The sequence below is a fragment of the Prevotella sp. OH937_COT-195 genome, from assembly GCF_003932845.1.
In the GTDB taxonomy this organism is placed as follows: domain Bacteria; phylum Bacteroidota; class Bacteroidia; order Bacteroidales; family Bacteroidaceae; genus Prevotella.
In genome coordinates this window covers 1-57,671 of sequence record NZ_RQZH01000006.1, presented here as the reverse complement: position 1 = coordinate 57,671, position 57,671 = coordinate 1, and the positions used below count along the sequence as shown (strand labels likewise).

Here is a 57,671-nt window from a genome sequence, read left to right as displayed (position 1 = left end):
TGTTGTTGGTTGTCGCAAAACAAAGGGAAGCAGGGCTTTTGTACCGCATAATTGACGAGATAGACCCAAACGCTTTCGTTACACAAAGTGCAGTTATGGGGGTATATGGTAAAGGATTCGATAAATTTAAGTTGAAGAAGCACCATCAGAAAATGATGCAGGAACTGAAAAATAGTTCTCCCAAATAAAGTATGTTTGGAAAAATATCTGATTCTTCGGAATGCTTTTCGGTTGACTCCATAAAACGAATATAATATCATAATCCGAGAGAGTATAAAAAGAACAGTGTAAAACTACAACAATAAGTAGTTTTACACTGTTCTTTTTATACTCTCTTTCTTTTATATAATATTACTTTCTCAAGAATTCATTGTTAGAAGGAATTCTTCGTTGCTCAGAGTCCTTTCCATGCGGTCGTGTATGGTATCCATTGCTTCCATTGATGTCATGTCGGCAATATACTTGCGAAGAATCCACATACGGTCTATGGTTGTTTTGTCTTGCAGTAAGTCGTCGCGACGTGTGCTTGATGCCACAAGGTTCACTGCCGGGAATATGCGCTTGTTGCTCAGTGAGCGGTCAAGTTGCAATTCCATGTTTCCGGTGCCCTTGAATTCTTCAAATATCACTTCGTCCATTTTCGAGCCGGTATCGATGAGTGCTGTTGCGATAATCGTAAGAGAACCTCCACCCTCTATGTTGCGTGCCGCACCGAAGAAACGTTTCGGTTTTTGCAGCGCATTTGCATCGACACCACCGGTTAGTACTTTTCCACTTGCCGGTGCAACAGTGTTATATGCTCGTGCCAAACGTGTTATGGAATCAAGGAAAATTACAACATCGTGTCCGCATTCAACCATTCTCTTCGCCTTTTCAAGCACAATGCCGGCAATCTTAACATGGCGTTCTGCCGGCTCGTCGAATGTAGATGCAATAACTTCTGCATTTACGGTTCTTGCCATGTCCGTGACTTCCTCGGGACGTTCGTCTATGAGAAGCATCATCAGATATGCCTCAGGATGGTTGGCTGCTATAGCATTTGCTATGTCTTTCATCAGTATAGTCTTACCTGTCTTTGGCTGTGCGACTATCAATGCGCGTTGTCCTTTTCCTATGGGCGCAAACAAATCTACCACTCTTGTACTAAGATTTGTTGTTTTGGGATTACCGCACAGGTTATATTTCTCATCGGGGAATAGTGGTGTGAGATGTTCGAATGATACGCGGTCGCGTACTTCGGAAGGTTCCCTGCCATTTATTTTATCGATGCTCGTAAGTGGGAAATATTTCTCTCCTTCACGCGGCGGTCGTACATTGCATTGAAGTACGTCTCCGGTTTTAAGTCCGTAACGTTTTACTTGTGCTGCCGATACATATACATCATCGGGAGATGAAAGATAATTGTAGTCGCTCGAACGTATAAAACCGTATCCATCAGGCATAATCTCAAGTACTCCGTTTGCATTTATTATGTCAGAGAAATCAAAGTCTTCAATTTCTGTTTCATCATTATTTAAAGGCATGAACTGTTGTATGGGTTGCAATGGTTGCATCAACGGTGTCGTAGGATTGTCAAGCATGTCGTAGATAGGCATTGCGGCATGGTCTTCTATTGGCAGGTCTATGGATATTATGAAATCCGTTCCATCCCCCGGATCTCCTTCCCACACACTATCTTCCAATCCGACAGGTTTTATTTCTTCAGCCTCGTTGTGTGCATTTACTTTTGCCTGTAGTTGTTGAATAAGATTATTTTCCTCGTTGTCTTGCCCTTCTGAAATTTCTGTTTCAAAACGTTCTTCAGGAATAAATTCTTCTTCGTTTTCAAGAATTTGTTCTGTGTCAATCTTTTGTTCCACGACAGTTTCTTCGTTTATTTCAGAAACCTCCTCTTCTTGTTCTTTGTTTTCTTCAATGGCTTTCCTGACTTCTTCGGCAGCAATTTCGGCTTTCGACTTTCTTCCCCTTTTCTTTGCCGGTGTCTTTACTTGTTCTTCCGCCACTTCCTCTATTGAATTGTCTTCAGCAATCGGTGCATCAGTTTCCAATATATCTTTGAAAAGTTGTTGTTGTTCGGCAGGTTTCTGTTTTTTTGTATCAAAGTTTTCTCCTTCTTTTCCGTTTACAGAATATACTCTGTCTGTGTCTTTTTTCTGTATCCTTGTCCTACGACGTTTTGCTCCAAGCAGATTTTTCTCGCTCTCGAGCACAGCCTGTTTGTCCAGAATGGCATAGATAAGACCTTGCTGATCTGCTCCTTCTTGCACGTCAGCTTCAATTTCTTTCGCAATATTTCCCAGTTCGGAAATATCTTTAGATGATAATTCGTCTATTGTGTACATACGTAATTTAAATATGCAAAGTTAAGATTGTTTGTTGTTTCACGAATGGAAACAACGAGAATGTTTATTAAAACGCTGCAAAGTTACTTCTTTTTTTTATAAAATCATGTTTTGTCTTTGTTTTGTTTGTTTAACAAGTGGCTGTTTAGTTATTTTTAACAGAAGACGAATGTCCGGCAAATATAATTCATCTTCTTTTTTAACGTAAGTTAGGTAAAATGAATCATGTTAAGCTTTTATTTTATAAGCACTTATACATTTAAGAATAGTGAATTATGATAGACGTTTCATAATTTTGATGCTCAAAGACTTAAAAAAAGATATTGATCGGTTGTTTTGTCAGAACAAGATAAATATGAAATAAAGTTGTAAAGAGTAATACAAGATCTCTTTATAAGTGACTAATTTTACAGAATTCTCTAACTGTTTGCACCATTTTTTACCCCGAACCGATATCTCATTTGTGCTTAATCGTAATGCAATATCGCCGAAATTACTTACCAATTTCGGCGGTTTTACTCACCAATTTCGGCTAAATTGCCAAATAGTTTTCATCGAATGACAAACGTTCTTGTGATCAACTCGTAAAAGAATGTATGTCAATAAAAAAATATATGCAGATGGTACTATGCGGAATTACTTTTGCAGAGGTATTAATATACTTGTAATAAAGCATTTAAAGAAATATCGAAATGTCACTCTATACCGAACTTGCGTTTTTTTTATTGTTTTCTTTTTAAACCCATGTGCTGTAAGTATATTTTTATTAAACATATTTTTTTGGTATCATCAATTTATGTTACAAATTTAGTACTTTATATTCCTTTTCTCATATCTTCTCGGCAAGTTCCAACCATCTCAGGCTTTTCTCGTCAAGTTCTTCTTTCAGTTTAGGCAGTCGTATGCTTTTTGTTGTGAGATCTTCTATGTTTAATGTTCCGCTGCAAAGTTCTTCTTCCAGTTTTTTTTGTTCAGTTTCGAGTGCTTCAATTTCTTTTTCTAATTGTTGCATTTCCCGTTGTTCCTTGTATGATAGTCGTCTCGGTTTGTTGTTTTGCTTTGCCGTGTCATTTTGTTTTTGTCCGTTGTTTATCTTTTTTGTTGTTCTTTTTGTCTCTTCTTCTTTGCTTTGCATTGCCGCCCATTGTCGGTATTGAGTGTAGTTCCCGGGGAAATCTTTTATTTCTCCGTTACCTTTGAATACGAGCAGATGGTCAACCACTTTATCCATAAAATACCTATCGTGGCTTACTACGATTACACATCCCGGAAAATCTTGCAGATATTCCTCGAGAATTTGCAGTGTCTGAATGTCAAGGTCGTTTGTCGGTTCGTCAAGTATGAGGAAATTCGGATTACGCATAAGTACCGTGCATAGGTACAGTTTTCTTTTCTCTCCTCCGGAGAGTTTATATACATAGTTGTGTTGTTGTTCCGGGGTGAAAAGGAAATGCTGCAAAAATTGTGATGCGGTGAGATGCCTTCCGCTTCCGAGGTCGATATATTCGGCAACGTCGGTTACGATGTCAATCACTTTCTGTTGTTCGTTGAATCGCAGTCCTTCTTGTGAGAAATATCCAAAACGCACGGTGTCTCCGATGTCGAACCGTCCGCTATCTGCTTTCTCCGTACCCAATAATAGTTTTATGAATGTACTTTTGCCTGTGCCGTTATTACCGACGATGCCCATTTTTTCGAAACGTGCAAAATTGTAATAGAAATCTTTTAGTATTGTTATTGGCGATGATGTGTCTGCATTGAATGATTTAGATACATATTGGCATTCAAAAACTTTACTTCCTATATACACATTTGAGCGTCGTAGCCGCATCTGTCTGTCTTCAATACGTTGTTTGGCAATCCTCTCCAAATCGGTAAATGCTTCCTCGCGATAGCGTGCCTTGTGTCCGCGTGCTTGCGGTTGGCGGCGCATCCATTCAAGTTCGCGTCGGTACAAGTTGTTTGCTCGTGCTATCTCAGAACGTTTGTTGTCTATACGCTCTTGTCTCTTTTCGAGATAATAACTGTAGTTTCCGCGATATGTATATATCGTATTGTCATCGAGTTCCATTATTATGTTGCATACGCGATCAAGGAAAAACCTGTCGTGTGTAACCATTAGCAGCGTTTTGTTTCCTCTGTTCAGGAATCCCTCGAGCCATTCTATCATTTCGAGGTCAAGGTGGTTTGTCGGTTCGTCGAGAATCAACAAGTCTGGTTCTGTTATAAGAACATTGGCAAGTGCCACCCGTTTCTGTTGTCCTCCGCTTAGTTCGTGCATAGGTTGATCGAGGTTCCTTATCTTAAGTTGTGTAAGGATTTGCTTTGCTTTCAAAACGCTCTCTTCTTCGCCTTTATGGTTGAAACATGCGTCAAGCACACTCTCGTTTGGGTCGAAATGCGGCGACTGGTCGAGATAACCTACTCGCAAGTCTCTACGGAAGATTATCTCTCCGCTTTCATATCTTTCGTTACCGTTTATTATTGACAGCAACGTACTTTTACCCGTGCCGTTTTTTGCTATCAGACCAACGCGTTGCCCCTCGGCGATACTCATGTTTATGTTTTCGAAAAGCACCAGTTCACCGAAAGACTTTGAGAGGTTCTGAATGTCGAGATAGGGTATTACAGCCAATTTTTGATGTTTATTTTATGTGATTTACAATCTGTTTGTTCCTTTTAGTCTTTCTTGACCTCCTTGTTTATACTCTCAATATAGTCGAGTATTTCTTCACGCCCGTATGCCTTTTCCGCGCTTGATATAAAATAAGGTGGCAGTATTTCCCATGTGTCTTCAAGTTTCGACATGTATGCTTGTGCCTGCTGCTTAATCTTTGACGGAGCAATTTTGTCGCCTTTCGTGAATACGATGGCAAAAGGAATTTGACTTTGTCCGAGCCAATCTATGAACTCGCGGTCAATTTTCTGCGGTTCATGCCTTATGTCAATGAGTACGAATACATTGGTAAGTTGTTTCCTCTGCAGCATATATGACGAAATCATCTGCTCTAATTTGTTACGTTGTGTCTTAGATCTTTTGGCATATCCGTAGCCCGGAAGATCTACAATGTACCACTCGTTGTTTATTATGAAATGGTTTATGAGCAGTGTTTTGCCGGGTGTCGCCGATGTTTTTGCCAACCCCTTGTGGTTGCATAACATGTTTATAAGACTTGATTTGCCCACGTTGCTGCGCCCGATGAAAGCGTATTCCGGCTTGTTTTCGTTCGGGCATTGATTTACCGTTGCACTGCTTATGCTGAATTCCGATTTGTTTATTTTCATTCCTTTTTGCCGCAAAGGTACGAAAAATATTACAATCTTTTTGCATTACGCTTATTTTAAACTAACTTTGCACCTGAAAAAATGAAACAATGACCCAGCAATACCCATCTTTACTGCTCGAAAAAGCGGTTGGAGAAATGTCAAAACTGCCCGGCATAGGTCGTAAAACGGCATTGAGACTCGTGTTGCACCTGCTTAGACAGGAAGACACGGCGGTTGACGACCTTGCCACTGCACTCAGTCGACTAAAGCACGAGGTGCGTCATTGCAAAGTGTGCCACAACATCAGTGATACCGATGTATGTCCGATATGCTCCGACCAACATCGTGATGCTACGACAATCTGTGTCGTGGAGAATATACAAGACGTTATGGCCATAGAGAATACACAACTGTATCGTGGATTGTACCATGTACTCGGAGGTATAATATCTCCCATAGACGGTATCGGACCAAGCGACATTGAGGTGGATTCGCTCGTAAAACGGGTGGCGGAAGGTTCTGCGTCTGAGGTTATAATGGCACTCGGCAGTACAATGGAAGGCGACACTACTGCTTTTTACATATTCCGAAAACTTGCTGATTATGATGTCCGACAGACTGTAATAGCGAGGGGAATCAGTGTTGGAAACGAACTCGAATATACTGACGAGGTAACCTTGGGACGCAGTATCATCAACAGAGTTCCTTATGAGGGGAGTATAAAATGAATATGATAAAAACAATATATTGGCTGTCCATTGTCGTTTCGTTGCTGACGGTCGTACTTTTCGAGACAGCCACATTGATGCCGGGAGTGCTTGCAGACGATGTGGAAATACAATTCGTCGTGGTTTCATTGTTAGAATTGCTTACCGTTTGCATAATCCCGCTTGCCGTACGAATGTTTCGTTTTAAAATGGTGCGTGATGATATAAAAGCAGGGCACTATATCCGTTGGGCGTTTGTGCGTCTGCTCATGTTGGCTTTGTTGCTAATTGCCAATACTTTATTATACTATATATATATGAATGTAGCATTCGGGTACATGGCTGTAATATTGCTAATATCCATGATATTCATTTATCCTTCGGGGGCGCGGGTAAAGAGAGAAACATCAATAGAAGAATGAAATTAACGGTAGTAATAGTAAGTTATAACGTAAGATATTATCTTGAGCAATGTCTTGGCAGCCTGCGGAGAGCGTTGCGGGACATAGATGCCGAGGTGTATGTTGTTGACAATCACTCGAAAGACGACACCGTAAATAATATACATCGCTATTTCCCGGAAGTAAATCTTGTGGAAAGCAACCACAATCTCGGATTTGCACGGGCAAACAATATAGCCATAAGACAGACAGACAGCGAGTATGTGCTATTGCTTAATCCTGACACTTTGGTGGGAGAAAAGGTAATAGAGGAATGCCTCGCGTTTATGGATGGACATCCGGATGCCGGGGCACTCGGTGTGCGAATGCTGGATAGTTATGGCAATGCCGCAATGGAAAGCCGTCGCGGACTGCCTACACCCATGACCGCATTCTATAAGATGATTGGTTTGTGCAAGCGTTTCCCCAATAGTCACAGATATGGGAAATATTATATGAGTTATTTGTCATGGGACAAACCGGTAGAAATAGAAGTGGTAAGCGGGGCATTCTGTATGCTGCGCCGAACAGTTCTTGACAAAGTAGGACTGCTTGACGAGGATTTCTTTATGTATGGCGAAGATATAGATCTTAGTTGCAGATTGTTGAAAGCAGGCTTTAAAAATTGGTACTATCCTGTCGACATATTACATTATAAGGGAGAAAGTACGCAGAAAAGTAGTTTTAGATATGTCCATGTGTTCTATGAAGCCATGTTCATATTCTTCCGTAAGCATTACGGTAACATGACGATATTTTTCAGCATTCCCATTAGGACGGCTATTATATTCAAAGCGTCTATGGCTGCGATTGCATTGGCATGGGGCAGACTGCGCAAAACTTTGGGATTTTACAAAGGACGCGAGCGTTATCCGGGGTATGTTTTCATTGGCAGAGATTGTGCCATCAAAAACTGTAGGCGTATATCAAAGAAACTCGGTCTTACGGCGAGATATTTTACTGCAGACTGCAACAGTATGCCGGAGGGACATAATGCAATTAAGGAAATATGCGACATTGACACCCCTACATATATAGTTTATGACATAAATGCCTACTCATACGAGGATATTTTGAGAATATTTGGCAGAAATCCATCAAAGAACCTGATTATCGGCACTTTCAATATAAGGAATAACAGAATAATAACATTTAAAGAAGTGTTGGCATGACACAGGGAAAGATAATTCTCAGGGCACTTGAACCGGAAGACTTGGAAGACCTCTACCTGATAGAGAACGACCGCAATCTGTGGGACGTGGGAATCACCAATGTACCGTATTCACGCTATTCATTGCGTGAGTTCATTGCCAACACGACCAATGATATATATGCCGACCGCCAGTTGCGACTCGTAATAGATACTGAAGAGGAACGCGTTGCCGGAATTGTCGATTTATTCAACTTCGACCCGCGACACAGTAGAGCCGAGGTAGGCATAGTTATGAAAACGGCATTGCGCGGACGAGGAATTGCAAAGGAGACATTGGCAGAATTGCACCGATATGTTGCCGAAGTTCTGGATATTTTCCAATTGTATGCCGTAGTGCCGTCATCAAACGAAAAATCATTGCGTCTGTTCATTTCACAAGGTTATGAAACTACCGCTACATTGCGACAATGGCTGTCAATAGGCAACGGATATCAAGATGCACTATTGTTACAAAAAAAAATAAAAAAATAGTCCAATAATTTTGTGGATATAAAAAAAAATCATACCTTTGCACCCGCAATCTTTAAAGGGGCATTTGATTGGTGCGTTAGTTCAGCCTGGTTAGAATGCCTGCCTGTCACGCAGGAGGTCACGGGTTCGAGTCCCGTACGCACCGCAAAGTCAGCGATTAACCCCTTCATAAAGATTAATGGAAAAGCCATGGTGCGTTAGTTCAGCCTGGTTAGAATGCCTGCCTGTCACGCAGGAGGTCACGGGTTCGAGTCCCGTACGCACCGCACAAGCCGTCCTTAATTAAAGGGTGGCTTTTTTTATGATATTACACTACGATTTTTAGTCATACAAATTAATGTTAAATATTTGTGTAATCATATAGAAAAGAGTATATTTGCGAGATAAACAAACATACTAATATTAATTATAAAAAAGTAAAAAGAAACATTATGACAATCAGTAAGAAAATGCAAGATGCGTTCAACGCACAAATAGAAAAGGAGTTTTGGTCAAGCAATCTATATCTCGGAATGGCATTTTGGTTTCGTGCTCGCGGCTGGAAAGGATTTGCGACATGGATGTTTAGGCAGAGTGAAGAGGAAAGAGAACATGCCTTGGAGATGGCAAAATATTTGTTAAGTCGTGGCGGAGAGCCTAAAGTTACCGCGATAGAAAAGGTTCCGACAGAGTTTGAAAGTCCTCAGTCAATATTTGAAATGACATACAAGCACGAACAAGAAGTTACCAATCTTATCAACAAACTTGCCGATGTTGCCGACGAAGAGAAAGACAGGGCATCAGCAAATCTTTTGTCGAAATTCATTGACGAGCAGGTAGAAGAGGAAGAAACGGTAAAAGAAATTCTTAATTTCTTTGTAAACAACCAAGGCCATGCCTTAGGAATCCTCGACTACCGTCTTAGTAAAATGCAGTAAAAATATCTTTTACGGTATATGATTAAAATATAGGACATCGGTGTATGTAAATCTAACATGATTTGACATACACCGGTTTGTTTTTTTATTGGAAACATGCATTGTTGAAATTGTTTGCTTACTCGTTCTCTGCATGTTGCCTTCTCAGTAGAATATTCCGCAGACAAGTGTCAGGTATTCGGGAACATGAACACCGTCACTCCATTTAATGTCAAGTCCGAGCAGTTCGCTTGCCGTTTTGCACATGTCGAATCCGAATGCCTCAAGTGACGGGCGAACCTTGTCGGGATGCAAGCATGGTTTTCCTTTGATGCGTTGACACGAAGCCCCTCCGCAATGTGGGCAGTTTCCCACAAACCCAAAAGCATGACCTCCGAGACATTTTTCTTTGGCAAGTAACATGTCATTCATTTCGTTTGTCACAGGTAACATAAGGTCGTTGGCGGAACTTAAAGGCAGCGTAAGGTCGTTCGGAATAATCTTTGCGCCCATAATCCATACTTTTTCATATTTGTTTATTACATCGAGTTCTTCTTTTGCAAACGGCGGACATCCGTACCGTTTGCCGTAATTGCTGCATTTACGGCACAACTCAACGAAATAATCTACATTGCGAAAACGCTCTATATACTCCCTTGCCGGAATGTCTGCCGTCAAACGTTCTATTGTACATGTAAGGTTTTGGGGAGTATGTTCCATTTTATTTTCTTTCAAGGTTAGGAGATTCGACATAATGTTATACCAAGCCGAACTGCCGATAAATTCATGTTATTCCTTTCGCCTACCAACAATTTGTTATTAGTAAACATTTCTCTCAACCTTTATAAAACAATTTATAATCCTCACATTAAATATTATCCACGCCTTTGTTCAATATACTTTCCATTTGAATTTTCAAAATATGGATAACATCAGATTGTTGTTTTCTGATAAATCTTCAGTCCGAAATCGGGTGTTATGGCGATGATATATTCCATTATTGTGGAAATGTCGTGTTCGTATTGCACTGCCACTTTGTTTTTTAGGAAGAAAATAAACTCCACGGCAAGACCGCTCTGTGTAGCCTCTGCTTGTCGCACAAGTATCATCATATCCGAATTTACCGCCTCATTTTCCTTTAGCCAACGTTCGGCATACCTTCTAAATAGTGTGACATTCACAGCATTTGTTTCTATCTCTTTTTCTTTAAAATAACCTTTTGTAATAAGTGCAGCGCGCGTGTCATCGTCAATAATGGTCACTTGGTTGAAGTCGTAGTACATTCGTCTCACCACTTTCCTACCTGCACTCTCTATCATTCCTTTCCAGTTTTGGAACGATTCATCTACAAGTGTCTTGGGCGATATGGTCATTATCGTGTTGTCGAAATTCCTAACCTTCACAGTTGTCAGCGTCATCTCTTCCACAACGCCGTCAACCCCCGTGTTGCCTACCGTAATCCAGTCTCCTTTGCGCAACATATCGTTGCTCGTGAGACGTACACCGGCCACGAGACCGGTAATTGTGTCTTGGAAAACCAGCATCAAAATTGCCGATGTGGCTCCGAGTCCGGCAAACAGTACCATTGGACTCTTGTTGATCAATATGGATACTACGACGACTACGGCGATGAAAATCATTACAATCTTAAGTAGTCCGCAGAATGTATAGAGATACTGCTGGGTTGCCGTACGTTTTTCGCTCTCGAACTGTTTGAACGAGTCTATAAAAACTATCAGTGTGGCCACTGACATTATTGTTATGTATATGGCAGTAAGGCGTGTGAGAACCATTTGTACGGTGTGGAACTGAAAGAACACCCATGGTAGCAGCAGCCACACCACCACGGCGGGTACGATATGACTTGCAGAAATTAGTGCGCGCCTGTTTAGCAAAATGTCATCCCATTTCGTATTGGTCTTTTTAGTTGCTTTTATTACGAGCGGAACAATGATTTTACGGCAAATATAACCTGTCCCTGCGGCAAGCAATATGGTGATCAGCACGAGCAGGGCATGACGCACCACAGGCACTGCGCTTCCGGTTATTCCGCATATATTTATAAGATGTTCTACTATCAATACGATTTTTTCCATAATCTTCTTTTTTCAAATTTACTTGCAAAGGTAATTAAAATTAAGTGTAATGCAAAGCAATTTAGTGTGTTTGTTTCGTGTTAGTTTAGGAAAATTAAGAATGTTTTTAATGCAAGAATTGAACGAATATAAAAAATAATATTATCTTTGCCTGTCAAATATCGCTTCTTTCCTTGTTACGACAAGAAAAGACAGGGAATATTAATTATAAAGGATAGGAAATATTAGTTATTAGGAAAGGATTGTTATGAGGTATCTTATTGTAATTTTTATATCCGCCTGCATCGGAGCATGCTCCACCAACAAGTCCGGCGGATTGCAAACAGAGAGAAACAAGATGGAAACAAATGAATTAACAGACATTGAACGTTACGTCATAGAACAAAAAGGGACAGAACGTCCTTTTACAGGCGAGTATAACGATTTCTTTGAGGCGGGTACTTACGTTTGTAAACGTTGTGGTACCGCATTGTATCGCTCAAAAGACAAATTTCGTTCCCGTTGCGGTTGACCCAGTTTCGATGATGAAATAAGCGGGGCGGTAAAACGCCTTACCGATGCCGACGGCGTGCGTACCGAGATACAATGTGCCAAATGCGGTGCACATCTTGGGCATGTGTTTACGGGTGAGGGATTCACTCCCAAGGATACGCGCCATTGTGTGAACTCGGTATCTTTAAAATTTGTTCCGTCAAAAAAGAAAGATAATAAAATGAAAGAGATTTATTTTGCAGGAGGATGCTTCTGGGGTACGGAGCATTACTTTAAACAGTTGCGCGGAGTTGTTGAAACACATGTGGGATATGCCAACGGCAATATCGACAATCCGACATACAAAGAGGTGTGTACTGACAAGACAGGTTTTACCGAAACGGTACGCGTTGTATATAATCCCGATGTCATTACATTGGATTTCCTTACCGAAATGTATTTCAAAGCCGTTGATCCTACGAGTGTTAACAAGCAGGGAAATGACGTCGGAAGCCAATATCGTACAGGGATATATTTCAAAGATGATGCCGACAAACCGGAATTACAGAAAGTGTATGACCGTGTGCAACAGAAAGTGGGAAGCAAGTTGGCTGTGGAATTGCTGCCTCTGAATAATTTTTATGATGCGGAGGAATATCATCAGGATTACCTTGATAAGAATCCCGAAGGTTATTGTCATCTTCCGGCATCTCTGTTCAAAATGGCAAAAGAGGCTAATTCTCGCAAATGATATTAGTTGCGGATAGCGGGAGTACCAAAACTTCGTGGATTCTTGCAGGGAAAGACCGTGAGTCAACGAGGATAGCAACGTCCGGAATAAATCCTGCGGTGCAAGACAGAGAGGAAATGGTTTCTGTTTTGGCAGATATGGTTTCCTCGCTACCTGAAATTCCGTGTAAGATATATTTCTATGGTGCGGGATGCCGCGGAGATGTCCGCCGGAGTATGGCAGAACTATTGCGGTCGGTATTTACAGATACGCAGAGAGTTAAGCATTTAGAGGTGGAGAGCGATCTGCTTGGTGCCTCTCGTGCTTTGTTTGGCAATGCGGAAGGTATTGCTTGTATTCTCGGAACGGGAAGCAACTCATGCTTGTACGATGGAAAAAACATGATAGAGAACATCCCCCCGCTCGGTTATATCCTTGGCGATGAGGGAAGTGGTGCCGCAATTGGGAAAGCATTTCTGAATGCACTTTTCAAGAACGAACTGCCTGCATGGTTGAAGAACGAATATCTTGCAGAGACACGACAGACATACGATGACATTATACGCCGCGTATATCGTGAACCGGGAGCAAACAGATTTCTTGCATCTGCTTCAATGTTTATTGCCAAACATATAGACATTAGGCAGTTGGCTGATATTGTTGAACAGAACATTGAGCAGTTCTTCGTAAAGAATGTATCTCGATATTCACGCCGTGACCTGTCTGTTGCAGCAGTCGGAGGTATGGCATACGTTTATCAAAGTATATTCAAGGAAGTGGCTGCGGATAAAGGTTTTAATGTCTCTAAAATACTCAAAGAGCCAATAGAAGCACTCGCTGATTACCATTTGGAATACAGACAAACATGATGTTTTTTGTAAATTGGGCGGTGTTGGAAAACAATATCGCCCAATTTGCTTACTAAATTCGGCGATATTGGAAAGTAATTTCGGCAGAATTGTTTTTATCATCGTTTTATTCTTGGAAACATTTTGCGCACTCGCATAAGAAAGTTAACTACAGAACCTGCTGAAATAATAAGTGTCACAGAAGAAATGATAAGCAATATGCCCATTCCCAAACGCAGTGTCATTGGCTCGTTGAATATGGTAACGGCAAATAGTACAGCCGACACCGGCTCGAAGGCACCAAGTATGGCAACCGGTGTTGAACCGATTTTTTGTATTGCGGCACTTGTGCATAGAAGTGAGAACGCAGTGGGAAAGAATGCCATTGCCAACGCGTCTGCCCACAACCATGGCGAGTTTGAGAGAATGTTGAAACTGTCTGTATCAAAGTTGTATGCGTATAGGAAGGTTCCGAAGAAAATTACATATAGTGTAAGTTTAAGTGTAGGTACGTCTTTCAGTCTCGGCATGTTTACCCATACTAAGTATATTGCGTAAGAAAGAGCAGAGCCTGCCACCATGACGAGACCTGCAAGAGATAGTGCCCGACCGTCGCCACCACGGTAAAGCAGTCCTATGCCTGTCATTGCCAAGACTATGCTGAATACGGTAAGCACCGACACTTTCTCGTGGAAGAACAAAGCCATTATTATCGTGACCATTATGGGATATACAAAAAGTAATGTGGAGGCTATGGCGGCACCGATATAGGCATAACTGACATACAACAATAGTGAAGAAGCCGCCATCAGCAGTCCGAGTGTTGCAAGGGGAATCCATTGGTTGCGCTTCAGTCCGAAACCGCGTCCCCGTGCCACCATTATTGTTGCAAGCATTGGTATGGCGAGTAAATAACGGATAAACAATACGCTTGATGCATCGATTCCGGCATTCAGCAGCGGCAGTGCAAACAGAGGATTTGTGCCATAAGAGGCGGCTGCCAATATTCCTAAAACGTAACCTTTGAAAGAATTGTTCATAACGGTGTGCAAAAATACCAATTAATATTTATTTTAGAGTGTCTTTCAATGATTTTATACATGTCTTTTGCAAAGAATGAGTATCTTTGCATTCGAATTAGTATAAAAGCAAGATTGAAATGGAAATTTTACGGAACATCATGCAAGAATCCCAATGGCCTGTACTCACAGCATTCATTCTTGGTGTACTCGTGGCACAGCATCCATGCTCTTTGGCCACGAACATCGCTGCGATGAGTTATATAGGGAAAGACGTTGGTAATCGCCGCAGGGTATTTCTTGACGGATTACTTTATACCCTTGGAAGAACCATAGGGTACACGTTGCCGGGATGGGCGATAATATTGCTCGTGCGAAGTGGTGTTGAGGTGTTAAATCTTGGAGATTTAATATCCGAGTGGGGGGAACGTGTGTTGGGACCGTTGTTGATAGTTATCGGAGCATATCTTCTATATAGCGACCTGTTGCACCATCACGACCATGTTCCCCGGCTGCCTTTCGGTGGCAAGCATGTTACACCCATCGTACTCGGCATAGTCTTTGCCATGGCATTTTGTCCGGAGAGCGGCATCGTTTATTTTGGAATGATTATGCCGATGTCTGTCGAATTGTCTTCCGGTTACCTGCTCCCTGTAAGTTTTGCCATCGGCACGGGGCTGCCCGTGGTACTTATGTCGTGTTTTTTTGCTTATAGTTTCGGGCGTTTCTCGCGTCTTGACAGTGGCATGCGTTTTGTAAAGGCATGGTTTACACGTCTCATCGCCGTCCTGTTCATACTTGCAGGCGTTTTCGTTTTGTTGTATTGAATTTCATTAAACGGGTGTTCAAAATTGTTACACCTACATATTTACTTTACTTATATGATCTGCCTGAAAAGTATTCACAACCTTGAAGTTCATCTATTTTTCGTATGTTATGACAACATTCTCGTAGCCTAATGCGTTGAAAATCTTTGTAAATTGCTCCGTGCATGATAGTTCTGCTGTTTTTATGTTAACAGACGTGACACAGCACCGCTTCATTTGTCTGTATGCGCGCAGGTATAGTGTGGCACGGTCGCGGTCAGTCCACGAACCACTTTCGTAGAACGATTGCGTGCGCCCTTCATCAATAAAATTGTTGTCGAGCAGTTCGATTTTCGGCAGACGTGCCATCAACGTGTCGTTATTCATTCTGAGCCAGTTTGGTGTTGCCTTGTGCATGTTTACTCCGAGACGTAATGTACCGTAATATATACGCACAAGTTCGTCGTCAGATAAAATTCCTTTACGTACGGTATCCACAATTTCCTCATCGGCTATGGAAAGGAACTCCCATTCGCCTATATCCTGCATCGACTTTATCAGTGTCGGGGTGGGGGAGATTGTCTCGGTCAATTCGGTTTCAATGTGGTCGCGTTTAATCTTTGATGCAAAGATTACCACGGCAATAGCAATGACAAGAATAGTCAACGACCATATCAGACATGTCATTTTCCCGAATGTTAGTATTTTTTTTCCGTGTATTTTCATTTTCTTTCCAAGTCTGTTTTTATTATTATGTCTGTTATGTCTTCGTAATTCAAATTCTTCCTAAACGTTACGGTTATGTCGCTCTCCTCGTATCCTATTTGTCGCAAAATTGGTACAAGGGTGCGCGTTGCACTCTCCTGAGCCATTCTGATTATACCCATCTTTGGTATGTCGTTTATTATGGCTTTACGTCCTTGCGCGGCATATTCTGCCATTTCATTGTCGCTGAAATTTGACCGCAATAGTGGTACATGTCTTTTAACATCTTCGTGATTGATGCGTGTGGAGGTTAGTTCCACTTGAGGGTCGGGAAGTATAATCTCTATATTCTTTCCTGTAATCTTTACGTTTTTGTCGGAGAAATCGGAGAAATCAATATATGCCTTTATTGTCGCATCCATTGGGATTGCCATCTTGCGCGAGCCGAGTGGCAGGGGTATGTCGAAGTCTTGTTGCAGGATACTGCCTTTCAGTTTAATCTCATCGTTGTGAGTTACTATCTTGTGTACCTTTATTTCGGCAGTATATAGTTTTGAACACTTCTGTATTTGGGTTATCAGCAAAGCCTTCGAGTGACTTGGATTTTCGTCGTCATGCGACATGGCATTGCCAGACTTGTTTCCTTTCTCGCTGCACGCCATTGCTGACAATATAATTAAAAATGCAAATATTTTCTTCATATTGTTTAATATTATCATGTTGCAAAGTTAAGATAAATATCTAATGATTGATAAATATGGATGCTTAAATTTTGGTTTTATTTGGAATTTAGTTACTTTTGCATTAAAAATAACCAAATATGAAATACTTTGCAATAGTACTATCTGTCTCAATATGCTTTCTTGCTGCATGTAAGGAGGAAAAGAAAAGCACCGACATAATAACGCAGAAACCGATGGTGGTAAAGAAAACAGAACCGGTAACAATGGAAGCCATAAATAATGCGGAAGCTGTTAAATGGCTGGGCAAGACATATACTGTTGAGATACACCGCTATTCAGACAAAGAACTGCCTAAGACTCGTGACGAGTACGGCGTGGAATATTTTGACAATCACATTGAGGTAAAAGTGTTGAGACCTGATGGAACTGAATTCTTCGGCAGAGTGTTTAATAAACAGTCGTTCCATGAATATCTTGACGAGGCAACTATAAAAGACGGCGCGATGCTTGCCTTTAGGTTCACGGAGGTAAAAAACGACTGCCTCGTGTTTGTTGCAAGCGTCGGGTCGCCCGATGCCATGAGCGATGACTATATCCCTCTCATTGTAACTATTTCTCGCATGGGCGAAATAAATATTAAACGAGACAACTGTATTGATGAAATTCCCGGTGCGGAAGAAAGTGCGGAAGAAAGAGATACGGACTACGATGAAAGTTTTTAATACCTTAATTCAAAAAGTTTTATATTTTATGATTATGCAAGTCTTGGTATACTATATGCCAAGCATATTTATGGCGAACGCTTAATTAAATTCTTTTCGACTCCGATTGTATCATTAAGAACCCGAAATACTTTTCTTAATTCATTGAGATTAATGTTTTTAAACATTCAATGTTAATTCTATGGGGCAATGATCTGAACCGAACACCTCGTTGTGTATCTTTGCTCCTTTAAGTTTGCCGGCAATTCGCTCGGAAGTGACGAAATAGTCTATACGCCAGCCGGCATTCTTCTCACGGGCGCGAAAACGATAACTCCACCATGAATAAGCATCGACAGTGTCAGGATGAAAAAAGCGGAAAGTGTCAATGAAACCATTTTCCAAGAGCAGCGTGAATTTTTCTCGTTCTTCGTCTGTAAATCCTGCATTTTTGCGGTTTGATTTCGGATTTTTGAGATCGATTTCCTTGTGTGCCACGTTCATGTCTCCACATGCAATTACTGGTTTACTTTCGTCCAAATGTTTAAGGTAATTTTGAAAATCATCTTCCCAACGCATTCTGTAATCAAGCCTTTTCAGCCCGTCTTGTGAATTAGGCGTATATACGGTGACGAGGAAAAAGTCTTTCATCTCGAGTGTAATTACACGACCTTCATGATCATGTTCATCTATACCTATACCGTAACTTACATTCAAAGGCTCATGTTTGCTGTATATTGCCGTTCCGGAATATCCTTTTTTGTCGGCATAGTTCCAATAAGACTTGTATCCTTCAAACTCCAAATCTAACTGTCCTTGCTGCATCTTGGTTTCCTGAAGGCAGAAAAAGTCTGCATTTAAAGCCTCGAACGCCTCCTTAAAACCTTTGCCTACGCATGCACGCAGTCCGTTCACATTCCAAGAAATTAATTTCATCATATTCATATCCTTTTGTTTGTGGCAGGTTATATAAATTACCGCCTTAAAAAATAAGTTATCTCGCGAGAGCCGTTTTGTCATATTAATGTCACTTTTACAAGCGTTGGCTTATTTGGTAATGCAGTTTCATAGTCTTCCACATTCTTTTGCCAACTAACACTTTTTGCCTAAGAATATTCTATCAATATATGACAAGATTAATTTCATCCCCCCACATTAATTGCAAAGTTATGCAAAAATACCGAAACCTCAAAACTTTTTGGCATGAATGTTAAAAAACGATGCGTATTAATGAAAAATCATTGAAAAGCGTTGGAAATAATTTGGATAATAAGAAATAAAATCGTACCTTTGCAGCCGATTTACAAATCATTGACTGGAATTTGATAATAATATAGTCCGTGGAGGCTTGGTAAAGAGATGGCACGATGCCGTCCGCCTTGCGGAAAAAACCGTTTACAAATAAAACATGTACGCAATTGTAGAAATTAACGGTCAACAGTTCAAGGTACAAGAGGGAAAGAAACTCTTCGTTAACCACATCAAGAACTCTGAAGAGGGTCAAACTGTTGAATTTGACAAGGTTCTCCTCGTTGATAACGGTGGGAACGTCACGGTAGGTGCACCAACCGTAGAAGGTGCGAAAGTAATAGCCGAAGTGAAGAAGCCGCTCGTAAAGGGCGACAAGGTAATTGTCTTCAAGATGAAACGCCGCAAGGATTATCGCAAGAAGAACGGACACCGCCAGCAGTTCACTGAGGTGGAAATCAAATCAGTTAACGCTTAAAACAGAGGAGGAACAGGAAATGGCACATAAAAAAGGTGTTGGTAGTTCTAAGAACGGACGCGAGAGCGCATCACAACGACTCGGCGTAAAAATCTGGGGCGGACAGAAAGTTATCGCAGGCAACATAATAGTTCGTCAGCGCGGTACACACCATAATCCGGGTAAAAATGTAGGCATCGGCAAAGATGACACATTATTTGCATTGGTTGACGGTGTGGTAAACTTCAAGAAAGGTCGCAAGAACAAGAGTACCGTTTCAGTGATACCGGAAGCAGAAGCATAACAAACAAAACAACTTATTTCAAACAAACACAGAATCCCGCATTTCAGTCGAATTGCGGGATTGTTGTCATGTAACGAAACTATTTTCCATTTGCCTGTATCTTATTTTGCTCATTTTTTATAATTATGCCGTCTTCCGTCAATAGTATATTCCGCTGTCACACACCTTTTCCATGCAAAGGATTTACTAAAAAACAGACATAGATATACAAGTAATTGTTTTTGAACCACCACTTACTAAATTATGACTTGCAAATCTTGGAATTTCGGAATATTATTCTTACTTTTGCATCGTTATAATATGTCTTAAACAAAAAGATTATGCTTACTCTAAAACTCATAAGCGAAGAAACAGAACGTGTTATACTCGGTCTCAATAAAAAACATTTCAAAAACGCCGAGGAAGCCATAAAAGAAGTGCTTGATACTGACAAGCGTCGTCGGGAGGCACAACAGAAATTAGATGCCAACTTATCTGAAGCAAAAAAAATGGCTGCACGGATTGGTGCGCTGATGAAAGAAGGGAAGAAAGAAGAGGCTGCCACCGTGAAAGAGAATGTCTCTAAAATGAAAGAGACAAACAAGGAACTCGAGGCAGAGATGAACAATGCACAGAAAAGTCTTAATGACATGCTCTGTCAAATACCGAATATACCATACGATGAAGTGCCCGAAGGCATTACGGCCGAGGATAATCACGTAGTTAAGAGTAACTTGTGCGAGTGTCACAAGGGTGATACTGTAGGAAATTGGAGTGCCTATCCGGATGTCTCCGGAAAGCGTCTGCCACATTGGGAACTTGCCAAGAAATACAATCTCATAGATTTCGACCTCGGAGTAAAGATAACCGGTGCGGGTTTTCCTGTATATATAGGCAAAGGAGCGCGACTGCAGAGAGCATTGATTAATTTCTTTCTTGACGAGGCTCGTAAATCCGGTTATACCGAGATAATTCCTCCGACGTTGGTAAATGCTGCTTCTGGTTATGGCACAGGACAGTTACCGGACAAAGAGGGACAGATGTATCATTCGGAAGTTGATGATTTTTATCTCATTCCAACCGCAGAAGTCCCGATTACCAATATCTACCGTGATGTAATCATTGACGAGAAAGATCTGCCTATAATGAATTGTGCATATACTGAATGTTTCCGCCGCGAGGCCGGCTCGTATGGAAAAGATGTACGCGGACTAAATAGACTGCATGAGTTTTCAAAGATAGAAATTGTGCGCATTGACAAGCCGGAACATTCAAATGAAAGCCACAAAGAGATGTTGGAACATGTGGAAGGACTGTTAAAGAAACTCGAACTTCCATACCGAATATTGCTGTTATGCGGTGGCGATCAATCGTTCACGTCTTCAATATGCTATGATTTCGAAGTATATTCGGAGGCACAGAAACGATGGCTTGAGGTTTCTTCGGTTAGTAATTTCGACAATTATCAAGCCAACAGATTGAAATGTCGTTATCGCAACAGCAATACAAAGAAGACAGAGTTGTGTCATACACTAAACGGCTCTGCACTTGCACTCCCCCGCATTGTTGCGGCATTGCTTGAGAATAATCAGACGGAGAATGGCATACGCATACCAAAAGCTATTGTACCATATACGGGGTTTGATATGATTGACTAATGAATTACAACTAAAAATAATCCTTATATTCTAATAACTTAACAAAAAACAAATGAATTATGAACAAGGTAGTTAGTAAGAAGCAATTCTCAGAAAAGGTTTTCTTATTCGAGATCGAGGCTCCCCTCATTGCCAAAAGCCGAAAGGCTGGCAATTTTGTCATAGTAAGGATAGGCAAGAGAGGAGAACGAATGCCGCTTACGATTGCTGATGCCGACATTGATAGAGGGACAATAACACTTGTGGTGCAGAAAGTTGGACTTTCAAGCATTAAAATGTGTAACCTGAATGTTGGCGACTATGTTACAGATGTTGTAGGACCGCTTGGAACCCCTACACACATAGAGAATTTTGGAACAGTGCTTTGTGCCGGAGGTGGTGTCGGGGTTGCCCCCATGTTGCCCATAATAAAGGCTCTCAAGGCTGCCGGAAACCGAGTGTTATCTGTCATTGCAGGGCGTAACAAAGACCTCGTAATATTGGAAGATGAGGTTAGAGCATGTTCTGACGAGTTGATTATAATGACCGATGATGGCTCTTACGGAGAAAAAGGAGTGGTAACGGTAGGCATGGAGAAATTCATAAAACAAGAACCGAAAATTGACAAGGCATTTGCCATAGGTCCTCCCATAATGATGAAGTTCTGCTGCCTGCTTACCCAAAAATATAACATACCGACAGACGTATCGCTCAATACCATAATGGTTGATGGTACGGGGATGTGCGGTGCTTGCCGCCTTTCGATAGGAGGAAAGACTAAATTCGTATGTATCGATGGTCCGGAATTTGATGGAGCACTCGTTGATTGGGACGAAATGTTCAAGCGCATGGGAACTTTCAAGAGAGAGGAGCAAGAGGAACTTACGCGCTTTGAAAACCATGCCGAGTATATCAATGAACAGGTTGGTATAAAACAGAAGTCTTCAGAAAAATATTTGATGGAAGTAAAGCCGACGGAAGAGACAATAGAGGAACTTACTAACAACAAATCGGAATGGAGGACAGAACTGCGAAAGAGTATGAAGCCAAAAGGGCGTATGGCGATAGAGCGTGTCATAATGCCGGAACTCGATCCTGTTTATCGTGCAACAACGAGAACAGAGGAAGTGAATATTGGCTTGACAAGCGAGATGGCAGTTAATGAGGCAAAACGATGTCTAGATTGTCCGAAGCCGACATGCGTGGAGGGTTGTCCGGTAAACATCGATATTCCTTCTTTTATCAAGAATATAGAGCGTGGACAATTCCTTGCCGCAGCAAAGGTTCTGAAAAACACCTCGGCACTTCCTGCAGTTTGTGGACGCGTATGTCCACAAGAGAAACAATGTGAGAGCAAGTGTATTCATTTGAAGAGCGGCGGCCAGCCTGTGGCAATAGGATACCTTGAACGTTTTGCGGCCGATTATGAACGGGAGAGCGGAAATATATCATTGCCGGAGATAGCACCCAACAATGGAATAAAGATAGCAGTAGTAGGTTCCGGACCTTCAGGATTGAGTTTTGCCGGAGACATGGCAAAGAAAGGATTTGATGTATATGTATTTGAGGCACTGCATGAGATTGGCGGTGTGCTGAAATACGGTATTCCGGAGTTCCGACTTCCCAACCGTATTGTTGACGTAGAAATTGAGAATCTCGCGAAGATGGGAGTACATTTCCTTACAGACGTTATCGTGGGAAAGACAATATCTGTTGAAGAACTTGAGGCACAGAATTTCAAGGGAATATTCATAGGGTCTGGTGCAGGACTGCCAAACTTTATGAACATACCCGGAGAGAACGCAATAAACATAATGTCGTCTAACGAGTACCTTACGCGCGTAAACCTTATGGACGCTGCCAATCCGGAAGCAGATACGCCGATAAATCCTGCTACTAATGTGCTTGTGGTGGGTGGAGGAAATACTGCTATGGACTCTTGTCGAACAGCCAAACGTCTCGGGGCAAACGTAACAATTGTTTATCGACGTTCGGAAGCAGAAATGCCTGCACGCATTGAAGAGGTAAAACATGCCAAGGAGGAAGGGATAAACTTCCTCACGTTGCATAATCCGATAGAATATATCGCAGATGAGAGTGGGGCAGTAAAGCAGGCAGTATTACAGGTAATGGAACTTGGAGAACCGGATGCAAGTGGTCGCAGAACACCAATACCTATAGATGGAAAGACCGTCACGCTTGATGTAGATCAGGTAGTGGTGGCAGTAGGTGTGTCTCCGAACCCGCTTGTTCCGAAATCGATTAAAGGTCTTGAACTCGGAAGGAAGAATACGATTGTCGTTAACGAACAAATGGAAAGTTCACGCACGAATATATTCGCCGGAGGCGATATAGTTCGTGGCGGGGCAACTGTTATACTTGCCATGGGAGACGGACGACGTGCCGCTGCAGCCATGGCAGAAAAATTGTTGTCTTAAAAAACAAACATCTTGCCAATGAGAATATTGATTGTAGTGTTATCATTGCTCATAGTTGTGCCTTCCATGGCACAAAAGGGCAAAAAACGTCCCAAAAGTCGTAAAACCATCGTAGATAACAATAAACCTACTGTCGCGGAACTGATGTTCGAGAATATGCTCTCTTCTATCCGCAAAGTAGTTATTATTGACAGTGTGGTTGTTGCGAAGGACGAATTCCTCAGTCGGATACCGCTGTCTCCGGAAAGTGGAAAACTTGAAGATAATGGCCAAGGGGCTTCGTTCCGTAATGATTTCATAGACAAGAAATATTTTTCAAGACGTGACACTGCCGGTTTCTCAAAAATATATGTATCGGACAGACTGGCTGGACAATGGACAGAGCCACAAGAACTTTCAACTATAGGAAATGCTGATTATCCTTTCCTTATGGCTGATGGTACGACATTGTATTTTGCCGGAAAAGGAGATGCATCACTTGGGGGATATGATATCTTTGTGACACGTTATGATTCAGAAGACGGCTCTCTCCTCGAACCACAAAACATAGGTTTACCTTTCAATTCATTTGACAATGATTACCTATATGCCGAAGATGAAACAGACTCGATTGCATGGCTCGTAACTGATCGTAACCAACCGGAGGGAATGGTATGCATATATACTATTTTGCCGAATGGCAGTAGGTCATACGATATATCCGAACTTTCTGATGAAAGACTAAGAGGGCTTGCAAGAATTTCAAGCATTAAAGATACATGGGGAGACATGGCAGAGAGGAATGCGGCTTTGAAACGTCTTGCACATAATGACGGGAATGGAAATGGAGCAGAAAATGGGAACAGTATCTCGTTCATCGTGAACGACAAGTTAACATATACATCTGTCAACCAATTCAAATCCCCGTCAAGTACAAGTGAATTTAAACGACTTCAGATCATTGTGCGAGAACTTGGCGATGATGACAGAATTTTAAAAGAACTGCGTGAAAGATATGCTTCTGCGAGCAGGTCGGCACGAATAAAAATGTCAGATGAAATAATAAAGCTCGAACAGAAAATAATGAAAAGAGAGAAAGAAAAACGTGTTTTGGAGAAATCCATAAGAAATACGGAAAATATATTAACTAAATAAAAATTAAAGAATATGGCAAAAAAGTATTTCCCGGAATCGGAATTGATAATTAACCCTGACGGTAGTGTTTTCCACCTTCATTTGAAGCCGGAACAGTTGGCAGACAAAGTTATACTTGTCGGCGACCCGGGACGTGTCACAACAGTAGCAGAACATTTTGAAAACAGGGAATGTGAAGTTGAAAATCGTGAGTTCAAATCTGTTACCGGAACATATAAAGGTAAGCGCATAACGGTGCAGAGTACAGGTATAGGCTGTGATAATATAGACATTGTGGTGAACGAATTGGATGCTCTTGCAAACATTAATTTCAAGGTACGCGAAGAAAATCCCGAACACAGACAACTGACAATAGTAAGAATAGGTACATGTGGAGGTCTACAGCCAAATACGCCCGTTGGCACTTTCATTGCTTCTGTGAAAAGCATAGGGTTCGATGGACTATTGAATTTCTATGCCGGCAGAAATGATGTTTGTGATCTTGAGTATGAGAATGCTTTCACAGAATATATGAATTGGAATCCGCAACTTGGGGCACCGTATGTTATAGATGCTGATAAAGAATTAATCGAACGACTTGCACAAAATGACATGGTACGCGGTGTTACGATAGCATGTGGAGGTTTCTACGGTCCTCAGGGTAGAGAATTGCGCATTCCGCTTGCCGACCCTAAGCAAAATGAGAAGGTGGAGGCATTTGAGCATGCCGGTCTACGTATAACAAATTTCGAAATGGAAAGTTCTGCCTTGGCCGGATTGTCACGACTGCTCGGACATAAAGCACTCACATGCTGCATGGTAGTTGCAAACAGACTTGCAAAGGAAGCAAATACAAGTTATAAGAACAGTATTGACGACCTTATAAAACTTGTACTTGACCGTATATAATTATATTGGAAACGACAGTCATTATAATATGATTTCATTTGAAAGTGATTATAATAATGGAGCACATCCATGTGTGCTCCAATCTCTTTTTAATACAAACGAAAGTCAAAGCGCATCATACGGATATGACGAATGGAGTGACAGTGCACGGAAAAAAATTCGTGAAGCATGCAGATTGGAACATGCCGAAATTTATTTTCTTGTTGGAGGCACGCAGACAAACGCAACAGTAATTGATGCATTATTGAAACCTTTCGAAGGTGTCATATCGGTTGATACGGGACACATCAATGTACATGAGTCAGGAGCGATTGAGGCAAGTGGACACAAAGTCATTACACTTCCTTCACATAAAGGGAAAATGCACGCAGAGGACTTGATTTCTTTATTAGAGAGATTCCATGCCGACCCAACACGCGACCACATGGTTTGGCCGGGAATGGTATATATCACTTTCCCCACAGAACTTGGCACAATATATAGTGCTGCCGAAATAGGAAGCATAAACCAAATATGTAAGAATTACGACATTCCTTTGTTCGTTGACGGAGCAAGGTTGGGCTATGGTCTTGTGTCTGATGCATGCGATTTCGATCTTCCTTGGCTTGCGAGACATTGCGATGTTTTCTATATCGGAGGGACAAAGATTGGTGCTCTTTGTGGCGAAGCAGTGGTTTTTACTAAAGATAATGCACCAAAGCATTTCTTTTCAATAGTGAAACAGCACGGGGCATTACTTGCCAAGAGCCGTCTTATCGGTGTTCAGTTTGATGTCTTGTTTACCGACAACCTATATTTTAACATTTCACGGAATGCTTTCAATAAAGCAATGCAACTGAGAAAAATTTTCTTGGATGCGGGATTTGTACTTGAGAATTCACCAACGAACCAGCAATTTGTAGTACTTTCAAATGTTCAGATGGAGTTACTTGCACACTATGTTGCTTTTGAGACATGGGAGAAAATAGATGACAACAATACCTTGTGCCGTTTTGTAACATCTTGGGCAACAAAAGAAAGCGATCTCAAAACACTAAAGGAAGCTGTTGCTTCAATATAATATGTCAATGAACGAAAACGATACAATCTGCTCTCTTGCCACTGCCACCGGTGGAGCATTGTGCATAATTCGCATTAGCGGCAAGGATGCTGTAAGCATTGTTTGCAAAACATGTGGTGGTATTTCAATCAATACTCCTGCAAACACTATATTACACACAGACTTTTGTGATAACAACGGAGATATTATTGATGATGTCATGGTAAGTGTATTTCGTGCACCACATAGTTATACCGGTGAGAATTCCGTAGAAATATCGTGTCACGGCTCACGATATATTGCAGGCAGAATAATAGAAACACTTATTGCACACGGATGTCGTCAGGCAATGCCCGGGGAATATACACAAAGGGCTTTTCTTAACGGGAAACTGGGGCTTGAACAAGCCGAGGCCGTGGCAGATCTTATCGCTTCGACAAATGCCGCAACTCACAAAATGGCATTGTCTCAACTACGAGGAAGTATATCGTCGGAACTTCTTGCGTTGCGTGAGCAGTTGTTGAGAATGACATCGCTTCTTGAACTGGAACTTGATTTCTCTGATCACGAGGATATAGAATTTGCAGACCGATCGGAACTCCTGTCGTTGGCAGTGGAAATAGATATGAAAATACAAAAACTTGCGCATTCTTTTGAGACAGGAAATGCTATAAAGCATGGAATTCCTGTAGCTATCATAGGAAAGACAAACGTAGGAAAATCAACATTGCTTAACAGGCTAATTAAAGATGAGCGAGCCATTGTATCCGATGTTCACGGCACAACGCGTGACACCATAGAAGATACAATGGATATAAAAGGCGTGCAGTTTAGGTTCATTGACACGGCGGGGATACGTCATACTACAGATAAGATAGAGAAGATAGGAATAGACCGTACTTATCAAGCCATAGAGAAGGCAAGAATTGTATTGTGGGTAATTGACGAGCAACCCACCGACGAAGAGTTTGAAAACATATTGAAACGGACGGAAGACAAATCTGTGATAATAGTACGGAATAAAATAGATAAAAATTCGATACCTGTTAATATAGAATATATATATTCAAAGCGTCTGTTATCGGTGGAAATCTCTGCAAAAAAAGGTACAGGTATAGAAAACCTTGAGAAACACATCTTTAATTCTGCCAACATACCTATTTTTACGGAGAATGATGTAATTATCACTTCGGCAAGGCATTACGAGGCTTTGTTAAAGGCTCACATCGAAATTTCGCATGCCATAAAAGGACTTAAACAAGGTATAAGTGGAGATCTTGTTGCCGAAAATCTCCGCATGGTTCTTTATAATCTCTCGAAAATAACAGGAAAAGGCATAATAACCCCTGACGAGACATTACATACAATTTTTAATGATTTTTGTATCGGTAAATAGAGTCTAAATTAGTAATTTATATGACAAGACCTCCGCAGAAGCATTTGCTTTTACAGAGATCTTGAAAATAATTCTGCATACCACCATCTGTATATATTTTCATCAACATGCGTTATATTATGAGTTGATAACGAGCATGTTTGTCATTCGATAGGAAATATTTGGCAATTTCAGCGATATTGGTGAGTAAAACAGACGAAATTGGTCGGTAATTTCGGCGATATTGCAGTACAATTAAACACAAATAAGACTCCATTTTGAGGTAAAAAACAGCGTAAATGGTTCGAGATTTACGGCAAAACAAGTTGTTTTTGCATAGTCCTCATAACAATACTTTTAATATGAATTAATCATATTATTTTTGAAAATCAAAATTATTATACTATATTTGCAAAATGAAAGGACGAAGTTGTTAGATTTGTCATTATAAAATTGAATATAATATTTAATGGCATTTTTCGACAAACGATTGTCATATAAATAATTATAGTATCTTGAATCGAAATACGGATGAACGTTGAAAAAATGAAAGAACTGATCGAGAGACAACGGAATCTATCGACCGTTCTTGGTATGAAATTTATTAGTACTCCAGAAGATGATATGTGTATGGCCACCATGAAAGTTGATGAACAAAATCGTCAACCTTTCGGTTTTCTCAGCGGAGGTGCATCATTGGCTCTTGCCGAAAATTTGGCAGGTGTAGGGTCGTGTTCTATATGTCCCGGAAAGATATGTGTGGGAGTAAGTGTAAGCGGAGAACACGTTAAAGCAGTGGTTGAAGGCGATATAGTTACGGCACGCGCTCAACTTGTAAGCAAAGGTCGTAAACTGCATGTTTGGGATGTAAGAATAACCGACTCTGACGGCAATCTTATTTCCACGGTACATGTAACTAATTATGTCATAACGCCAAAGAAAAATAACGCAGAATGACAAGTTTCGCATTTTTCAAACTTCCTGAAGAGCATAGATGCACACTGTTTCTCCAAGAAGAAGTAATGCCGGAAAACATATCCTCTTTTAATGAACTTAATTCCAAAACAGGGTTCGTTATTGCCCCGTTCTGCATTTCAGAGCGTACTCCGCTTGTTTTGATTAATCCGGAACAAAAATATGTATATGATTCTCTTTCAGACGTTGATGAAAAAATAGTTAAAAAGTTGAATAATTGTGCATTGAGTAATGCGGCAAATTCTCCGGAAGAAAACTTAAATGAAGATGAAAGAGCGAAATATTGGAAAAGTTTCAATATATTCCACTCCAAATTATTGCAAGGAGAATTTCGCAAAATAGTACTTGCAAGACATTCGGATGTTCATACCCCTCCCTCCGATTTATTCGGTTTGTTTAAGAAAGCATGTAGAGAATATCCACGAATGTATGTATCACTATTCTCTACGCCTATGAGTGGGACATGGTTTATTGCCACTCCGGAGTTGTTGTTAGAAGATAACGGAGGAATATGGAGGACCGTGGCTCTCGCAGGAACAATGAAACTTAGAGGACATGAAATTATTTCCGATATATTATGGAATGAAAAGAACATGAAAGAACAACGTATTGTCGCAGATTACATACATGAATGTATTGAGAAATTCTCTGATAATATTCAGGAAACAGGTCCTATAACGATAAAGTCTGCCGACCTTGTTCATTTAAAGAGTGATTTTCATTTCTCACTTTGCAAAAAACACATATTGGGCGATTTAATCGCAGAATTACATCCTACTCCTGCGGTGTGCGGCATGCCCAAAAATAAGGCAGAAGAGTTTATTCTCTGCAATGAATTTTGCATAAGAAACTATTACAGCGGATTTTCAGGTGTCGTAAATCATGATACCGGGACGCATCTTTATGTCTCATTGCGGTGTATGCAGATTTTGAAAAATCTTTTCCGGCTATATGCCGGTGGCGGTTTGATGCCGGAAAGCACAGAAAGCCAAGAATGGCAGGAGACTGAGGCGAAACTTGAGACAATGATTAGAATAATAGACTGTTGACAATATTTAAATATCTTAAAGTGTATAGTGACAAAAAAAACGTTAACATACTTACCTCGATACTTGTCTGTCATGGCGTAAAGCACATAGTGGTATGTCCGGGAAGCAGAAATGTACCATTGGTGCATAATTTCAATGAATGCCTGCAATTCCATTGCCATTCGGTTACAGACGAACGCTCGGCAGGATTTTTCGCTCTCGGTATATCCATGGCATTAAACATGCCGGTAGCGGTATGCGTAACGTCCGGTACGGCACTCTTAAATGTATTGCCGGCAGTTGCAGAAGCATTGTACCAACACCGCGAATTGATTGTGATAAGTGCAGACAGACCACAAGCGTGGATAGATCAACTTGACGGTCAAACGATACCACAATATTTCGCATTGGAAAAATTTGTAAGCAAGAGTGTCAACCTTCCCGAGGTAAACGACGAACAAAGCAGATGGCATTGTAACAGACTTGTAAACGAGGCCATTATTGCTTTGAAAAAAAATGGCGGCATGCCGGTACACATTAATGTTCCTATAAACGAGCCTTTGTTCAATTTCACCACGGAATCTCTCTCTAAAGAAAGAATCATACACTGCACCGTACCTCAAAACAATGTTAAGGAAAAAGACATCAAGGCTTTTCTTAAATCGAGATGTCCATTGATTGTCATAGGCAAGACGGAATATGACAAAAAAATATCAGACTTGGTGCATGAAATAAAGAAAAAACATGTAGTCCTTTGCGAGCCATTGGCATACGACGGAGAAGCAACATGGTTCGATAAAATGTATGATACCGTGAGTAACGATAAGGCATACACTCCTGACTATGTTTTATATATGGGAGACACGTTGGTAAGCAAGTCTCTCAAACAATATTTGAGGGAACTTGATAAATGCGAGACATGTATGGTCAGTTGTGATGCTGAAGTGCATGACGTTACTATGCACGCAAACAGAATTCTTGTATGTGGTGCAGCGGAAATTCTTTCCACAATCTTAACCTATGACCATAGAAATTTGAATAACGATTTCCATTCGCGATGGACAAATGAAACTGAAAAACATCGCATGCAAATTTTGTCCCAACCGTCGAATAATTTGCTAAAGGAAACGGTAAGGGTGTTTGAGAAAGAATTGGGTAAAAACAAGGATAATATTAATGTACATTATGCAAACAGTTTGTCGGTACGTTACGGCTGTATGTATTCAAATCATTATATATATGTAAACCGGGGGGTGAACGGTATTGAAGGTTCACTGTCAACAGCAGCAGGATTTTCTTCTGTTTCAGGAAAAAAGACATTTGTATTCATTGGAGACTTGTCTTTTTTCTATGATTCAAATGCTCTTTGGAACAAAAAACTCAATGGTAATCTACGTATTATATTGCTAAATAATGGCTGTGGTGGGATTTTCGGCAAGTTGAAAGGATTGGAAGAAACTCCTGCTTTAAACAAATATATATCTGCGAGTCATGAAACATCCGCAAAAGGACTTTGTGAGTCGTATGGGGTGGAATATCATTCGGCAAGCACTTTATACGAAGTTACAAATGCCATATCGGATATTATGCACAAGGAAACAGATACTCCCATCCTACTTGAGGTCTGTTCTATAAATTAATACCGTAAAAGTTAATATTATATTATGGGCAATATCTTGTAAATATTAAAGTGAAAAATTAAAGCAGGCATGTTTGATTTACGGTTCTCCATTCTGTTTTGACAATCCGTTTATCATATTCTTTATTTGTGTTATTCTTGCCGTCAGATTACCGGAATATTTTTCATAATAATATAATGACGATATAAAATATTCGAGAGCAGTTGCATTATTTCCCACAAAAAGATAGCAAAAGGCGATGCGATATAAAGCATCGCCTTTTTCATGGTTGTAACACACATTTGTGTGTTTTTCGTAATATGGTATTGCCTCGACATATTTCTCTTGGTAGAAATAACTTTCCGCACAATGAAAATAATAGACACTAAGTTCGTGCGGAGCAAGTCCGCCAAGTTTAGGGAGTGCTTCGCTTAACAATCTGCCTGCTTCCGGATAATTCCATTCATAATATTGACATACGCCCATGTAGGCATGAAAACGAGGATTGAGTGGAAATTCGTTATCAAGGTGGTTGAAAATCAACAAAGCCTCATGATATTTTTCCGATGTGAAATAATCTATGGCGATACCCAGTTTCTCGGCAACTTCACCTTTCTGAAATTCCTGCGACTGTGAGTTTACAGAGGCAATGAACGCGAAAAGTGACAATACCACATGGAGCATTCGCATCATTTCACATAGAAACTTATTAGTTTATCAATAGCACGTTCGCAAACCGGACAAAAGGTCGGGTTTTCATTAGTACGCATGCGACAATCCATCATGCCACGATAAGTGCCTTTAAGACAATATCCGGCACCTTCAAAAACACCTAATTTGTCTGTATATTCTTTTGTCTGTGGTGTTGGCACCGGTATCTTTTCATCAAGCAAATCATTCCACTTTGTTTGGAAATCAACCAAGGTTGTGATATTAGGTTCCCATGGTTCAATGTCAGATGGGTACATAGGTATCTGTTCGTTTTCGTATGCATATTCGTCTGCCAATCCTCCGAAACTATGCCCGAATTCATGAACTACGACCGGCAATGTCTTTGCATGATGTGCGGCTGAAAGGTTATAGGAATTAAGAATGCCGCCCCCTCCATACACGTCTGTGTTTACAAGAATGATTATGTGTTCATAGGGCAGACCTGCAAGAACATCGTGTAATTTTTTCAAATGAAGTGTAGTTAGATACCTATTATTATAGAAAGTGTCGAAATGTGAGCCGAGAGCGGTATTTTTCCAAATTCCAAGATGTGGAACACTTGTTCCGCTATCTTCCGACAATGCTTCTACGGCAATAATATTGAAAGAGTTTTTCCACTTCTTGAATGGTTCGTGTGAAAATAATGCTTCTACAGACCTGTTTACGTCATTAATAAATACAGACATTTCTTTATCATTATAACCTTCTGCCACAAATGCAATATTTATGCAATGCGTGGTATCGACTGCTTGTATAATTGTCTTATATGGTGTTTTTCGTTCTCCGATTTGTCTTATTAAAATATCATTGGGAGTAACGGTGTGTGTCATTGTAGCAACCACTTCTCTTCTGTTATTTCGTAATTCAACCGTTATGTCAACTGCCTTTTTCGGCATAGGTATAAGAAAGACATTTTCGAAAGCCTTTGTGGTACTTTTTGCCTCATCCGTCGTAAGCCATTCTTGAAACAATGTGGAGAATGAGTTCTTGTAAATAACTTTTAATGTGGAATTGTCTTTTACGATTATGGTTCCGTTACCTTCAACAGGCACACTTGAAAGATTTTGACGTTTGCCATACCACCGCGATGACTTGCTTAGACAGTCGAGTGCAATTTTCTGTGACAATGCATTGCCCGAGAATATGTAATCTATTCTCAACGTGTTGTCTTCGAAGAACTCGTCAAAGTTTTGTGCAGATACCATTTTTGCAACAAAACACAATAGAAAAATTAATGTTTTTCTCATAATATTATTTGTTTTCCATTTAATATCTCATTTTCAAGAATACAAGTTTGTTTAATCATATCTATTATATATCCGCGCCCCCAGTCTTTCTCGTGGTATCGTATGCCGTCGTATTCAAGAATGTCAATATCCATCTCCACGAGATTCTTACGACGTTTATCGTAGGTATCTCCACACTCAAATTCTATTTTTTTGAACTCTTCGTTTATCTTTTCGAAAGGCAAATCAGTGTATGCGATACCAACGCAATTCGAAAAGTCCTGCGAGACAATGCCAATGGGAGTGGTCTTGATGATCGGGGTAAAGCGTATATTATTTTTAAAAAGTTCAGATATGCGCATTCTCATAATTGCCACTTTATCACATGCCGATGGCGAATTAGTACCGGTGGCAAATAGTATCTTTTTCTTTTTCATTTATTACTCTTTTACATAAATGCAAGATTTTGTTTGCAAAAATATGAAAAATAATTGAGAATGGTAAATAATTAAAATAAAAATCGTAATTTTGCAAATATGGATACAGAAAAGATATTTAATAAACTCGGTATTGAGGAACTTAACCTTATGCAGAAAGAGACTGCAAATGCTGTTTTACATTCGTCAAACGATATAATTGTATTATCACCAACGGGAAGTGGCAAAACCCTTGCATATTTGCTTCCGTTGGTTGAAAGATTGTCTGTCGATATTGATGAAGTACAAGCTATAGTTATTGTTCCGGGACGCGAATTGGCAATACAATCACAAATGGTGCTGAGGGACATGGGTAGCGGACTCCGTTCAATGGCTCTTTATGGTGGCAGGCCAACGATGGACGAGCATAGGTTGATAAGAAAAAATCTTCCACAAATTATCTTTGTTACACCGGGACGTTTGAACGACCACTTGGACAAATGTAACTTTAATACATACAATATAGAATGGATCGTAATTGACGAGTTTGATAAATGTCTTGAAATGGGCTTCAGAGATTCTATGTCCAGAGCTATTGAAAGGGTGGGGAATGCCAAAAGACGAATACTGCTTTCTGCAACTGACACAGAAGAGATTCCCTCATTTGTAAACATGGGAAAAGTTTCCAAATTGGATTTCCTTTTTGAAGATGAGCAAGTATCTGACAGAGTAGGAATAAACATCGTGAAAAGTCCTGTAAAGGACAAGTTGGATATCTTACAACGTTTACTGCGCAGTTTTAATGACGATAGTACAATTGTCTTTCTGAATTTCCGTGAAAGTGTTGAACGTGTTAATGATTATTTGGAGAAACTCGGTTTTTCGACAACAGCTTTCCATGGAGGACTTGAACAGTTGCAACGTGAAGCATCGCTAAACAAGTTCAGCAATGGTTCGTCAAACATACTTGTAGCAACCGATCTCGCATCGCGCGGACTTGATATTCCGAATGTTAAAAACATAGTACATTATCATTTACCACTTAGCGAAGAGGCGTACATTCACCGTGTAGGCCGCACGGCACGATGGGAGGCTTTGGGTAAAACGTTCTTTATATTGAGTCCTGATGAATATATTCCGGACTATATTGAAGGAGAACATTACGAATTCGACATCCCAAACCGGTTACCGTTGCCTGCTCCTCCCAAAATGATTACAATATATATAGGTAAAGGAAAAAAAGACAAAATATCAAAAGTAGATATTGTCGGCTTCTTGTGTCAAAAAGGTGAGATTGACAAAAAAGAGATTGGCAGAATTGATATTAAGGAACGATATTGTCATGTGGCTATTTCCCGCAGGTGTGTGAAGGAAATTCTTAAAAAGACACAAGGAGAAAAGATTAAAGGGGTTAAAACGCTAATCCAAGTTGTCAAATAGCCCCATAAAAGTTATATTATATGTAAATAGTTATAAAATATTTGGCAGTATCACTTTTAATGCGTAACTTCGCGCCATTGAATTTATTAACCTAATAACCAAATTAAAAAAACAATGAAAAAGTACAATTTTAATGCTGGTCCTTCAATGCTCCCGCGTGAAGTGATTGAAAACACTGCCAAGCAATGCTTGGAATTCCAAGACACAGGTCTTTCGCTTATGGAAATAAGCCACCGTGCAAAATATTTCCAACCTGTTCTTGACGAGGCCGAAGCATTGATAAAAGAACTTCTTGAGGTACCGGAAGGATATACTGTTGTTTTCCTCGGTGGAGGCGCATCACTTGAGTTCTGCATGCTCCCATACAATTTCTTGATAAAGAAAGCTGCATACCTGAACACCGGTGTTTGGGCAAAGAAAGCAATGAAAGAGGCAAAATTGTTTGGAGAAGTAGTTGAAGTGGCTTCTTCTGCTGACAAGAACTACACATATATACCAAAAGATTGGAAATGCCCCACAGACGTTGACTATCTCCATGTTACAACAAACAATACCATTTATGGAACAGAGATGCGCAATGATTTGGACGTACCCGTACCAATGATAGCAGATATGTCTTCTGACATTTTCAGTCGTCCCATAGATGTGTCAAAGTATGACGTAATTTATGGTGGTGCACAGAAGAATCTTGCCATGGCCGGTGTTACTCTTGTTATCTTGAAGACAGACAAGTTGGGACGTGCTCCGCGTGAAATTCCTACTATGCTCGACTATCGCACACATGTAGAAAAGGGTTCCATGTTCAATACACCTCCTGTTGTACCTATATACAGTGCACTTGAGACTCTGCGTTGGCTTAAGGCTAACGGCGGTATGGTTGCAATGGACAAACTCGCAAAGCAGCGTGCAGAAATCGTTTACAACGAAATCGATCGCAACAAGTTATTCCGTGGTACCGTTGCAGAAGAAGATCGTTCACTCATGAACATTTGCTTCGTTATGAACGATGAGTATGCCGAACTCGAGAAGCCTTTCTTCGATTTCGCCACAGAGCGCGGCATGGTTGGCATCAAAGGACACCGTTCGGTAGGAGGATTCCGTGCAAGTTGCTACAATGCACAGACCATCGAAGGTGTTGAAGCTCTTGTTAAGTGCATGAAGGATTTTGAAGCAAAACATTAATATAAAACAAAAACAATGAAAGTTTTAGTTGCTACAGAAAAACCGTTCGCAGCAGCTGCCGTTAACGGAATAAGAAAAGAGGTAGAGGCAGCAGGCCACGAACTTGTATTGCTTGAAAAATATACAGAGAAAGCACAGTTGCTTGATGCCGTAAAGGATGCAGATGCAATGATTATCCGTTCGGACAAGGCTGATGCTGAAGTTATTGAGGCTGCAAAACAATTGAAGATTATTGTACGTGCAGGTGCCGGATACGATAATATTGACCTTGCTGCTGCAACTGTTCACAAAGTTGTAGCTGAAAATACTCCGGGACAGAACTCAAATGCTGTTGCAGAACTTGTATTCGGTCTCATGGTGTTTGCGGTACGCAATTTCTACAATGGAAAGAGCGGTTCTGAACTTATGGGAAAGAAACTCGGTATCCTCGCATACGGCAATGTTGGTCGTAACGTTGCACGCATTGCAAAAGGATTCGGCATGGAAGTATATGCCTATGACGCATTCTGCCCGAAAGATGTTATTGAGAAATCCGGTGTAAAAGCAGTAGATTCTCAAGAGGCATTGTTCGAGAGTTGCGATGTTGTTTCATTGCATATTCCTGCAACTGCTGAGACAAAGGAAAGTATCAACTATGCCCTTGTAAATAAAATGAAGAAAGGCGGTATCCTTGTAAATACTGCACGCAAGGAAGTTATCAATGAGCCAGAACTCATAAAATTGTTTGGCGAGCGTGAAGACCTTAAGTTTGTCACAGACATCAAGCCTGACAACGATGCTGAATTTTCAAAATTCGAAGGTCGTTACTTTACCACTCCTAAGAAAATGGGTGCACAGACCGCTGAAGCAAACATCAATGCCGGTATAGCTGCCGCAAAGCAAATAAATGCTTTCTTCAAAGACGGTGATACGAAATTCCAAGTAAACAAATAATTTATTTGCAACAAAGTCAAAAACCTCCTTCTTGTTCCCTCAAGGGGGAGGTTTTTATCTTTATTCAAGATTAATATAGAAAGAAATAACGTTTCTAATTTTTTAATAACAATCATGGCTATAATAAAACCATTTAAAGGTATTCGTCCACCGAAAGAATTTGTTGAGCAGGTGGAGAGTCGTCCATACGATGTTCTTAATTCAGAAGAAGCACGGGTAGAAGCAAATGGTAATGAGAAATCTCTTTATCATATTATCAAGCCGGAAATTGATTTCCCGGAAGGAACAAGCGAATATGATCCGCGCGTTTATGAAAAAGCAGCAGAAAACTTTAAAATGTTCCAAGAGAAAGGCTGGCTCGTTCAAGATGATAAAGAACAGTATTATATATATGCACAAACAATGGAAAACAAGACACAGTTTGGACTTGTTGTATGTGCACATTGTGACGATTACGCCAAAGGCGTTATAAAGAAGCACGAGCTTACCCGTCGTGATAAAGAAGAGGATCGAATGAAACATGTTCGTGTAAATGACGCAAACATAGAACCGGTATTCTTCGCATATCCTGACAACGATGTTCTAAACTCTTTGATTAATAAATATGCCGCTACTGCACCTGAGTATGATTTCATTGCTCCAATAGACGGTTTCCGTCATCAATTATGGGTAATTTCTGACGATAATGATATTAAGGTAGTGACAGAACAGTTTGCCAATATGCCGGCATTGTATATTGCCGACGGTCATCATCGTTCAGCCGCAGCAGCACTTGTAGGCGCAGAGAAACAAAAGCAAAATCCCAATCATAAGGGAACTGAAGAATACAATTATTTTATGGCAGTATGCTTCCAAGCGTCACAGCTTACGATCCTTGACTACAATCGTGTTGTTAAAGACTTAAACGGTTTGACTTCAGAGCAGTTCATAGATGCACTTAAGAAAAACTTTACGGTAGAACTGAAAGGAAATGACATTTACAAGCCCGCGAAACTTCACGAATTCTCTCTCTACCTTGACAACAATTGGTATGCACTTACTGCAAAAGAAGGCACATACGATAATTCGGATCCCATAGGAGTTCTTGATGTTGATATTTCGAGTCGTCTTATTCTTGATGAAATTCTCGAGATAAAGGATTTGCGTTCAAGTGACAGGATAGATTTCGTTGGTGGTCTGCGCGGATTAGGTGAACTGAAGCGTCGTGTTGACAGTGGCGAGATGCGTATGGCATTGGCACTTTACCCTGTAAGCATGAAACAGATTATGGATATTGCAGACAGTGGTAAAATCATGCCTCCAAAGGCAACATGGTTTGAACCTAAATTGCGTTCAGGTCTTGTAATACACAAACTTTCTTAACAAAAGGACTTTACAAAGTTTTGGAAGATAGTTTCAAGACCATAGGAAAAATGGGCGAGGGATACTACACCGAGAAACGGAGTAGATTTCTCGCCTTTGCTCATCATGTTGAAAGTATTGAAGAGGTTAAGGAATTTGTCTCACATTACAAAAAGAAATATTTTGATGCTCGCCATGTTTGTTATGCATATATGCTTGGAGCAGAAAGAACGGAATTTCGTGTAAACGATGATGGAGAACCGAGCAGTACTGCTGGGAAACCTATACTTGGACAAATAAACTGTAACGAAATTACGGACGTTCTTATAGTAGTTGTAAGATATTATGGCGGAGTAAATCTTGGTACCGGCGGATTAATCGTTGCTTATCGCGAAGCAGCAGCAGACGCCATAAGACATTCTGAAATATTATGCAAACTTATTGAAGAAAAGATTGATTTTACATTCCCATACATAATGATGAACAAGGTTATGAAAGTAGTTAAAGAAATGCAACCCCGAATATTATCTCAAAGTTATGACAACACATGTGTTATTTCTTTATCTATAAGGAAATCTCTTGCCGAACAACTAAAAGACAGACTTGCAAAACTTTCTTTTGAATAATAATAAAAATATTTTGAGTTGTCATTTAAAAGCATTACCTTTGCACCATTAAACAAGGAAGAAGGAAGGTTGGCAGAGTGATCGATCGCGCTGGACTCGAAATCCGGTATACCCTTATGGGTATCGGGGGTTTGAATCCCTCACCTTCCGCAGAAGTATAAAGGGAAGTCAGTAAAACGGCCTTCCCTTTGTTGTTGATTTTCAGTAAGTCTTGATTGTAAAACGATGATACACTTCACCGATCAGTATAAGCAATTAAACCCAAATCAGTCATTAGACCGCATTTGCTTAGATTTGCCATTGCCGTTACGCTTCCCGACTGCTTTAGCCCGCTTGCTGACATCTGCGCAGCCATTACATCTCGATGTAGCCCGATACGCCTTCGATGAAACGGCTGTACATCTGCTCAACAATCGAACAAAATCGGTTGAGGGTTCTAATGACAGATTTGGAGTAAAAAGACATAACTGTTTTTTATTTTTACTCGATTATATAAATGGGCATTGAAATCATTGATATGAGCAGATTTATTGTATAATTTATCTTATTTACATTAAAAAAGATATCGCAACAGATATATGGATGATCGCAATTTAGGCGAAATCATTTAGCAATACCGCCCAAATTGAAGTGTAAAACAGGCGAATTTGCTTGCCAATATGCCACAAAACGGAAATAGGAAACAAGGAATTTTGAACAAGTAATGACAATATTTTTATTAAAATATGACGGAATACGCACCGGGGGTTAATGATAGATTTTAGATATTGAAATCACAAAATCATTTTATAATATTCTCCATTAATATTAAATATCGTAGGTTCGTCTTTGAAAATAGCAAACATTGAAGAACCACTGCCACTCATACTTGAATAAATTGCTCCCCGATCATAGAAATCTTGCTTTATCTTTTCCAAAATTGGATATATTCCAAATACACTGTTTTCAAAGTCATTTAAGAGATTATTTCTCCATTCGTATATGTCACCAAGAACAGTTAAATCGCAACGTTTCTTCGGTTGCATTGGTATAATATTTGAAAAAGCTTCGCGTGTACTAACAGCAAACGGCGGTTTGATGATGACAATCCAATATCCGTTTAAAGAGAATGGTATAGGACTAAGTTTATCACCTATACCAGTTGCAAACGAAGGTTGTGGCTCTATGAAAAAAGGGCAGTCTGCACCAAGAGTAACAGCAATTTCTTTCATTTCCGAATAATTCATTCCAATAGAAAACATATCATTTAATGCCTTTATTGTATATGCACAATCACTTGATCCTCCGCCCAATCCTGCTTGAGAAGGTATATGTTTTTCAAGAGTAATTTTTACGTTTGGAATAGAATATTTTTGTCTTAATGCGTTATACGCCTTTATAACGAGATTGTCCTCCATCTTACCATAAAGAGGAGTACCTTTAAGTTCTAATGATGTTATTTTATCGGATTGTTCAATCTCTAATTTGTCATAAAGAGGAATCGGATAGAAAACCGTCTCAAGGTCGTGGTAGCCATCAGTACGCTTATTCACTACATTTAATCCCAAATTGATTTTTGCACAAGGATAAACTATCATATTTCAATTATATTGCATTAGAAATGCAAAGGTAGTCTAATAATATCGAATATACAAAATTAGATGAGTAATTTTGGGGCAATATTAAATAAATTGAGTACCTTTGCGAAAAACAAAAAGAGAGTATGCCGGAAAAGAAGAAGAAAAATACCAGTCCCATTGATTCCGTATATGGTCATTTGCAGCCACAGGCTTTAGATGCAGAACGTGTAGTACTTGGCGCACTTATGATAGATAAAGACGCTTTCAGTATGATTAGCGACACACTGCGTCCGGAAACATTATACGAACCTCGCAATCAGAAAATTTTCAGGGCAATACAGTCTCTCAGCATGGAAGAGAAACCGATTGATATTATTACCGTTACGGATCAACTTGCCAAAGACGGAGTTCTTGAAGAGGTGGGCGGCCCCGGATATATATTGGAATTGAGTTCAAAAGTAGTTTCTTCTGCCAATATAGTATATCATTCACACATACTTGCCCAAAAATATATTGCACGTCAGTTGATAAGTTTCGCAAGTGTAATAGAGACAAAGGCTTTTGACGAATCTCAAGATATTGACGAATTAATGCAAGAAGCAGAAGGTTCGCTTTTTGAGATTTCCCAAAAAAACTTGAAACAGGACTATACACAAATAGAACCTGTGGTGAAGCAAGCTCTTGAACAGTTAACAAAGGCGGCAGAAAACGAAGGAGGACTTACCGGCATTCCTACCGGTTATGACAAATTGGACGACATAACATCAGGATGGCAGCCCAGCGACCTCATAATCATTGCAGGTCGTCCGGCAATGGGAAAGACTTCGTTCGCACTTTCGCTTGCAAAGAACATCGTTATGGATTATCAAATACCGGCTGCATTCTTCTCTTTGGAAATGAGTAATGTTCAACTCGTGAACAGACTTTTATCTAATGTATGTGAAATATCCGGCAAGAAAATTCTTAATGGTCAAATCGATGATGAGGAATGGAAACGCATTGACAAGAATATAGGAAAAATGCAAGTGGCTCCGTTATATATTGATGATACCCCGGGAATGAGTATTTTTGAACTTAGAACAAAGGCAAGGCGTTTGGTAAGAGAAAAAAATGTCAAAATTTTGATGATTGACTATCTTCAACTTATGAATGCCAACGGAGCAAGGTTTGGAAGCCGACAAGAGGAGGTTTCCACCATAAGCCGAAGTCTTAAAGGGCTTGCAAAAGAATTGGATATTCCCATAATTGCATTGTCACAGTTAAATCGTTCTGTTGAAAACCGTGAAGGAAACGAAGGTAAACGTCCGCAACTTAGTGACTTGCGCGAATCCGGAGCAATAGAACAAGATGCCGATATGGTTATATTTGTACATCGTCCGGAATACTATCATATTAATCAAGATGATCACGGGCGTGATCTTAGAGGAAAGGCTCAAATAATAATTGCCAAACATCGTAAGGGAGAAACCAAAGATGTTCTTCTTAATTTCCGTGGAGAATTTACACGTTTTGAAAACCCCGGAGATTCACATTTGGATTATGAGGGCGAAGTATTTGGCTCCAAGATAAACAGCGGGGTAGGGGATTTGCCTATAATTAATGACTCCCCTTTCGGAACGATGCCTATTGATAATGTTGATAGTTTTTGAGATTTATTATATATTTACACTAAAAATATTACTATTTAAAGATAATACTCAATGAATAGATATTTCCTTTTTTTATGCTATGACGGATATCGATATCATGGCTGGCAGAAACAGCCAAATGGCATTACAGTGCAACAAGAAATTGAAAAAGCATTAAGTATAATATTGCATAATGAAATGGAAATAGTAGGAGCAGGAAGAACCGATGCCGGAGTACATGCAAGATTTATGGCTGCACATTTTGATACAGAAGAATGTATAGACGAATTGCAATTGCATTACAGACTCAATCGTTTTTTGCCGAGTGACATATCAATACATAGAATTGAGAAGGTTGATTGTAGTCTTCATGCAAGATTCAGTGCCACCTCACGAACATATCATTATTATTTGCATACTAAAAAAGACCCGTTTATTGACAAATATAGTTGGGAAACAAGTTTTCCTCTTGATTTCAAGAATATGAATATTGCCGCCCAAACCCTTGTTAGTACAAACGATTTTGCATCATTCTGTAAAAGTGGGAGTGACGTAAAAACAACTACTTGTGTTGTCAATGAGGCTTATTGGCATGAGATAGGGGATGGGAGATGTTTTTTTAGAATAACAGCCAACCGTTTCCTGCGTAACATGGTACGTTCAATAGTCGGCACCTTGATAGACGTAGGCAGGGGACGCATTACCATTGAGCAATTCAATCATATTGTTGAAAGTGGAGACAGAATGAATGCCGGTGAGAGTATGCCCGCCCATGCACTGTTTCTTGAAGACATTAAGTATTGACACCGTTGCTAAATTCTTTCAACAGACTTTATTCCCTTTATAGTTTTTATTTTCTTTATAAGTTTATCAAGTCTCTGAGTATCATAAATATTTACTACCACTACACCTCGGAAAAGTCCGTCATGGCTATCAATATTGATGCTTCTCGTCAATATTTTCTCTTCTTTTGAGATAATATTTGTAATGTTGCTCACTATCCCAATATCATCATTTCCGATTATCCTTAATGAGATGTTGTATTGTGAAACTCCCTTGCCGCCCCATTTTGCCTTTACTATGCGATATCCAAACCTACGTCTCAATTCTGATGCGTTAGGACAGTCGTTACGATGTATTTTTATACCTCCGTTTACGGTAACAAATCCAAAAACATCATCACCATATATTGGATTGCAGCAACGGGCAAGTTGATATTCAATTCCTTTTATGTTTTTATCTATTACAAGAACGTCATCGTTTTCATTTGTCAATGACACATTCGTTCCATCAAAGTTGAACTCCTCTGCACTTCGTGTTTGTTGTGTATAACGTAAAGTCTTGTCATGTTTTTTTAAATCATCATACTTTTCTATTATTTCCGATAAATCTATTGAACCGCTTACTATCTTATGATAAAAATCTGTAGTCTGTTTGAATCCCATTTTTTTAATAAGTTGATTCATTATGGATTCGTCTAAATCTATTTTACGGTTTTTAAGCCTGCGTTCAAGCATTTCTTTTGCCATCAGGCTTTCCTTTACTTGCGATTCTCGCAGTGCCATGCGTATTTTGCTTTTAGCATGTGATGTTTTTACATACGACAGCCAATCGCGCTTTGGTTTTTGCTTTGTTGATGTTATTATTTCAATTTGATCCCCGCTTTGCAGGACATGACGGAAATTCACTATCTTATTATTAATCTTCGCACCGGTACAGTTGTTGCCAACTGCTGTATGAATTGTATATGCGAAATCTAATACCGTTGAACCTTTAGGAAGTTTAAAGAGATCGCCTTTTGGAGAAAAAACATATATTTCATCTTCATAAAGGTTCATCTTGAATTCTTCCATAACCTCCAGATCGTCACTGTTCTCAATTGCAGAACGTATGCTTTTAAGCCATTCGTCAAGTCCGCCGTCTCCCTTAAGTCCTTTATATTTCCAATGTGCCGCAACTCCTTTTTCTGCCACATCATCCATACGCTCTGTTCTAATCTGCACCTCTACCCATTTACTTTCAGGTCCAAGAACCGTTATGTGCAAACTTTCATATCCGTTTGTTTTAGGCATTGAAAGCCAATCTCTTAGTCGTTTCGGATTGGGCTGATACATGTCTGTTATTATCGAGAATACCTGCCAGCATAGTTTCTTTTCCAAAGCATGGAACTTTTTCTCATTTTCTGTTTCATCTACTTTCAATATAATACGTATTGCGAATAAATCAAATATTCGGTCGAAATCACAATGCTGTTTTTTCATCTTCTGCCAAATACTATGAATACTCTTAGTACGACCTTTTATTTGAAAATCAAATCCGGCAGAAACAAGTTCCTGTCTTATCGGATATATAAATGAGTCTATATATTGGTCTCTGCTTTTTTTAGTTTCATTAAGTTTTTCTTTAATCATATAATAGGCATCGCGCTCGAGATATTTCAATGAAAGATCTTCAAGTTCGCTCTTTAATTGATAGAGACCTAACTTGTGAGCCAATGGTGCATAAAGGTAATTAGCTTCTTCCGAAACATTTTTTTTTGCATTGATATTGGCATTATCCCTAATACGTCTCATCAAGTTTACACGTTCAGAAATAATGATTAATACAACGCGCATGTCTTCAGCAAATGAAAGTAGAAGGTTTCTAAAGTTTTCACTTTCAATAATAGGATTCTTTTTATAAAGTTGCTTAATCCTTGCAAGACCGTATATTATTCTTGTAACATCCTCATTTATGATTCCTTCATTTTCAAAGTCTTCGAAACGATTCTGTTCTGTCGTGTTATAAAGCAATGTCGCCATGATTGAGTCTTTGCCCAACCCAATTTGTTCCGATGCAATTAACGCTGTTTGTAAACTTGTTAAAATTGGATTAAGACCAAAAGAATCCCGTTGAAGCAAGCCTTTATTGTTCGCGTCATATAGATGTTTTACAATAAATTTCTTCTCGCTATTATTCAATTTCGGACTCGTTGTTTTCAACAGTCTGCGTATAATCTCATACGCCTCATACTTTTCTTCTGATGTAAAACTTAATCTTTCATCCATGTTTTTTGATTTATTTATTGCAAAGTTATTGTTTTTCTGTTATAATCTTTCTTGTTTAAGAAAAAGTAACTATATTTGCGAATGAATTGGAAAATAATAAATATAAATAATACGATTATGCTGTCAAGTTCTGATTTAAAACAAATCGCCCAAAAAGGAATTACCGAAAAACAGATAGAAAAACAACTTGAAACTTTCAAAATCGGTTTCCCGTTTCTTAAAATAAAGAGGGCTGCCTCTATAGGAAACGGAATCTTTTCACTGACAAAAACACAACAAGAATATTATATAAACGAATGGAAAGAATATAAAACAACAGGTAGGAAAATTGTAAAATTTGTTCCTGCGAGCGGAGCAGCGACCCGTATGTTCAAAGATATATTCACCTTTATTGATGCTCCTTACAGCAAGCCGAAAACAGATTTTGAAAAATATTTCTTTGATAATATTAAGAAATTTGCATTCTTCAATGCACTTAATGAGACTTGTATTAATAATTATGGAAAAGATATATCCGAACTTGTTGCTGATGGGAATTACAAAGATGTAGTAAAATCAATGCTTAATAACAATGGACTGAATTATGGACGGTTACCAAAAGGACTTTTACTTTTTCACAACTATGAAGAAGGAGCACGAACTGCTATGGAAGAACATCTCGTAGAAGCGGCATTATATGCAGATAGTGGAGGAGTAGCCACAGTTCATTTTACTGTTAGCCATGAACATCTTAACTCTTTCGAACAAGAAGTTTTAAAAAAGCAAAAAATATACACAGACAAGTTTGGCATAGATTACAATATAAGTTTCTCTGAACAAAAACAATGTACTGATACAATAGCCGTTACACCGGATAATATTCCTTTTCGTAAAGATGACGGGGAAATACTATTCCGTCCCGGAGGACATGGAGCATTAATTGAAAATTTAAACGATATTGATGCTGATGTTGTATTTATAAAGAACATTGATAATGTTGTACCTGATCATTTGAAACAAGAAACAGTAAATTACAAACAAATTATTGCAGGATTTCTTATTTCATTGCAGAAAAAGATATTCAACTATATCAATATGATTGATAACTCTTGTTCACGTGAAAGACTTTTGGAGATACTCAAGTTTACCGAAGAAGACCTGTATTGTGTTAAAGATGGTGCCAAGGAACTTTGTGATTCAGAATTGTCTTGTTATTTGAGAAACAAATTAAATCGTCCAATTAGAGTTTGCGGAGTAGTAAAAAACGTCGGAGAGCCAGGTGGAGGACCATTTGTAACATATAATCAGGATGGAACGTTAAGTTTGCAAATCCTTGAAAGTAGTCAGATAGACAAAAATAATAAGGATTACATGAACATGTTTAATAATGGAACACACTTTAATCCTGTTGACATTGTATGTGCAATAAAAGATTTTAAAGGTAATCCATTCTGTCTGAATAAATATGTTGACAACGAGACAGGTTTTATAAGTACTAAAAGTAGTGGTGGAAAAGAACTTAAAGCTCTCGAATTACCAGGACTTTGGAATGGTGCAATGAGTGATTGGAATACTATCTTTGTTGAAGTACCATTAGAAACATTTAATCCAGTCAAAACAATTAATGATTTGTTAAGAACACAACATCAATAGAGCAAAGTTCAAGTTTATATAATTCATTTTATAAAAACGAAATATAGAGCATTGTTTTATTTATCATAATACCCAATCTGTCATGTTTTATTTAAATCCATTCGTTAAACTTTTTAATTAAGAGAAGATTAAGATTGTTTTTTCGTAACTTTGCGGTTCAAATTATAAAATTATGAGAAAAAACATTTTCATACTCTTTGCAGTTTTTTGTGTGAATACTAATATTATGGCTAAAACAAAGAATATAGAACTTAGGATTATACAGACGAGCGACGTACACGGATGCTTCTTTCCATACGATTTTATTAATCGCAAACCAATGAAAGGAACTTTGGCACGTGTAAGTACTTATGTAAACAAGTTAAGGAGTAAATATGGAGAAAACTTATTGCTTCTCGACAATGGCGATATTCTTCAAGGACAGCCAACATGCTATTATTGTAATTATGTTAATCCTAATATGGAAAATGTTGCAGCAAGTGTCGTAAACTATCTTAAGTATGATGCCGAGACAATAGGAAACCATGATATAGAAACAGGACACGATGTTTATGATAAATGGATAAGAGAAGTAAAATGTCCGATGCTCGGTGCAAACATAATTGATACAAATACGAATAAGCCATACATAAAACCATATACGATATTCGTAAGAGACGGACTTAGAATAGCAGTAATTGGAATGCTTACTCCTGCAATACCCAACTGGTTATGTGAAGAATTATGGCTTGGCCTACGTTTTGAAGATATTGTAAAGAGTGCCTCCTTTTGGGTTAATTATGTTAAAGAAAATGAGCATGCCGACCTCGTTATTGGACTATTTCATAGTGGAAGAGAGGGAGGTATTAAGACTGATGAATATGAAGAAGATCAGTCTATGAAAGTCGCAAAGGAAATTCCGGGATTTGATATTATTTTCTATGGGCATGACCATACAAATCATAAAGATATTATAAAAAATACTGCCGGAAATGATGTGCTTTGTCTCGATCCTTCATGCAATGCTTTTATGGTTAGTGATGCAAGAGTCTCTGTAAGAATTGAAGATGGAAAGATCATAAGTAAAAAAATTGATGGCGATGTGGTAGATATATCGAATGAAGACATAGACATGGATTTCGTTGCTGACTTCGAGTCTCAAATTGATAGTGTGAGAGATTATGTTGATAGAATTATTGGCAAATGCGAATCCACAATGTTTACCAGAGACTGTTATTTCGGCAGTGCACCATTTACTGATTTTATTCATAACATTCAACTCAAACTTACTGGGGCAGACATCTCATTCAATGCGCCACTTACATTCGACAACAAGATAGCCAAAGGTGATTTGCGAGTTGGCGATATGTTCAATCTATATAGATATGAGAACCAAATATTTGTACTTCGCATGACCGGTGAAGAAGTTCGGAAACATCTTGAGATGAGTTATGATTTATGGGTTTCCACAATGAAATCCCCCGATGATCACATTATGCTCCTTGACACATATTCAAAGAACGATAAGCAGCGTTTCGGTTTCAAGAACCTTGCATTCAATTTTGACAGTGCTGCCGGTATAATATATGAAGTTGATGTGACTAAGCCCAATGGGAATAAAGTACATATATTGAGTATGTCAAACAGCGAACCATTTGAAGAAGACAAATGGTATAATGTGGTGATGAATAGTTATCGCGGAAACGGTGGCGGTGAATTATTAACGTGTGGTGCATGTATACCGCATGACGAATTAAAAAAAAGACGTGTGTATGCAAGCGACAAAGATCAACGTTATTATCTCATTAAAGAGATTGAGAAAATGGGTGTTATATATCCTAAGGCGAATAACAACTGGCGTTTTGTTCCTGAAGCATGGATCGTTCCGGCTATAGAGAGGGACAAGAAATTAATTTTCGACAAATAAAAACTAAACTCTGATGAAAAAAAAGTACTGGTTCGTTTTCTGTAAGTCAGACATATTGCTTCATAAAACCATGGAAGGTAAATATGACATACCATACAGCGAACATCCGCCTACCGATATAAAACCATGGACGACTATTCATGACATATCGCCACTTGGTAAAATTAATGTAAAGACATACAATATAGATACTCCCGTAACTGATAACGACGAATTTGAAATGTGCGGACTGCGAGTTTCGTATTCTAAACTTACTTACGAACTTTACCTTAAGGCAGGAAAATGTGCGGAGATTATATATTGGGATATAAACACCAAATTCTGTGGTGTGTGCGGTGAGCCAATGAAGAAAGATACCGACATATCAAAGCGTTGCACAAATTGTGGAAAAGAAGCATGGCCACAGTTGGCCACAGCAGTTATAGTGCTTATACATAAAGAGAACGAAGTACTACTGGTTCATGCGAAAAATTTTAAAGATAACTACTACGGTTTGGTGGCAGGCTTTGTTGAGACTGGCGAGACACTTGAGGAAGCCGCAGTACGTGAAGTCAGAGAAGAAACAGGGTTGGAAATAACCAACTTGAAATATTTTGCCTCACAACCATGGCCCTACCCTTCCGGTCTTATGGTCGGATTTAATGCCGATTATGCCGGTGGAGACATTCATTTGCAACATTCAGAATTGTCCTCCGGAGGATGGTTCGGCAAAAACAATCTGCCACAGATCCCCGAAAAACTATCAATAGCAAGACAACTTATTGACAATTGGCTTCAAAACAATGATAAAGATAAGCAAGAACAAATATGCATAACTACATAGAAATAAGGAATGCGAGAGTCAATAACTTGAAGAATATCTCGCTAAATATTCCTCGTGACAAATTTATAGTCATTTCCGGTGTCAGTGGTTCCGGAAAATCATCGTTGGCATTTAATACTCTTTATGCCGAAGGTCAGAGAAGGTACGTGGAGAGTCTCTCATCGTATGCAAGACAGTTTCTCGGAAGAATGAGCAAACCCGAGTGTGACTATATAAAAGGGTTGCCACCGGCCATAGCCATTGAACAGAAAGTAATATCAAGGAATCCGCGTTCCACAGTTGGCACGTCAACGGAAATATACGAATACCTCAGATTGCTGTTTGCCCGTATCGGTAGAACTTACTCTCCTTTAAGCGGTAAGGAGGTTAGGAAACACACCATCGAAGACATAATAACATGTACTAAACAATATGGTAACGGCACACGTTTCGTAATACTTTCCCCGATAAACTTGCCTGAAGGCAGAAGTCTTGAAAAACAGTTGAAGATGTATCTTCAAGAAGGTTTTGTAAGACTTTGGGTAGATAATGATTTCGTAAGGATTGATGATTTCATGGAAAACAAGGAAAACCTTGATAAAGACACGAATGAGTTGATGCTTCTCATAGACCGTCTGTCTGTAGATACATCCGGCGATGTAATATCACGTATCATAGACTCTTCAGAAACGGCTTTTTATGAAGGTAACGGAGAATGTAGGTTAATGTTTCTTCCTTCAAACATTTCCTACGATTTCTCCAAACGTTTCGAGGCAGATGGAATGGTTTTCGAAGAACCTAACGATAACATGTTTTCATTTAATTCTTCTCTCGGAGCATGTCCGACATGTGAAGGATTTGGTAAGATAATGGGAATTGATGAGAAACTCGTAATACAAAATTCTTCACTCAGTGTATTTGATGGTTGTGTACAATGTTGGCATGGCGACAAAATGAAAATGTGGCAAGAGGAATTTTGCAGACGTGCCGCCAATGACAACTTTCCGATATTCGAACCATACTACAGCCTTTCCCGTAAACATAAGGATATGCTGTGGCACGGACTGCCGGGAGACAAAGAACGCGATGAACACGACCGAATATCAATTGACGCTTTTTTCAAAATGCTTGCTGAAAACAAGTACAAAATTCAAAATCGGATAATGATAAGCCGTTATAGTGGAAAAACCACATGTCCGACCTGTCATGGCACACGAATGAAAAAAGAGGTAAACTATGTAAAGATTAACGGAATGAGCATAACAGATCTCGTAGAAATGCCTATTATAAATCTTTATGAATGGTTTAAGAATATAGAACTGAATGAACAGGAAAAGAAAATCTCAAAACGACTGATTACAGAAATATGTAGCAGGCTCGAATTTATTGTTAATGTAGGACTTGGCTACCTTACGCTAAACCGTCAGTCAAATACTCTTTCGGGAGGAGAAAGTCAGAGAATAAATCTCACAACTTCTCTCGGAAGCAGTTTGGTTGGTTCACTATACATTCTTGACGAACCAAGCATTGGTCTGCATAGTCGTGATACATATAGACTGATAAAAGTACTGAAAGAACTGAAGACAATAGGCAACACAGTGATTGTGGTAGAACACGACGAAGAGATAATACGATCTGCAGACTATCTTGTTGACATAGGTTCTGATGCAGGAAGATTTGGAGGCGAAATCGTTTTTGAAGGTGATACTAATGACATCTGCAGATTGACGGACAAAGATTCTTACGAAAGCGAAAAAGAGGTAAGAAGTCATACGGTATGCTATCTCACAGGACAGAAAAAAATAACATTGCCGACAAGCAGGCGGCAGTGGAACATGAGTATACTGTTGAAAGGGGCACGTATGAACAATCTGAAAAGTATAGACGCACAATTCCCACTCAACGTAATGACCGTTGTTACCGGTGTAAGCGGCTCGGGAAAATCATCGCTCGTTAAAGGAATACTCTACCCTGCCCTGAAACGCCGTATTAACGAGGTTGCCGAACTGCCCGGAGAATACGTGTCTCTTGAAGGTGATTGGGAAGAGATAAAGCATGTTGAAATGATTGACCAAAACCCTATCGGAAAAAGTACACGATCGAATGCTGCAACATATGTTAAAGCGTATGATGCCATAAGACAATTATTTGCAGACCTGCCTTTGTCGAAACAGATGGGATTTACACCACAGTATTTCTCATTTAACACCGAAGGAGGAAGATGCGAGGAGTGTAAAGGTGCCGGAATAATTACCGTTGAGATGCAATTCATGGCGGATATTTCATTGCAATGTGACTCTTGTAATGGGAAACGTTTCAAGAAAGACATACTTGATGTGCATTTCAATGGAAAGAATATTAACGATATTCTTGAAATGACAGTATCAGAGGCCATAGAATTCTTTAATAAATACAATCAAAAAACAATAGTTAACCGACTGATACCGCTTGAAGCGGTAGGATTGGGTTATATTAAACTGGGACAAAATTCATCAACACTTTCCGGTGGTGAAAATCAAAGAGTGAAACTCGCATTATACATCGGGCAAGAAAGACAAGAACCTACACTGTTCGTTTTCGATGAACCAACAACAGGTCTTCATTTCAACGATATAAAGAAACTCCTATCTGCATTCGATGCACTTATAGAGAGAGGACATACGATAATTGTCATAGAGCATAATATGGATGTGATAAAATGTGCCGACCACATCATTGATTTAGGACCGGAAGGAGGTGCAGACGGCGGTTTCATTGTGTGCTGTGGAACACCGGAGGAAATCTCGTTATGCAAGAAAAGTATTACAGGGGAATACCTTAAAGCAAAACTTTAAATAAATGTAAGGGGGAATAATAGAGCGGCAAACGGGACTCGAACCCGCGACCCTCGGCTTGGGAAGCCGATGCTCTACCAACTGAGCTATTGCCGCATTTGCAATAATCGCTATGTTTGAATCAATAAGAACTTTGGAGCCGATACCGGGACTCGAACCCGGGACCTACGCATTACGAATGCGTTGCTCTACCAACTGAGCCATATCGGCAGGCATTCCATAATTCTTCAATATGTTAAAGAAACATTTTTTAATTTTAATGCGCTGCAAAGGTAGTTATTTTCTATTACTTTCAACAAATATATGTCTGTTAATTTCTATTATTTAACCTTTTTAACAAATCATCTATATAAATAAAAATAACATCAAATCATTAATAAAGTTAAAACCAACATTGTTATAAAATATTTTTAGTGTATCTTTGCATGGTAAAAAAATAGTATGGACTGGCAAATTATTATTGTATTTAGTATTTTATCTATAGTTGTGTCCAGTGCCTTGTACATGATATGGAAGAGGTTAAGTGGAACCGGAAATCCTTGTAATGGTTGTGATGGTTGCAATCTTAAAGGGGGAAGTCATCATCATAGTAAAAAGGTAAAAAGAAAGGGAAAATGTCATTTGTCGGAAAGAAAAGACATCAAATATTTGCGGGAATAAAAATAAAAGACTAACTTTGCACTCGGTTATGAAAAATGGTACCTTGGCCGATCGGTTAGGTAACGGTCTGCAAAACCGTGTAGAGCAGTTCGACTCTGCTAGGTACCTCTACAATTACAATAAAGCCTCTCCATTAGTGTTTAACGGGGGAGGCTTTTTCAAATAAAAATTGCTTCCAAATATTAACCCTTTTATTGCTTTCATTATATGATTTTCTATTTCTCGGCAACAGGAAACACTCTTTGGGCAGCAAAGTATTTGGCCGATGTCATGGGAGATACACTTGTTGACATGTCAAGTGTAAATGCTTTTTCGGAATATGAACTTGGAAATAATGAAAGAATTGGATTCTGTTTTCCCGTACATGGATGGCGTCCACCGGTTTTAGTAAGAAATTTCATTAAAAGAATTAGAATAAGAAATTATAATGCTAACTATTGTTGGGCATTATGTACTGCAGGTGATGACATTGGGCTTTCTATGGAATTTCTTGTCAAAGATTTAAATCGGATAGGAATAAGTATCGACAGCATGTTTTCACTAATAATGCCGGAGAGTTATGTCGGTCTGCCGTTCATGGACGTTGACACGCCACAAAAAGAACTCACAAAGAAAGAAACAGCACAAAATTTGCTCGTAAACTATGCCGAAATAATCAAGAGGCGGGAACGTGGAGTTACTAATACATATAAAGGTCGTTGGCCGTGGATAAATAGTTACTTACTCGGTACGGTGTTCGTAAAATGGCTCATAACGGACAAACCATTTCGGGTAGAAGAAGAAAAATGTATAAGATGCGGTACTTGTGCTAACGTATGTCCCGTAGGAGACATAAATGGAGGTCGTGGATTAATACCAGAATGGAAACACAATGACACATGCCTTACATGTTTCAACTGCTACCATCACTGCCCAACTCATGCCATAGAATATGGAAGAAGAACCAAGCATAAAGGACAATATTATTTCAAATAGAATATATAAATAACGAACTATAAATATAAAAGAGAAAAAGAGATGAACAGACTTGTATTTTTTATCGTGTCTATGTTATTTGTAATATCTGTACAAGGGGCTAAAGTACACCCTGTACCTGCTGTTATAACTCAAAGCGATGGCACGAAAATTACTGTTTATGCATTCGGAGACGAACATTATGTTTGGTACACAACATCCGACGGAGTATTGCTTTGGCACGAAGGGTTTGATTATTATATTGCGAAAGTAGATAATGAGGGGAACCTGTTGCCTACAAAACAGTTGGCGCACGAGAGTGCGTCAAGGACATCGGTTGAAAAAGAATTGATAAGAAAACAAAACCGTAAGTTGTTTTATGCAAAAGCCAACAAAGAAATATCAAAGCATTCAGCACGGCGAGAACCGATAGCAGACAATACTACCCTGTTTCCACATACGGGAAATCCGAAAGCAATAGTGATTCTCGCAGAATTTACAGATAGCACGTTCAAAGATTCTGATCCGAAAAGTGTGTTCAATCAGTATCTTAATGCAGACGAAATAGATAATACCGTAGGAAACGGGACGGTAGGAAAAAATTATGGCAGCGTGAAGAAATATTTCGAGGATATGAGTTACGGCAAATTTAAACCACAGTTCGACATATACGGACCGGTAAAATTGTCACATGAACTAAAATACTATGGAGAAGGAAACAGAGATCACATGGAAAGGCTTCTGCCGGAAGTGTGCCGGCTGGCTCAAAAAGAGATCGATTTCTCACAATATGACCAAAACAACGATGGATACATAGATTTGGTATATGTCATTTGTGCAGGGTATTCACAATCATGGTCGCAGAACTCGACAGACTGCATTTGGCCTAAATCGGGAGCATTCCATTTTGGAACATATAATGGAAAAAAGGCATACCGATATGGTGTTCACACTGAATTAAACGGGTATCCCGGAGCTTTCTTAAAGCAGGGACTTGAATATGCCATCAACGGTATTGGACTTTTCTGTCACGAGTTCTCGCACTGCATGGGATTGCCCGACTTTTATCCTGTAAGTGCAGAGGCACAATCTGCATGCAATCCGGGAATGGAGTTATGGGATCTTATGGATGGTGGAGAATACTTAAAAAACGGATACTCTCCAACAGAGTATAGCGCATGGGAACGAGAAGCCATGGGATGGTTCTCGATAAATGACCTTTCAACGGCAGACAAAGGAAGTGTCGCATTGGGGAACATAAACAACGGTGGCAAAGCATACAGGATAAAAAATGATAAAGACATTTCCGGAAAAGAATATGTTATATTGCAGTATATCGAAAAAAAAGGTTGGAACAAACCACTTTATGGTCACGGAATGCTTGTCACGCATGTAGATTATGATGAGACGGCATTCTCATTGTCGTCAAATTCGGTTAACAATATTGTCGGACATTCAAGATACACAATAATACCTGCAGACGGGGAGTATATCAGTTCTTATGATAACACCAAGACAAGGGAGGAGTATAAGAATAGTATGAAAGGTGACCCCTACCCTTCTTTAGGTGTTACCAATCTTTGCTCCATACCATGGTACACCGGCAACGACAATAGTAAGCCTATACTGAACATAAAGGAAAACATGTCTGCAACTGTTGATAAACTGACATTTGATTATATTGTGCCTAACGACACTATAATAAAGAAAGAGGGATTTAAGGTTGACAGTATTTTCATAAATGGTTTACCCGAGGGAAACATAACCATGACCAATGCCTCAATCACATCATATTCTAATGGCGATAAAGTAATAGAGGCAAACAATTTCAATGATGCCGAAATATTGTTTGGAAAAAACTTTGATGTCTTAGAAAAAGATTCTCTGCATATAGATATTTTTGCATACGAGAACATGCAGTTAAATATAAGTTTTGTTGGTAAAAAGACCATTGAACGTGCAGGGGCAGAAAGAATCGCACGTGAAAATTCCACTCAGACTTTCAACTTGAAGGAAAAAACATGGACAAGGCTTGACTTTTCGGTAGAAGAACTTATGGGTATAGAAAGCATTGGCGGTCTAAGACTTTATGGCGGAAACGGAAGAACCATATACATCAACAATATATATTTCTTCAGCAAGGAAGTAAATTCAATTGGCGATATACGTAACAATGTCAATAATATTGACACAATATATACGATAGAAGGCATACGCATTGATGTACCAAAAGAAAGTCTCGGAAGAGGACTTTATATCATAAATGGTAAGAAATATGTAGTCAAGTAATTATATCAAATTTCATTAAGAGACCTCTGCAAAATCAATTGATTTTGCAGAGGTCTCAACTCTTTACATTATTTTACACCAAACAGGTGTCTCATTTGTACTTAATCACGCTGCAATATCGCCTAAATTACAATGCAATTTCGGCGGTTTTACCGACCAATTTCGGCAAAAATGCCGAATCGATTCTATTGAATAACAAACATGTTTATTATCAACTTGTGACAGAACGTATGTCAATAGAAAAATGTAACATAGTCGTTCCTTAAAAAGGGTTTATTTTACTGATTTATAATCAATTATCCTCTTATTTATTTGTATATTTCTGCAAGTTTTTGTACCTTTACAGTATAAAACTTGCAGAATTTTATGTTAAAAAGAACCTCCAACCAACTATCCTTATTCTCTTCCTTAGAGGGTATGCTCGATCACAATCATCCTCTTTACAAACTTGCCAATAAAATCAATTGGCGCAGATTTGAAGATGCCTTTTCTCCTTTATATTGTAGAACCAATGGCCGCCCTGCTCATCCTGTTCGCTTGATGTGCGGTCTTTTAATTCTGAAACACTTGCGTAATGTTTCCGATGAAAGCGTCGTTTTACAGTGGAGCGAAAATGCCTATTATCAGTATTTCTGCGGTCAATTGGAATTTCTTCCCAAAGAACCTTGCGAAACTTCCGATTTGGTTCATTTTCGAAATCGCATAGGTGAGCAAGGAATGGAAATAATCCTTGCGGAGAGCATCCGTGTCAACACCGAGAACGATGATGAGGATCATTTTGGCACGGCTTTCATAGATTCGACTGTACAGGAGAAGAACATCACTTATCCCACGGATTCCAAGTCGCATAAAAAGATAATCAGGCGGGTTCTCCCTCGACCGGCGTTTTCGCAATCACCCCGAGAATCACAGGAAGGCACTCAAGGCAGACCGAAGTTTGCGCACTATAGCCGGTCGTTTGGTCAGGGA

Annotated in this window: 49 protein-coding genes, 6 tRNA genes and 2 pseudogenes (1 of these 57 running past the window's edge); 41 read left to right on the top strand and 16 right to left on the bottom strand. The window is 39.4% G+C overall.

The genetic code is table 11. The annotated features are described in order from the left end of the window. Window positions 1–188, top strand: the end of a protein-coding gene (locus EII32_RS04035) for a YitT family protein (RefSeq protein ID WP_125234200.1). The gene continues 745 nt to the left of window position 1, outside the view; only the last 188 of its 933 coding nucleotides appear in the window; its start codon lies beyond the left edge, outside the window; it ends in the stop codon at window positions 186–188. A gap of 171 nt (window positions 189–359) precedes the next feature. On the opposite strand, the gene rho is transcribed toward EII32_RS04035, so the two are convergent. The 3 genes from rho to yihA form a co-directional block, all read right to left on the bottom strand. Further along, on the bottom strand, window positions 360–2,342 hold the full coding sequence (rho, locus tag EII32_RS04030; RefSeq protein ID WP_125234163.1) for a transcription termination factor Rho: 1,983 nt from the start codon (window positions 2,340–2,342) through the stop codon (window positions 360–362). A gap of 829 nt (window positions 2,343–3,171) precedes the next feature. Further along, window positions 3,172–4,977 carry a ribosomal protection-like ABC-F family protein gene (gene abc-f, locus EII32_RS04025; protein WP_199741391.1) on the bottom strand — a complete coding sequence of 602 codons (1,806 nt, stop codon included), beginning with the start codon at window positions 4,975–4,977 and terminating at the stop codon, window positions 3,172–3,174. 44 nt (window positions 4,978–5,021) lie between these two features. Beyond that, window positions 5,022–5,627, bottom strand: a complete 606-nt coding sequence (yihA, locus tag EII32_RS04020) for a ribosome biogenesis GTP-binding protein YihA/YsxC (protein ID WP_125234162.1) — start codon at window positions 5,625–5,627, stop codon at window positions 5,022–5,024. 89 nt (window positions 5,628–5,716) lie between these two features. On the opposite strand from yihA, the gene recR reads away from it, so the two are divergent. From recR to EII32_RS03985, 7 genes are all read left to right on the top strand, one after another. Then, the gene (gene recR, locus EII32_RS04015; protein ID WP_125234161.1) at window positions 5,717–6,337 is read left to right on the top strand and encodes a recombination mediator RecR; all 621 of its coding nucleotides are present in this window, start codon (window positions 5,717–5,719) and stop codon (window positions 6,335–6,337) included. A gap of 2 nt (window positions 6,338–6,339) precedes the next feature. Then, window positions 6,340–6,738 carry a hypothetical protein gene (locus EII32_RS04010; RefSeq protein WP_125234160.1) on the top strand — a complete coding sequence of 133 codons (399 nt, stop codon included), beginning with the start codon at window positions 6,340–6,342 and terminating at the stop codon, window positions 6,736–6,738. Continuing rightward, the gene (locus EII32_RS04005; protein WP_125234159.1) at window positions 6,735–7,928 is read left to right on the top strand and encodes a glycosyltransferase family 2 protein; all 1,194 of its coding nucleotides are present in this window, start codon (window positions 6,735–6,737) and stop codon (window positions 7,926–7,928) included. The genes EII32_RS04010 and EII32_RS04005 overlap by 4 nt, the downstream gene beginning before the upstream one ends. Further along, window positions 7,925–8,440, top strand: coding sequence for a GNAT family N-acetyltransferase (locus EII32_RS04000; protein ID WP_125234158.1), 516 nt, complete (start codon window positions 7,925–7,927; stop codon window positions 8,438–8,440). Before EII32_RS04005 ends, EII32_RS04000 begins: the two co-directional genes overlap by 4 nt. Before the next feature lie 70 nt (window positions 8,441–8,510). Beyond that, window positions 8,511–8,585: transfer RNA gene (locus EII32_RS03995), tRNA-Asp, on the top strand. Window positions 8,586–8,631: 46 nt separating this feature from the next. Next, window positions 8,632–8,706, top strand: a tRNA-Asp gene (locus EII32_RS03990). A 165-nt stretch (window positions 8,707–8,871) separates the two neighbouring features. Next, entirely contained in the window at window positions 8,872–9,357 is a 486-nt protein-coding gene (locus tag EII32_RS03985) for a ferritin (RefSeq protein ID WP_125234157.1), read from the top strand. A gap of 144 nt (window positions 9,358–9,501) precedes the next feature. Here EII32_RS03985 and EII32_RS03980 read toward each other — a convergent pair whose 3' ends face one another. Together EII32_RS03980 and EII32_RS03975 are read right to left on the bottom strand one after the other, a co-directional pair. Then, complete coding sequence (locus EII32_RS03980) at window positions 9,502–10,089, bottom strand: DUF2284 domain-containing protein (protein WP_125234156.1); 588 nt, start codon at window positions 10,087–10,089, stop codon at window positions 9,502–9,504. Between the two features lie 179 nt (window positions 10,090–10,268). Beyond that, on the bottom strand, window positions 10,269–11,432 hold the full coding sequence (locus EII32_RS03975) for a mechanosensitive ion channel family protein (protein WP_125234155.1): 1,164 nt from the start codon (window positions 11,430–11,432) through the stop codon (window positions 10,269–10,271). 247 nt (window positions 11,433–11,679) lie between these two features. Between EII32_RS03975 and EII32_RS12480 the strand changes: the two are divergent. The 3 genes and pseudogenes from EII32_RS12480 to EII32_RS03965 all read left to right on the top strand — a co-directional run. Beyond that, window positions 11,680–12,111: pseudogene (locus EII32_RS12480) on the top strand (methionine-R-sulfoxide reductase); the annotation flags it as partial. A 33-nt stretch (window positions 12,112–12,144) separates the two neighbouring features. After that, on the top strand, window positions 12,145–12,654 hold the full coding sequence (gene msrA / locus EII32_RS12475) for a peptide-methionine (S)-S-oxide reductase MsrA (RefSeq protein WP_233582302.1): 510 nt from the start codon (window positions 12,145–12,147) through the stop codon (window positions 12,652–12,654). Further along, the gene (locus EII32_RS03965) at window positions 12,651–13,502 is read left to right on the top strand and encodes an ATPase (protein WP_125234154.1); all 852 of its coding nucleotides are present in this window, start codon (window positions 12,651–12,653) and stop codon (window positions 13,500–13,502) included. The genes msrA and EII32_RS03965 overlap by 4 nt, the downstream gene beginning before the upstream one ends. A gap of 98 nt (window positions 13,503–13,600) precedes the next feature. Here EII32_RS03965 and EII32_RS03960 read toward each other — a convergent pair whose 3' ends face one another. Next, complete coding sequence (locus tag EII32_RS03960; protein ID WP_125234153.1) at window positions 13,601–14,521, bottom strand: DMT family transporter; 921 nt, start codon at window positions 14,519–14,521, stop codon at window positions 13,601–13,603. A gap of 119 nt (window positions 14,522–14,640) precedes the next feature. On the opposite strand from EII32_RS03960, the gene EII32_RS03955 reads away from it, so the two are divergent. Next, window positions 14,641–15,327 carry an aromatic aminobenezylarsenical efflux permease ArsG family transporter gene (locus EII32_RS03955; protein ID WP_125234152.1) on the top strand — a complete coding sequence of 229 codons (687 nt, stop codon included), beginning with the start codon at window positions 14,641–14,643 and terminating at the stop codon, window positions 15,325–15,327. A 93-nt stretch (window positions 15,328–15,420) separates the two neighbouring features. Here EII32_RS03955 and EII32_RS03950 read toward each other — a convergent pair whose 3' ends face one another. Both EII32_RS03950 and EII32_RS03945 read right to left on the bottom strand, forming a co-directional pair. After that, entirely contained in the window at window positions 15,421–16,032 is a 612-nt protein-coding gene (locus tag EII32_RS03950; RefSeq protein WP_233582300.1) for a DUF4230 domain-containing protein, read from the bottom strand. Further along, window positions 16,029–16,712 carry a DUF4230 domain-containing protein gene (locus EII32_RS03945; RefSeq protein ID WP_125234151.1) on the bottom strand — a complete coding sequence of 228 codons (684 nt, stop codon included), beginning with the start codon at window positions 16,710–16,712 and terminating at the stop codon, window positions 16,029–16,031. Before EII32_RS03945 ends, EII32_RS03950 begins: the two co-directional genes overlap by 4 nt. 119 nt (window positions 16,713–16,831) lie before the next feature. Here EII32_RS03945 and EII32_RS03940 point away from each other — a divergent pair, with 119 nt between their 5' ends. After that, the gene (locus tag EII32_RS03940) at window positions 16,832–17,416 is read left to right on the top strand and encodes a DUF4738 domain-containing protein (RefSeq protein ID WP_125234150.1); all 585 of its coding nucleotides are present in this window, start codon (window positions 16,832–16,834) and stop codon (window positions 17,414–17,416) included. 159 nt (window positions 17,417–17,575) lie between these two features. Here EII32_RS03940 and EII32_RS03935 read toward each other — a convergent pair whose 3' ends face one another. Further along, window positions 17,576–18,334 carry an exodeoxyribonuclease III gene (locus tag EII32_RS03935; RefSeq protein ID WP_199741390.1) on the bottom strand — a complete coding sequence of 253 codons (759 nt, stop codon included), beginning with the start codon at window positions 18,332–18,334 and terminating at the stop codon, window positions 17,576–17,578. Between the two features lie 469 nt (window positions 18,335–18,803). Here EII32_RS03935 and rplU point away from each other — a divergent pair, with 469 nt between their 5' ends. From rplU to menD, 11 genes are all read left to right on the top strand, one after another. After that, window positions 18,804–19,121 (top strand): 50S ribosomal protein L21, encoded by a 318-nt coding sequence (gene rplU, locus EII32_RS03930; RefSeq protein WP_125234149.1) that lies wholly within the window; start codon window positions 18,804–18,806, stop codon window positions 19,119–19,121. A 19-nt stretch (window positions 19,122–19,140) separates the two neighbouring features. After that, a complete protein-coding gene (rpmA, locus tag EII32_RS03925; protein ID WP_125234148.1) occupies window positions 19,141–19,404 on the top strand; it encodes a 50S ribosomal protein L27 in 264 nt (87 codons plus the stop codon). A 320-nt stretch (window positions 19,405–19,724) separates the two neighbouring features. Further along, a complete protein-coding gene (gene serS / locus EII32_RS03920) occupies window positions 19,725–21,041 on the top strand; it encodes a serine--tRNA ligase (RefSeq protein ID WP_125234147.1) in 1,317 nt (438 codons plus the stop codon). 59 nt (window positions 21,042–21,100) lie between these two features. Beyond that, a complete protein-coding gene (locus EII32_RS03915) occupies window positions 21,101–23,458 on the top strand; it encodes a bifunctional dihydroorotate dehydrogenase B NAD binding subunit/NADPH-dependent glutamate synthase (protein ID WP_125234146.1) in 2,358 nt (785 codons plus the stop codon). 18 nt (window positions 23,459–23,476) lie between these two features. Further along, window positions 23,477–24,592 (top strand): PD40 domain-containing protein, encoded by a 1,116-nt coding sequence (locus EII32_RS03910; RefSeq protein ID WP_125234145.1) that lies wholly within the window; start codon window positions 23,477–23,479, stop codon window positions 24,590–24,592. A 12-nt stretch (window positions 24,593–24,604) separates the two neighbouring features. Then, entirely contained in the window at window positions 24,605–25,480 is an 876-nt protein-coding gene (locus tag EII32_RS03905) for a nucleoside phosphorylase (RefSeq protein ID WP_125234144.1), read from the top strand. A gap of 28 nt (window positions 25,481–25,508) precedes the next feature. Beyond that, the gene (locus EII32_RS03900; RefSeq protein WP_125234143.1) at window positions 25,509–26,540 is read left to right on the top strand and encodes a threonine aldolase family protein; all 1,032 of its coding nucleotides are present in this window, start codon (window positions 25,509–25,511) and stop codon (window positions 26,538–26,540) included. A gap of 7 nt (window positions 26,541–26,547) precedes the next feature. After that, a complete protein-coding gene (mnmE, locus tag EII32_RS03895; protein ID WP_125234142.1) occupies window positions 26,548–27,915 on the top strand; it encodes a tRNA uridine-5-carboxymethylaminomethyl(34) synthesis GTPase MnmE in 1,368 nt (455 codons plus the stop codon). A 510-nt stretch (window positions 27,916–28,425) separates the two neighbouring features. Then, window positions 28,426–28,851, top strand: a complete 426-nt coding sequence (locus EII32_RS03890) for a PaaI family thioesterase (RefSeq protein WP_125234141.1) — start codon at window positions 28,426–28,428, stop codon at window positions 28,849–28,851. Further along, a complete protein-coding gene (locus EII32_RS03885; RefSeq protein WP_125234140.1) occupies window positions 28,848–29,918 on the top strand; it encodes an isochorismate synthase in 1,071 nt (356 codons plus the stop codon). The genes EII32_RS03890 and EII32_RS03885 overlap by 4 nt, the downstream gene beginning before the upstream one ends. Further along, window positions 29,915–31,537, top strand: a complete 1,623-nt coding sequence (gene menD, locus EII32_RS03880) for a 2-succinyl-5-enolpyruvyl-6-hydroxy-3-cyclohexene-1-carboxylic-acid synthase (protein ID WP_158611122.1) — start codon at window positions 29,915–29,917, stop codon at window positions 31,535–31,537. Before EII32_RS03885 ends, menD begins: the two co-directional genes overlap by 4 nt. A 78-nt stretch (window positions 31,538–31,615) precedes the next feature. Here menD and EII32_RS03875 read toward each other — a convergent pair whose 3' ends face one another. Genes EII32_RS03875 through EII32_RS03865 form a run of 3 tightly spaced genes read right to left on the bottom strand, consistent with a single transcriptional unit; the run spans window position 31,616 to window position 33,890 of the window. Beyond that, entirely contained in the window at window positions 31,616–32,209 is a 594-nt protein-coding gene (locus EII32_RS03875) for a tetratricopeptide repeat protein (protein ID WP_125234138.1), read from the bottom strand. Beyond that, window positions 32,206–33,474 carry a M64 family metallopeptidase gene (locus EII32_RS03870; protein ID WP_125234137.1) on the bottom strand — a complete coding sequence of 423 codons (1,269 nt, stop codon included), beginning with the start codon at window positions 33,472–33,474 and terminating at the stop codon, window positions 32,206–32,208. Before EII32_RS03870 ends, EII32_RS03875 begins: the two co-directional genes overlap by 4 nt. Continuing rightward, window positions 33,471–33,890: a 2-amino-4-hydroxy-6-hydroxymethyldihydropteridine diphosphokinase gene (locus EII32_RS03865; RefSeq protein WP_125234136.1), complete on the bottom strand. Its 420-nt coding sequence runs from the start codon at window positions 33,888–33,890 to the stop codon at window positions 33,471–33,473. The genes EII32_RS03870 and EII32_RS03865 overlap by 4 nt, the downstream gene beginning before the upstream one ends. Before the next feature lie 99 nt (window positions 33,891–33,989). Here EII32_RS03865 and EII32_RS03860 point away from each other — a divergent pair, with 99 nt between their 5' ends. The 7 genes from EII32_RS03860 to EII32_RS12355 all read left to right on the top strand — a co-directional run bounded on the left by EII32_RS03860 (window position 33,990) and on the right by EII32_RS12355 (window position 39,898). Beyond that, window positions 33,990–35,309 carry a DEAD/DEAH box helicase gene (locus EII32_RS03860; RefSeq protein ID WP_125234135.1) on the top strand — a complete coding sequence of 440 codons (1,320 nt, stop codon included), beginning with the start codon at window positions 33,990–33,992 and terminating at the stop codon, window positions 35,307–35,309. Window positions 35,310–35,423: 114 nt separating this feature from the next. After that, the gene (serC, locus tag EII32_RS03855; RefSeq protein ID WP_125234134.1) at window positions 35,424–36,491 is read left to right on the top strand and encodes a 3-phosphoserine/phosphohydroxythreonine transaminase; all 1,068 of its coding nucleotides are present in this window, start codon (window positions 35,424–35,426) and stop codon (window positions 36,489–36,491) included. 15 nt (window positions 36,492–36,506) lie between these two features. After that, window positions 36,507–37,424, top strand: coding sequence for an NAD(P)-dependent oxidoreductase (locus EII32_RS03850; RefSeq protein ID WP_125234133.1), 918 nt, complete (start codon window positions 36,507–36,509; stop codon window positions 37,422–37,424). A gap of 114 nt (window positions 37,425–37,538) precedes the next feature. After that, a complete protein-coding gene (locus EII32_RS03845) occupies window positions 37,539–38,786 on the top strand; it encodes a DUF1015 domain-containing protein (protein ID WP_125234132.1) in 1,248 nt (415 codons plus the stop codon). 20 nt (window positions 38,787–38,806) lie between these two features. Next, the gene (locus tag EII32_RS03840; protein ID WP_199741389.1) at window positions 38,807–39,391 is read left to right on the top strand and encodes an IMPACT family protein; all 585 of its coding nucleotides are present in this window, start codon (window positions 38,807–38,809) and stop codon (window positions 39,389–39,391) included. A 63-nt stretch (window positions 39,392–39,454) separates the two neighbouring features. Next, a tRNA-Ser gene (locus EII32_RS03835) sits at window positions 39,455–39,541 on the top strand. Window positions 39,542–39,685: 144 nt separating this feature from the next. Further along, window positions 39,686–39,898, top strand: coding sequence for a hypothetical protein (locus EII32_RS12355; protein WP_199741388.1), 213 nt, complete (start codon window positions 39,686–39,688; stop codon window positions 39,896–39,898). Between the two features lie 266 nt (window positions 39,899–40,164). On the opposite strand, the gene ispE is transcribed toward EII32_RS12355, so the two are convergent. Then, the gene (gene ispE / locus EII32_RS03825) at window positions 40,165–40,968 is read right to left on the bottom strand and encodes a 4-(cytidine 5'-diphospho)-2-C-methyl-D-erythritol kinase (RefSeq protein ID WP_125234130.1); all 804 of its coding nucleotides are present in this window, start codon (window positions 40,966–40,968) and stop codon (window positions 40,165–40,167) included. A gap of 125 nt (window positions 40,969–41,093) precedes the next feature. Here ispE and dnaB point away from each other — a divergent pair, with 125 nt between their 5' ends. Both dnaB and truA read left to right on the top strand, forming a co-directional pair. After that, window positions 41,094–42,599 (top strand): replicative DNA helicase, encoded by a 1,506-nt coding sequence (dnaB, locus tag EII32_RS03820; protein ID WP_125234129.1) that lies wholly within the window; start codon window positions 41,094–41,096, stop codon window positions 42,597–42,599. A 51-nt stretch (window positions 42,600–42,650) separates the two neighbouring features. Further along, on the top strand, window positions 42,651–43,382 hold the full coding sequence (gene truA / locus EII32_RS03815) for a tRNA pseudouridine(38-40) synthase TruA (RefSeq protein ID WP_125234128.1): 732 nt from the start codon (window positions 42,651–42,653) through the stop codon (window positions 43,380–43,382). Between the two features lie 8 nt (window positions 43,383–43,390). Here the strand turns inward: truA and EII32_RS03810 are convergent, their stop codons facing one another. Next, the gene (locus tag EII32_RS03810; RefSeq protein WP_125234127.1) at window positions 43,391–45,625 is read right to left on the bottom strand and encodes a RelA/SpoT family protein; all 2,235 of its coding nucleotides are present in this window, start codon (window positions 45,623–45,625) and stop codon (window positions 43,391–43,393) included. 117 nt (window positions 45,626–45,742) lie between these two features. Here EII32_RS03810 and EII32_RS03805 point away from each other — a divergent pair, with 117 nt between their 5' ends. The 4 genes from EII32_RS03805 (at window position 45,743) to uvrA (ending at window position 52,799) form a co-directional block, all read left to right on the top strand. Continuing rightward, a complete protein-coding gene (locus EII32_RS03805) occupies window positions 45,743–47,257 on the top strand; it encodes a DUF4301 family protein (protein WP_125234196.1) in 1,515 nt (504 codons plus the stop codon). A 172-nt stretch (window positions 47,258–47,429) separates the two neighbouring features. Then, window positions 47,430–49,163, top strand: coding sequence for a bifunctional metallophosphatase/5'-nucleotidase (locus EII32_RS03800; RefSeq protein WP_125234126.1), 1,734 nt, complete (start codon window positions 47,430–47,432; stop codon window positions 49,161–49,163). 13 nt (window positions 49,164–49,176) lie between these two features. Next, window positions 49,177–49,986, top strand: a complete 810-nt coding sequence (nudC, locus tag EII32_RS03795) for an NAD(+) diphosphatase (protein ID WP_125234125.1) — start codon at window positions 49,177–49,179, stop codon at window positions 49,984–49,986. After that, entirely contained in the window at window positions 49,971–52,799 is a 2,829-nt protein-coding gene (gene uvrA, locus EII32_RS03790) for an excinuclease ABC subunit UvrA (protein WP_125234124.1), read from the top strand. The genes nudC and uvrA overlap by 16 nt, the downstream gene beginning before the upstream one ends. Before the next feature lie 23 nt (window positions 52,800–52,822). Here the strand turns inward: uvrA and EII32_RS03785 are convergent. Both EII32_RS03785 and EII32_RS03780 read right to left on the bottom strand, forming a co-directional pair. Continuing rightward, window positions 52,823–52,895 (bottom strand) — tRNA-Gly (locus EII32_RS03785). A gap of 38 nt (window positions 52,896–52,933) precedes the next feature. Then, window positions 52,934–53,009: transfer RNA gene (locus EII32_RS03780), tRNA-Thr, on the bottom strand. A 487-nt stretch (window positions 53,010–53,496) separates the two neighbouring features. On the opposite strand from EII32_RS03780, the gene EII32_RS12070 reads away from it, so the two are divergent. The 4 genes and pseudogenes from EII32_RS12070 to EII32_RS03765 form a co-directional block, all read left to right on the top strand. After that, a tRNA-Cys gene (locus EII32_RS12070) sits at window positions 53,497–53,567 on the top strand. 99 nt (window positions 53,568–53,666) lie between these two features. Next, on the top strand, window positions 53,667–54,434 hold the full coding sequence (locus tag EII32_RS03775; protein ID WP_125234123.1) for an EFR1 family ferrodoxin: 768 nt from the start codon (window positions 53,667–53,669) through the stop codon (window positions 54,432–54,434). A gap of 42 nt (window positions 54,435–54,476) precedes the next feature. Then, complete coding sequence (locus EII32_RS03770; RefSeq protein ID WP_125234122.1) at window positions 54,477–56,702, top strand: M6 family metalloprotease domain-containing protein; 2,226 nt, start codon at window positions 54,477–54,479, stop codon at window positions 56,700–56,702. Between the two features lie 366 nt (window positions 56,703–57,068). Then, window positions 57,069–57,671, top strand: a pseudogene (locus tag EII32_RS03765) (transposase); the annotation flags it as partial.

What these genes read in the sequence shown, in the direction of transcription:
- rho (WP_125234163.1), bottom strand. Translation starts at nt 2,342, where the DNA reads ATGTACACAATAGACGAATTATCATCTAAAGATATTTCCGAACTGGGA.
- yihA (WP_125234162.1), bottom strand. Translation starts at nt 5,627, where the DNA reads ATGAAAATAAACAAATCGGAATTCAGCATAAGCAGTGCAACGGTAAAT.
- recR (WP_125234161.1), top strand. Translation starts at nt 5,717, where the DNA reads ATGACCCAGCAATACCCATCTTTACTGCTCGAAAAAGCGGTTGGAGAA.
- EII32_RS04010 (WP_125234160.1), top strand. Translation starts at nt 6,340, where the DNA reads ATGATAAAAACAATATATTGGCTGTCCATTGTCGTTTCGTTGCTGACG.
- EII32_RS04005 (WP_125234159.1), top strand. Translation starts at nt 6,735, where the DNA reads ATGAAATTAACGGTAGTAATAGTAAGTTATAACGTAAGATATTATCTT.
- EII32_RS04000 (WP_125234158.1), top strand. Translation starts at nt 7,925, where the DNA reads ATGACACAGGGAAAGATAATTCTCAGGGCACTTGAACCGGAAGACTTG.
- EII32_RS03985 (WP_125234157.1), top strand. Translation starts at nt 8,872, where the DNA reads ATGACAATCAGTAAGAAAATGCAAGATGCGTTCAACGCACAAATAGAA.
- EII32_RS03980 (WP_125234156.1), bottom strand. Translation starts at nt 10,089, where the DNA reads ATGTCGAATCTCCTAACCTTGAAAGAAAATAAAATGGAACATACTCCC.
- EII32_RS03975 (WP_125234155.1), bottom strand. Translation starts at nt 11,432, where the DNA reads ATGGAAAAAATCGTATTGATAGTAGAACATCTTATAAATATATGCGGA.
- msrA (WP_233582302.1), top strand. Translation starts at nt 12,145, where the DNA reads ATGAAAGAGATTTATTTTGCAGGAGGATGCTTCTGGGGTACGGAGCAT.
- EII32_RS03965 (WP_125234154.1), top strand. Translation starts at nt 12,651, where the DNA reads ATGATATTAGTTGCGGATAGCGGGAGTACCAAAACTTCGTGGATTCTT.
- EII32_RS03960 (WP_125234153.1), bottom strand. Translation starts at nt 14,521, where the DNA reads ATGAACAATTCTTTCAAAGGTTACGTTTTAGGAATATTGGCAGCCGCC.
- EII32_RS03955 (WP_125234152.1), top strand. Translation starts at nt 14,641, where the DNA reads ATGGAAATTTTACGGAACATCATGCAAGAATCCCAATGGCCTGTACTC.
- EII32_RS03950 (WP_233582300.1), bottom strand. Translation starts at nt 16,032, where the DNA reads ATGAAAATACACGGAAAAAAAATACTAACATTCGGGAAAATGACATGT.
- EII32_RS03945 (WP_125234151.1), bottom strand. Translation starts at nt 16,712, where the DNA reads ATGAAGAAAATATTTGCATTTTTAATTATATTGTCAGCAATGGCGTGC.
- EII32_RS03940 (WP_125234150.1), top strand. Translation starts at nt 16,832, where the DNA reads ATGAAATACTTTGCAATAGTACTATCTGTCTCAATATGCTTTCTTGCT.
- EII32_RS03935 (WP_199741390.1), bottom strand. Translation starts at nt 18,334, where the DNA reads ATGATGAAATTAATTTCTTGGAATGTGAACGGACTGCGTGCATGCGTA.
- rplU (WP_125234149.1), top strand. Translation starts at nt 18,804, where the DNA reads ATGTACGCAATTGTAGAAATTAACGGTCAACAGTTCAAGGTACAAGAG.
- rpmA (WP_125234148.1), top strand. Translation starts at nt 19,141, where the DNA reads ATGGCACATAAAAAAGGTGTTGGTAGTTCTAAGAACGGACGCGAGAGC.
- serS (WP_125234147.1), top strand. Translation starts at nt 19,725, where the DNA reads ATGCTTACTCTAAAACTCATAAGCGAAGAAACAGAACGTGTTATACTC.
- EII32_RS03915 (WP_125234146.1), top strand. Translation starts at nt 21,101, where the DNA reads ATGAACAAGGTAGTTAGTAAGAAGCAATTCTCAGAAAAGGTTTTCTTA.
- EII32_RS03910 (WP_125234145.1), top strand. Translation starts at nt 23,477, where the DNA reads ATGAGAATATTGATTGTAGTGTTATCATTGCTCATAGTTGTGCCTTCC.
- EII32_RS03905 (WP_125234144.1), top strand. Translation starts at nt 24,605, where the DNA reads ATGGCAAAAAAGTATTTCCCGGAATCGGAATTGATAATTAACCCTGAC.
- EII32_RS03900 (WP_125234143.1), top strand. Translation starts at nt 25,509, where the DNA reads ATGATTTCATTTGAAAGTGATTATAATAATGGAGCACATCCATGTGTG.
- mnmE (WP_125234142.1), top strand. Translation starts at nt 26,548, where the DNA reads ATGAACGAAAACGATACAATCTGCTCTCTTGCCACTGCCACCGGTGGA.
- EII32_RS03890 (WP_125234141.1), top strand. Translation starts at nt 28,426, where the DNA reads ATGAACGTTGAAAAAATGAAAGAACTGATCGAGAGACAACGGAATCTA.
- EII32_RS03885 (WP_125234140.1), top strand. Translation starts at nt 28,848, where the DNA reads ATGACAAGTTTCGCATTTTTCAAACTTCCTGAAGAGCATAGATGCACA.
- EII32_RS03875 (WP_125234138.1), bottom strand. Translation starts at nt 32,209, where the DNA reads ATGATGCGAATGCTCCATGTGGTATTGTCACTTTTCGCGTTCATTGCC.
- EII32_RS03870 (WP_125234137.1), bottom strand. Translation starts at nt 33,474, where the DNA reads ATGAGAAAAACATTAATTTTTCTATTGTGTTTTGTTGCAAAAATGGTA.
- EII32_RS03865 (WP_125234136.1), bottom strand. Translation starts at nt 33,890, where the DNA reads ATGAAAAAGAAAAAGATACTATTTGCCACCGGTACTAATTCGCCATCG.
- EII32_RS03860 (WP_125234135.1), top strand. Translation starts at nt 33,990, where the DNA reads ATGGATACAGAAAAGATATTTAATAAACTCGGTATTGAGGAACTTAAC.
- serC (WP_125234134.1), top strand. Translation starts at nt 35,424, where the DNA reads ATGAAAAAGTACAATTTTAATGCTGGTCCTTCAATGCTCCCGCGTGAA.
- EII32_RS03850 (WP_125234133.1), top strand. Translation starts at nt 36,507, where the DNA reads ATGAAAGTTTTAGTTGCTACAGAAAAACCGTTCGCAGCAGCTGCCGTT.
- EII32_RS03845 (WP_125234132.1), top strand. Translation starts at nt 37,539, where the DNA reads ATGGCTATAATAAAACCATTTAAAGGTATTCGTCCACCGAAAGAATTT.
- ispE (WP_125234130.1), bottom strand. Translation starts at nt 40,968, where the DNA reads ATGATAGTTTATCCTTGTGCAAAAATCAATTTGGGATTAAATGTAGTG.
- dnaB (WP_125234129.1), top strand. Translation starts at nt 41,094, where the DNA reads ATGCCGGAAAAGAAGAAGAAAAATACCAGTCCCATTGATTCCGTATAT.
- truA (WP_125234128.1), top strand. Translation starts at nt 42,651, where the DNA reads ATGAATAGATATTTCCTTTTTTTATGCTATGACGGATATCGATATCAT.
- EII32_RS03810 (WP_125234127.1), bottom strand. Translation starts at nt 45,625, where the DNA reads ATGGATGAAAGATTAAGTTTTACATCAGAAGAAAAGTATGAGGCGTAT.
- EII32_RS03805 (WP_125234196.1), top strand. Translation starts at nt 45,743, where the DNA reads ATGCTGTCAAGTTCTGATTTAAAACAAATCGCCCAAAAAGGAATTACC.
- EII32_RS03800 (WP_125234126.1), top strand. Translation starts at nt 47,430, where the DNA reads ATGAGAAAAAACATTTTCATACTCTTTGCAGTTTTTTGTGTGAATACT.
- nudC (WP_125234125.1), top strand. Translation starts at nt 49,177, where the DNA reads ATGAAAAAAAAGTACTGGTTCGTTTTCTGTAAGTCAGACATATTGCTT.
- uvrA (WP_125234124.1), top strand. Translation starts at nt 49,971, where the DNA reads ATGCATAACTACATAGAAATAAGGAATGCGAGAGTCAATAACTTGAAG.
- EII32_RS03775 (WP_125234123.1), top strand. Translation starts at nt 53,667, where the DNA reads ATGATTTTCTATTTCTCGGCAACAGGAAACACTCTTTGGGCAGCAAAG.
- EII32_RS03770 (WP_125234122.1), top strand. Translation starts at nt 54,477, where the DNA reads ATGAACAGACTTGTATTTTTTATCGTGTCTATGTTATTTGTAATATCT.